Annotated in this window: 48 protein-coding genes and 6 pseudogenes; 30 read left to right on the forward strand and 24 right to left on the reverse strand. The window is 50.8% G+C overall.

What is annotated here, in order from left to right; genetic code table 11:
* Nucleotides 1–20: 20 nt before the first annotated feature.
* A complete protein-coding gene (locus JFT80_RS04005; protein WP_201146993.1) occupies nt 21–377 on the forward strand; it encodes a hypothetical protein in 357 nt (118 codons plus the stop codon).
* Nucleotides 378–487: 110 nt separating this feature from the next.
* Here JFT80_RS04005 and JFT80_RS04010 read toward each other — a convergent pair whose 3' ends face one another.
* Together JFT80_RS04010 and JFT80_RS23780 are read right to left on the reverse strand one after the other, a co-directional pair.
* Nucleotides 488–787: a hypothetical protein gene (locus JFT80_RS04010; protein ID WP_201146994.1), complete on the reverse strand. Its 300-nt coding sequence runs from the start codon at nt 785–787 to the stop codon at nt 488–490.
* A gap of 986 nt (nt 788–1773) precedes the next feature.
* Nucleotides 1774–1926, reverse strand: a complete 153-nt coding sequence (locus tag JFT80_RS23780) for a hypothetical protein (RefSeq protein ID WP_242482767.1) — start codon at nt 1924–1926, stop codon at nt 1774–1776.
* A 149-nt stretch (nt 1927–2075) separates the two neighbouring features.
* On the opposite strand from JFT80_RS23780, the gene JFT80_RS23785 reads away from it, so the two are divergent.
* The 3 genes and pseudogenes from JFT80_RS23785 to umuC all read left to right on the forward strand — a co-directional run bounded on the left by JFT80_RS23785 (nt 2076) and on the right by umuC (nt 4809).
* A complete protein-coding gene (locus JFT80_RS23785; protein ID WP_242482768.1) occupies nt 2076–2651 on the forward strand; it encodes a hypothetical protein in 576 nt (191 codons plus the stop codon).
* Between the two features lie 457 nt (nt 2652–3108).
* A pseudogene (locus JFT80_RS04020) lies at nt 3109–3542 on the forward strand (LexA family protein).
* Nucleotides 3529–4809: a translesion error-prone DNA polymerase V subunit UmuC gene (gene umuC / locus JFT80_RS04025; RefSeq protein WP_307833043.1), complete on the forward strand. Its 1281-nt coding sequence runs from the start codon at nt 3529–3531 to the stop codon at nt 4807–4809. The pseudogene JFT80_RS04020 and the gene umuC overlap by 14 nt, the downstream one beginning before the upstream one ends.
* Before the next feature lie 265 nt (nt 4810–5074).
* On the opposite strand, the gene JFT80_RS04030 is transcribed toward umuC, so the two are convergent.
* Genes JFT80_RS04030 through JFT80_RS04040 form a run of 3 tightly spaced genes read right to left on the reverse strand, consistent with a single transcriptional unit; the run spans nt 5075 to nt 7222 of the window.
* A complete protein-coding gene (locus JFT80_RS04030; RefSeq protein WP_201146996.1) occupies nt 5075–5431 on the reverse strand; it encodes a hypothetical protein in 357 nt (118 codons plus the stop codon).
* 14 nt (nt 5432–5445) lie between these two features.
* Entirely contained in the window at nt 5446–5916 is a 471-nt protein-coding gene (locus JFT80_RS04035) for a DUF4435 domain-containing protein (protein WP_201146997.1), read from the reverse strand.
* Nucleotides 5909–7222: an AAA family ATPase gene (locus tag JFT80_RS04040; RefSeq protein WP_201146998.1), complete on the reverse strand. Its 1314-nt coding sequence runs from the start codon at nt 7220–7222 to the stop codon at nt 5909–5911. The genes JFT80_RS04035 and JFT80_RS04040 overlap by 8 nt, the downstream gene beginning before the upstream one ends.
* A 432-nt stretch (nt 7223–7654) precedes the next feature.
* Between JFT80_RS04040 and JFT80_RS04045 the strand changes: the two genes are divergently transcribed.
* On the forward strand, nt 7655–7927 hold the full coding sequence (locus JFT80_RS04045) for a hypothetical protein (RefSeq protein ID WP_242482769.1): 273 nt from the start codon (nt 7655–7657) through the stop codon (nt 7925–7927).
* Here the strand turns inward: JFT80_RS04045 and JFT80_RS25315 are convergent.
* From JFT80_RS25315 to JFT80_RS04060, 5 genes and pseudogenes are all read right to left on the reverse strand, one after another.
* Nucleotides 7900–8304 (reverse strand): nitroreductase, encoded by a 405-nt coding sequence (locus JFT80_RS25315; protein ID WP_374091319.1) that lies wholly within the window; start codon nt 8302–8304, stop codon nt 7900–7902. The two genes, JFT80_RS04045 and JFT80_RS25315, sit on opposite strands and share 28 nt — an antisense overlap.
* A gap of 13 nt (nt 8305–8317) precedes the next feature.
* Nucleotides 8318–8575 (reverse strand): nitroreductase family protein, encoded by a 258-nt coding sequence (locus tag JFT80_RS25320; RefSeq protein ID WP_274610158.1) that lies wholly within the window; start codon nt 8573–8575, stop codon nt 8318–8320.
* 228 nt (nt 8576–8803) lie between these two features.
* The gene (locus JFT80_RS04055; protein ID WP_374091320.1) at nt 8804–9646 is read right to left on the reverse strand and encodes a methyl-accepting chemotaxis protein; all 843 of its coding nucleotides are present in this window, start codon (nt 9644–9646) and stop codon (nt 8804–8806) included.
* 15 nt (nt 9647–9661) lie between these two features.
* Nucleotides 9662–9817: pseudogene (locus JFT80_RS25325) on the reverse strand (HAMP domain-containing protein); the annotation flags it as partial.
* Between the two features lie 346 nt (nt 9818–10163).
* Complete coding sequence (locus JFT80_RS04060) at nt 10164–10883, reverse strand: cache domain-containing protein (RefSeq protein WP_201147000.1); 720 nt, start codon at nt 10881–10883, stop codon at nt 10164–10166.
* A gap of 418 nt (nt 10884–11301) precedes the next feature.
* Here JFT80_RS04060 and JFT80_RS04065 point away from each other — a divergent pair, with 418 nt between their 5' ends.
* The 3 genes from JFT80_RS04065 (at nt 11302) to JFT80_RS23795 (ending at nt 13272) form a co-directional block, all read left to right on the forward strand.
* Nucleotides 11302–11895, forward strand: a complete 594-nt coding sequence (locus JFT80_RS04065; protein ID WP_201147001.1) for an FAD-dependent oxidoreductase — start codon at nt 11302–11304, stop codon at nt 11893–11895.
* A gap of 568 nt (nt 11896–12463) precedes the next feature.
* A complete protein-coding gene (locus tag JFT80_RS23790) occupies nt 12464–12799 on the forward strand; it encodes a citrate/2-methylcitrate synthase (protein ID WP_242482771.1) in 336 nt (111 codons plus the stop codon).
* Nucleotides 12800–12897: 98 nt separating this feature from the next.
* Entirely contained in the window at nt 12898–13272 is a 375-nt protein-coding gene (locus JFT80_RS23795; protein ID WP_242482772.1) for a citrate/2-methylcitrate synthase, read from the forward strand.
* A gap of 57 nt (nt 13273–13329) precedes the next feature.
* Here the strand turns inward: JFT80_RS23795 and JFT80_RS04075 are convergent, their stop codons facing one another.
* From JFT80_RS04075 to JFT80_RS04085, 3 genes are all read right to left on the reverse strand, one after another.
* Entirely contained in the window at nt 13330–13935 is a 606-nt protein-coding gene (locus JFT80_RS04075; protein WP_201147002.1) for a TetR/AcrR family transcriptional regulator, read from the reverse strand.
* A gap of 19 nt (nt 13936–13954) precedes the next feature.
* Entirely contained in the window at nt 13955–14368 is a 414-nt protein-coding gene (locus JFT80_RS04080) for a thioesterase family protein (RefSeq protein WP_201147003.1), read from the reverse strand.
* A 257-nt stretch (nt 14369–14625) separates the two neighbouring features.
* On the reverse strand, nt 14626–14946 hold the full coding sequence (locus tag JFT80_RS04085; RefSeq protein WP_242482773.1) for a RidA family protein: 321 nt from the start codon (nt 14944–14946) through the stop codon (nt 14626–14628).
* Between the two features lie 334 nt (nt 14947–15280).
* Between JFT80_RS04085 and JFT80_RS04090 the strand changes: the two genes are divergently transcribed.
* From JFT80_RS04090 to JFT80_RS04120, 9 genes and pseudogenes are all read left to right on the forward strand, one after another.
* Nucleotides 15281–16099 (forward strand): polysaccharide deacetylase, encoded by an 819-nt coding sequence (locus JFT80_RS04090; protein WP_242482774.1) that lies wholly within the window; start codon nt 15281–15283, stop codon nt 16097–16099.
* 15 nt (nt 16100–16114) lie between these two features.
* Entirely contained in the window at nt 16115–16507 is a 393-nt protein-coding gene (locus tag JFT80_RS04095) for a MaoC/PaaZ C-terminal domain-containing protein (protein WP_242482775.1), read from the forward strand.
* A gap of 139 nt (nt 16508–16646) precedes the next feature.
* On the forward strand, nt 16647–17945 hold the full coding sequence (locus JFT80_RS04100; protein WP_242482776.1) for a class I adenylate-forming enzyme family protein: 1299 nt from the start codon (nt 16647–16649) through the stop codon (nt 17943–17945).
* 1 nt (nt 17946) lies between these two features.
* On the forward strand, nt 17947–18144 hold the full coding sequence (locus JFT80_RS23800; RefSeq protein ID WP_242482777.1) for a hypothetical protein: 198 nt from the start codon (nt 17947–17949) through the stop codon (nt 18142–18144).
* Nucleotides 18137–18679, forward strand: a complete 543-nt coding sequence (locus JFT80_RS23805; RefSeq protein WP_242482778.1) for a nitrilase-related carbon-nitrogen hydrolase — start codon at nt 18137–18139, stop codon at nt 18677–18679. Before JFT80_RS23800 ends, JFT80_RS23805 begins: the two co-directional genes overlap by 8 nt.
* Nucleotides 18680–18684: 5 nt before the next feature.
* Entirely contained in the window at nt 18685–19026 is a 342-nt protein-coding gene (locus JFT80_RS23810; RefSeq protein WP_242482779.1) for a hypothetical protein, read from the forward strand.
* Nucleotides 19027–19129: 103 nt separating this feature from the next.
* A pseudogene (locus JFT80_RS04110) lies at nt 19130–19934 on the forward strand (amino acid ABC transporter ATP-binding protein).
* The gene (locus JFT80_RS04115; protein WP_242482780.1) at nt 19934–20581 is read left to right on the forward strand and encodes an amino acid ABC transporter permease; all 648 of its coding nucleotides are present in this window, start codon (nt 19934–19936) and stop codon (nt 20579–20581) included. The pseudogene JFT80_RS04110 and the gene JFT80_RS04115 overlap by 1 nt, the downstream one beginning before the upstream one ends.
* A pseudogene (locus JFT80_RS04120) lies at nt 20578–21233 on the forward strand (amino acid ABC transporter permease). Before JFT80_RS04115 ends, JFT80_RS04120 begins: the two are co-directional and overlap by 4 nt.
* Before the next feature lie 50 nt (nt 21234–21283).
* On the opposite strand, the gene JFT80_RS04125 reads toward JFT80_RS04120, so the two are convergent.
* Nucleotides 21284–22708: an aldehyde dehydrogenase family protein gene (locus JFT80_RS04125; RefSeq protein WP_201147004.1), complete on the reverse strand. Its 1425-nt coding sequence runs from the start codon at nt 22706–22708 to the stop codon at nt 21284–21286.
* A gap of 501 nt (nt 22709–23209) precedes the next feature.
* Here JFT80_RS04125 and JFT80_RS04130 point away from each other — a divergent pair.
* From JFT80_RS04130 to JFT80_RS04140, 3 genes are all read left to right on the forward strand, one after another.
* Complete coding sequence (locus JFT80_RS04130; protein WP_307833040.1) at nt 23210–24028, forward strand: FAD-binding oxidoreductase; 819 nt, start codon at nt 23210–23212, stop codon at nt 24026–24028.
* A 27-nt stretch (nt 24029–24055) separates the two neighbouring features.
* The gene (locus JFT80_RS04135; RefSeq protein WP_201147006.1) at nt 24056–24664 is read left to right on the forward strand and encodes a TetR/AcrR family transcriptional regulator; all 609 of its coding nucleotides are present in this window, start codon (nt 24056–24058) and stop codon (nt 24662–24664) included.
* Nucleotides 24665–24753: 89 nt separating this feature from the next.
* Entirely contained in the window at nt 24754–25545 is a 792-nt protein-coding gene (locus JFT80_RS04140) for an SDR family NAD(P)-dependent oxidoreductase (RefSeq protein ID WP_201147007.1), read from the forward strand.
* 472 nt (nt 25546–26017) lie between these two features.
* Here the strand turns inward: JFT80_RS04140 and JFT80_RS04145 are convergent, their stop codons facing one another.
* The 6 genes from JFT80_RS04145 to JFT80_RS04170 form a co-directional block, all read right to left on the reverse strand.
* Nucleotides 26018–26815 carry a TorF family putative porin gene (locus JFT80_RS04145; RefSeq protein ID WP_307833041.1) on the reverse strand — a complete coding sequence of 266 codons (798 nt, stop codon included), beginning with the start codon at nt 26813–26815 and terminating at the stop codon, nt 26018–26020.
* A 206-nt stretch (nt 26816–27021) separates the two neighbouring features.
* Entirely contained in the window at nt 27022–28956 is a 1935-nt protein-coding gene (locus tag JFT80_RS04150) for an ABC-F family ATP-binding cassette domain-containing protein (protein WP_201147008.1), read from the reverse strand.
* 70 nt (nt 28957–29026) lie between these two features.
* A complete protein-coding gene (locus tag JFT80_RS04155; RefSeq protein ID WP_242482781.1) occupies nt 29027–30280 on the reverse strand; it encodes an APC family permease in 1254 nt (417 codons plus the stop codon).
* Nucleotides 30281–30635: 355 nt separating this feature from the next.
* Nucleotides 30636–32318: a choline dehydrogenase gene (locus tag JFT80_RS04160; protein WP_201147009.1), complete on the reverse strand. Its 1683-nt coding sequence runs from the start codon at nt 32316–32318 to the stop codon at nt 30636–30638.
* Between the two features lie 187 nt (nt 32319–32505).
* Nucleotides 32506–33174 carry a nitronate monooxygenase family protein gene (locus JFT80_RS04165; protein ID WP_201147010.1) on the reverse strand — a complete coding sequence of 223 codons (669 nt, stop codon included), beginning with the start codon at nt 33172–33174 and terminating at the stop codon, nt 32506–32508.
* A 4-nt stretch (nt 33175–33178) separates the two neighbouring features.
* Nucleotides 33179–33619 carry a hypothetical protein gene (locus tag JFT80_RS04170; RefSeq protein ID WP_201147011.1) on the reverse strand — a complete coding sequence of 147 codons (441 nt, stop codon included), beginning with the start codon at nt 33617–33619 and terminating at the stop codon, nt 33179–33181.
* A 294-nt stretch (nt 33620–33913) separates the two neighbouring features.
* Here JFT80_RS04170 and JFT80_RS04175 point away from each other — a divergent pair, with 294 nt between their 5' ends.
* The 9 genes and pseudogenes from JFT80_RS04175 (at nt 33914) to JFT80_RS04215 (ending at nt 41016) form a co-directional block, all read left to right on the forward strand.
* Nucleotides 33914–34705, forward strand: a complete 792-nt coding sequence (locus JFT80_RS04175) for a hypothetical protein (protein WP_201147012.1) — start codon at nt 33914–33916, stop codon at nt 34703–34705.
* On the forward strand, nt 34705–35232 hold the full coding sequence (locus tag JFT80_RS04180; RefSeq protein WP_201147013.1) for a hypothetical protein: 528 nt from the start codon (nt 34705–34707) through the stop codon (nt 35230–35232). The genes JFT80_RS04175 and JFT80_RS04180 overlap by 1 nt, the downstream gene beginning before the upstream one ends.
* Nucleotides 35233–35234: 2 nt before the next feature.
* Nucleotides 35235–35675 carry an electron transfer flavoprotein subunit alpha/FixB family protein gene (locus JFT80_RS04185; protein ID WP_307833044.1) on the forward strand — a complete coding sequence of 147 codons (441 nt, stop codon included), beginning with the start codon at nt 35235–35237 and terminating at the stop codon, nt 35673–35675.
* 10 nt (nt 35676–35685) lie between these two features.
* On the forward strand, nt 35686–36717 hold the full coding sequence (locus tag JFT80_RS04190; protein ID WP_201147015.1) for an FAD/NAD(P)-binding oxidoreductase: 1032 nt from the start codon (nt 35686–35688) through the stop codon (nt 36715–36717).
* An 88-nt stretch (nt 36718–36805) separates the two neighbouring features.
* Nucleotides 36806–37189 carry a hypothetical protein gene (locus JFT80_RS25330; protein WP_374091321.1) on the forward strand — a complete coding sequence of 128 codons (384 nt, stop codon included), beginning with the start codon at nt 36806–36808 and terminating at the stop codon, nt 37187–37189.
* Nucleotides 37190–37214: 25 nt separating this feature from the next.
* On the forward strand, nt 37215–38375 hold the full coding sequence (locus JFT80_RS04200) for an FAD-binding oxidoreductase (RefSeq protein ID WP_201147017.1): 1161 nt from the start codon (nt 37215–37217) through the stop codon (nt 38373–38375).
* A 146-nt stretch (nt 38376–38521) separates the two neighbouring features.
* Nucleotides 38522–39271, forward strand: coding sequence for an electron transfer flavoprotein subunit beta/FixA family protein (locus tag JFT80_RS04205; protein ID WP_201147018.1), 750 nt, complete (start codon nt 38522–38524; stop codon nt 39269–39271).
* Nucleotides 39272–39284: 13 nt separating this feature from the next.
* A pseudogene (locus tag JFT80_RS04210) lies at nt 39285–40213 on the forward strand (electron transfer flavoprotein subunit alpha/FixB family protein).
* A 20-nt stretch (nt 40214–40233) separates the two neighbouring features.
* Nucleotides 40234–41016: an aspartate/glutamate racemase family protein gene (locus JFT80_RS04215; protein WP_201147019.1), complete on the forward strand. Its 783-nt coding sequence runs from the start codon at nt 40234–40236 to the stop codon at nt 41014–41016.
* 542 nt (nt 41017–41558) lie between these two features.
* On the opposite strand, the gene JFT80_RS04220 is transcribed toward JFT80_RS04215, so the two are convergent.
* The 3 genes from JFT80_RS04220 to JFT80_RS04230 all read right to left on the reverse strand — a co-directional run bounded on the left by JFT80_RS04220 (nt 41559) and on the right by JFT80_RS04230 (nt 44878).
* A complete protein-coding gene (locus tag JFT80_RS04220) occupies nt 41559–42380 on the reverse strand; it encodes an ABC transporter substrate-binding protein (RefSeq protein ID WP_201147020.1) in 822 nt (273 codons plus the stop codon).
* Nucleotides 42381–42460: 80 nt separating this feature from the next.
* Nucleotides 42461–43342, reverse strand: a complete 882-nt coding sequence (locus JFT80_RS04225; RefSeq protein ID WP_201147021.1) for an NAD(P)-binding domain-containing protein — start codon at nt 43340–43342, stop codon at nt 42461–42463.
* A 12-nt stretch (nt 43343–43354) separates the two neighbouring features.
* Nucleotides 43355–44878 carry an APC family permease gene (locus JFT80_RS04230; protein WP_201147022.1) on the reverse strand — a complete coding sequence of 508 codons (1524 nt, stop codon included), beginning with the start codon at nt 44876–44878 and terminating at the stop codon, nt 43355–43357.
* Nucleotides 44879–45776: 898 nt separating this feature from the next.
* Between JFT80_RS04230 and JFT80_RS04235 the strand changes: the two genes are divergently transcribed.
* Nucleotides 45777–46706 (forward strand): DMT family transporter, encoded by a 930-nt coding sequence (locus JFT80_RS04235; RefSeq protein ID WP_201147023.1) that lies wholly within the window; start codon nt 45777–45779, stop codon nt 46704–46706.
* A 406-nt stretch (nt 46707–47112) separates the two neighbouring features.
* Here JFT80_RS04235 and JFT80_RS23815 read toward each other — a convergent pair.
* Nucleotides 47113–47337 (reverse strand): annotated as a pseudogene (locus JFT80_RS23815) (hypothetical protein).
* Between the last annotated feature and the right edge of the window lie 286 nt (nt 47338–47623).

Genomic DNA, 47623 nt, shown 5'->3' on the forward strand with positions numbered 1-47623 from the left:
AGTTATGGAGCTTTGGCCGGATGCCTGAAGAAATTGCAGTCGAGATTCACGGTAAGGATGTGAGTGACTTTCAGCTGAGTCGCTTGGTGCGAGCGAGCGACCGAAAGTACAGCGTGCCAATTACCGCTTTCATTAGTGACGCTTTCATCGCCGAGGATACGTGTGCAGGTGTTTCTTTTGAACATGCAGAGAAACACGAGGGCTACCGCAAAGCAGATGGCGCCATTCTGCGCACAGGAAAAATTCACACCGTGCGAAAAGAAGGGCGTTTCTGGCTGCTTGAAACACGAGGAGGCAATTACGTCGTCGCAAGCTTCATGCGGGGTGTGGGGCGGGTAAGTTTTCTTAAATTTTTGAGCACCGGCGAGCGTATCTGAGTACTCAGTCAAGGAGCTCCGAAGCAGCAATTCGGAGCCCTTCATTTGGTTGGCTCTCTTTTGTGATTCCCCTAAGCAATTGTCTGTTACCGCGAGACTAGAGATCGGGTTCAGTAGCCGAACTCGCTCAACAATTTATGCAAAAACTCCCGCCGCCTTTGCACGATGCACAGGATCAAATAGTCTCTGTCGATGTCTCTCGTCGACAGATGCCCGGCATCCACCAAGCCATGGATGTAGCCTTCAGCTTTGCCCCTTGCCTCGAGCAACGCCTCAATGGAGGTGCTTTTGTAAATGTCGCCGGCGATCAGGTGCCACCGTTTCTTTTGGCGGCGCCCAATAGGATCGTCCGAAAACTTTGGTGCGTTGATCAATGCATCGAAATCGTTAGGTATGCTGGTTGTTCTCAAGATGGATTCTCAGGATGTTGACATCTGAGATGAGGCTATCATGCGCACACTATATGGCCGGTTACTGGCTGTCGTATTGCTCACCAGCCTCGCAATCCGAGAGATAAAACCTTCGATATTCATATCAGCCAGATGATTTGGCCCGCGCCATCCGGTGAGAGATGAAGCTCCCCGGTATTCGTGTGAGGCCTGATTTTGCTGGTCTAGATGTCTCCCGGGCCGAGAGATAAAACCCTCAATATTCGGTTCTCCCGGCTGATTTGGCTCCTGGCGCCGGGTGATAGATTAAACCCCCAATAATCGTCTGAGCCCGTGTTTGCGGGCCCAATACAGGCAGGGAGCCGAGAGATGAAACCCCTGATATTCGTCTAAGGCCCGAGTCTGCTGGTCGCGGCCACGAGGCCGAGAGATGAAACTCTTGATATACGTTTCAGCCAGGCAGATTCAGCCCGCGCCAGCCGGTGAGAGATGAAACCCTCGATATTCGTCTGAGCCCAAATGCTGCGGGCAGCAGCCCCGAAAATACAACTCACACGGCTAGCCGCTTACGCGAAGAAGCGATTTGCAGCAATGGCGGCGGCTAAGCGAAAACGGTCAGAGTTCACCCCGCTTGAACTCTTGGGCAACCTGCAGATATTGGGTTTCAGCCCGGTATTCTCCGCTCCGCTATCGATGCTCATCTTAGTGACCTTATGGCTTTCTGCAGCAGCTACGCGAAGCAGGGTGGGGCAGCCAGTGCCTATTGGTTGGTTAACGAGCCACCCCGCTGAATCGTCACAACCCATGGGCTATGATGATTCAGTCGAGACCCACCAAATGACCGAAGCTCTCTCCTATGGAAGATACTCCCGGCGCTCCCATTCCAGCCGATGACTTGTCCGACGATGTTGTGACAAGAGAATCGCTTTACGAACAGGCTTGGTCGACACCCATGACCAAAATCGGCGAACGATATGGGGTGTCTTCTAGCTACTTGGCACGAGTATTCACCAGCTTAAGTATTCCTCGTCCACCGGTTGGGTATTGGGCTCAAGTTGCAGCGGGAAAAGGTCAAGCTCGTCCAGCGCTGCCTGAATCTCGGCCAGGCGATCTGACTGCGTGGAGTCGAAACGGAGCACCTCTTCGGGTTTCTCGTTCATTGCCAAAAGGACGTCAGCAAACAAGCCGGAAGACGACTACAACTTCGGCTGCACTGCCTCGCAGGCACCCGCTTTTACTAGATATTGAAGAACATTTTAAGAAGGTTCGGGAAAGCGAGAATGGATATTTACGGCCCACGAAACGTTCCATGGCTGATTTAATTGTGAGCCGCACCGGGATCGCCCATGCGGTCGGCTTTGCAAACCATTTGTACTTGGCTCTGATGAAAGAAGGCCTTGCAGTAGCGCTCAGCGATCCTGCTACACATATGAATCGTGAGTCAGTTGACCATAGGGAAAAGGCTTCGACGAGGTACATACACCCTTCACTGTGGCAGCCGCAACGTCCTACGGTGGTTTACATCGGAGCCATAGCTTTTGGTTTGACCATCTACGAGATCAGTGAGTACGTCGAGGTTAAGCACGTAGACAAGGAGTACGTTCGGCTGAGTTCGCTTCCGGCCAATCAACGTCGCTCTCCTTATCGTGATGGGTGGGTAATGAGTACCGATATGCCTACCGGTCGCCTCTGCCTCCAAGTCTATTCGCCTTACTACCGTGCAGATTGGATTCATCGCTGGAGCGAGGACAAACCTGGCGATTTAATCAGCAAAATTCCAAGCATCGTAAAACACTTGATTGCTGAAGCCCCCGGGCTTGCCAAAAAGTCGAAGTTGAGCGGGAAAGGGCCGACCTTGAATGGCAGAAGCAGCAATTGTAGATAGCCGAATGGCAAAGAAAGGAAGTCGAAAAACGTCGATTCAAAGTGATCCAAGATAGCCGTGACCAGCTAGAGGCTGTGATACAGACTTGGGCAAAAGGTAAACAGCATTCAGGTGTTTTTTGACGACATTGAGAGATGCGCACATAAGCTTGGTGAAGAGGAACGGAAAGTCGTTATGGAGCGGTTGGCTCAAGCAAAAGAACTGATCGGGGATTTGGACGCGTTGAAACACTTCAATGGCTGGGAGCCTCCAGTGTTTTAGTGTGTTTTGAACGCGATTTCGCATCTGGCGGCGGCACCCCGAAACCGATCATGACTCAGCTCGCGCGGCCTCTTCGCCAACCTCTGGAATGGCTACTACCAAATCCATCGGTCGCAATTTTCCTCCCCCAAGATTGACCGCAAGCACGCTTCGACGTTAACTGTATGCATATACAGTCTCGATCAAGGCATGCATCATGAGCGTCACCATTCTCGGCCCGTTGACAGCAGGGGAGTTCAGCTTCCGTTTTACTCGTTTAAAGTCCCGGCAGGCTTCCCATCCCCGGCTGCGGATCACCTCGAGCAACACATCTCCATCGACGAGCTTCTGGACATTCGAGCACCGCATATCTACCTGGTGCGCATCGAAGGACGCAGCATGGAAGGTGCTGGGATATTCGATGGTGATATGGCTGTGGTTGATCGCTCGATCACCGCTGAGCATGGACACATCGTGATTGCGGCTGTGAATTGCGAGCCGGTCTGCAAGCGCCTTTGCAAGCGCGGGCCCAACATCATCTTGATGTCCGAGAACGTAGGTTACCCGCCGCGATACATCCTCGAAGGCGATGAGCTGATCATCTGGGGTGTGGTGACATTCAGTGTGCGTGCCCATGATCCGAAAGCCTGATCCAGTCTTCGCCCTGATCGATTGCAACTCGTTTTATGCGAGCTGTGAGCGAGTCTTTCGCCCAGACCTGGCGAAGACCCCCATTGTGGTTTTGTCCAACAACGATGGCTGCGTCATCGCTCGCAGTTATGACGCGAAACCATTCGTGAAGATGGGTGAGCCTTACTTCCAGATCAAACACAAACTCAAGCAGCACGGCATCGTGGCCTTCTCATCGAATTACGCGCTCTACGGCGATATGAGCGAGCGTGTGATGAGTGTGATCGAGTCGCTGGTACCCGCCGTCGAGATCTATAGCATCGATGAAGCCTTTGCTAATTTAGCTGGCGTTCCAGGTGATTTGGAGGCGCTAGGGCGACGGATCCGTGCGCAGGTTTATCGAAGCACTGGCATCCCTGTCGGAGTAGGTATTGCCGGGACGAAAACTCTCAGCAAGTTAGCCAATCATGCGGCGAAAAAATGGCAAGCCCAGAGCGGAGGTGTCGTCGACCTTCGCGACCGAACTAAGCGTGAGTGGGTGCTGAAGAAATGCCCGGTTTCAGACGTTTGGGGTGTCGGACGCAAGATGACTCTTCACTTGGAAGGTATGGGCATTAAGTCAGCTTGGGATCTCTCCAAAACCGATCCCTGGACGTTGCGCAAGAAATTCAGCGTAGTGATTGAGAAGACGGCACGGGAACTCGCGGGTACGCCATGCCTTGAGCTCGATGAACCTGACCCACCGAAGCAAGAGATCTGCTGCAGCCGGATGTTTGGCAAGCGTCTCACCGAGATTGCTCCGATCAAAGAGGCCGTCGCGACGTACATGATGCGAGCGACTGAAAAGCTCCGCGCGCAGCAATCACTGTGCAAAAAGATAAGGGTCAGTATTCGCACCGGTATGTTCAATCCAGAGGAAGCAAAATACGCCAATGGTGTTCTGGTTGAATTGGCGTATCCAACTGACGATGTGCGATTGATGACCAAGGCTGCAATGGAGGCTGTTGATCGTGTGTTCCGACCAGGGTTCAAGTACAGCAAGGCTGAGGTACTCCTGCTCAACCTTTGCCAAAAAGGTGAGTACACGGAAGATCTCTTTTCGATCTCTCAACCGGTAGCCACCGAGAAAGTGATGGGTGTTCTGGATGCCATTAATTGCAGGTGGGGTAGGGGAACATTGCGTCTCGCGAGCGTGCCGATTGACCCTGATTGGGGTATGCGGAGGGAGATGATGAGTCAGAGCTTTACGACTCGGGTGGATCAGCTTTGGACGGTTTATTGCAACTGACCCTCTCTAACGCGCAGGAAACGCACTGCCTCCGCCTAACATTGAACAGCACGGTTGTGGGCGCTTATGGTCAGAATTAATTATTACTGATCATAAGCTCTGGAATGCCATCTATATATTTGGTGATTCAATCATTAAAGGCGTTGAGTCTAGAAAATTTGTCTATAGATTGAGTTTTAGTTAAATGTTCGCCCTACTAAAGAAAGTATTTTTTGTTTTATGTAGCGCAGGGAGTCGATGTCGGTGTTTTGAAATGCTTGAGTCCTCAGTATATCGGGGCTAATAAAGGAAGGGTTTCTGTACAAGCATTTTGCGGGCTCGTCATTCGTGCACGATTGACATTGAGGTATTTTTGATTCATAACATCTAGCGGGAAGAGTTTTAATTTGATCATATAATATGTCAGAGTAAACTTCATGTATCCACTTCCCTTTGCATATTTTAAGTATTGAATCCATTGAATTGGATAGTCCAAGTGTGGTGGCAAAGCTATCAAGATCTTCGCTTTTTCTCTTGCTTTGGCATCGAGGCCTTGATTTAAGATAGCCTTGATCGGTTTTGAATATCCATATTCGGCGTTATAGTTGCGGTCGCATGCGTTTTTCAAGGCTTCTAAAGACAAGTAGTATAGAAACTCTAGCTGCTGACTGCTTTGGTCGAAGATTTTTTTATAAATTCATCTTTTGTCAATTTCAACGTGGCGTTTGTAAATCTTGGAATTAGATATCGTATTGAGCATGAATTTATGTAGTGGCTTTCTATGGAATAGTAATTCAGAGGAAATATTGCAGGGTCTTCAGGCATTTCTTTGCGGTAGTATCGTGCGTCTTTGTCAATAATGCCTAGTATGTGTTTCTCCACAGGTATGTCTGACGACACCAAGCGTATATCCCTTATATTGTCGATGACGCCGTTGCAGCCCTCTCGCCCACCATGCAAAGTTTCAGAGGCATAAATGTCGCATTCAACGTTGATTGATATTGATATTCTTTCATAGATAGGTACGTCATCTATACCCTCTACTATCAATATTGGGATTTTTGTCATGATTGCAAGGTTTAATAGTTCGTCTGCGGAAAAAGCCATACTAGAGGTTTTTTTACTCATGGCTGCTCTCATAAGGATCTAATTCTACCAACGATGAAGGTTGACATTTTGCAAGAATCGGGCTGTGAGATGCCAATATAATTTGAGTATCGGGCGCTAAATCTTCGAGGAGCTTAACCAAGCTACGTTGCCATGCAGCATTGAGTGAAATTTCCGGCTCATCTATGATCAGAAAATCTCTGTCTCGTGCATCAATTACTACGAGTGCAAGGAACGTAAATAAATGTCTTTCACCACTGGAAAGGGTGTCAAGCCCAAATTCCTCTCCACGAACGGTTAAGCAAACTCCATCGTTGCTTATACTGATCGCTTTACCTTCGCCAAGAAAGTAGTTGAAGGTTTCTATTAATATATTGATCGAGTTTAACAGCTGTTTTTCAAGCTTGAGTTCTTTGAGCATGTTCCAGATTAGTTGGCAAAGGATAGGATTATTAGTTGCCGAATAAGCATCCTCTTCGCAATCAATATTTGCTAGAATACCTACAATCCTATTTTTGAAATTATTATCTGGGCCGTCTTCGAGAGCTTCAATAATTCGATCTTTGCCTGCAGCTATTTGTGCGCCTAAGTCACTTGGTACACTGAAAGCTGTGGGAGTTTCAGCCTCTGAGTCGATAGCTATTGCTAACGTATCAAATAGCGCATTCTGAATTTGCTCTGATGCAAAATCTCGAGCTAGTCGATATCGATCAATTAGCAATAGTTCTATGTTGCTAGTCTTTATGCTTTGAAGGAAGGCGTGATCGCGCTCTAGTTGCAATTCGTTCTTTTTGCCTCTACGGATATTTCGATTTCTGACGGTGCCTTGTCTAGTCAGGTACGATGCAAGTTGCTCGGATAGCTCATGAGTAGCTGCACGACCTAGATCGATCTTGCTATGATTCGAAAGAAATCTATATATATCAGTGCTTTCGACTGCCGCAGCTTGAATAGTTATCCCCCTGTCTACTCCCATTGACAGAGACCTAGTGCTGGCTAGCGGGCAGTCATCAAACTCTTCCCAGTCATACGAGTGAATTGCAGATATATTTTCTTCTTCATGAAACTCCATGAAGGCGTGAATAGCAATTTCATGACTTTCGTCAAATTCATCGACGAAGCTAATAATTATGGAGTTAACATTTTCCCTGGCCAAAGCTCCATCATCCTTAGATAGAACGGCATGTATCAGTTTTAGGAATGTAGTTTTTCCACTTCCATTGTCACCAAAAATTATTGAAGTTTGTGATCCTGAAAACTTGACAGTTGCTTCTCTCTCAGATGATTGGAAGCCTACAAAGCGTATTGAATCTAAAATTAACCTCATTTCCGAAAAATCCTTTGCATTTCGCTTCCCTGGGTAGCACGTGCTGAAGACATTCTTTTTATCAGAATCTACGGCAGATGCATAAGGCTTTCTAGAGGGAGTTTTCCTTCCGAAAAAATCAGTTTTTTATCCCCAGATCGATTTTTATAGCTGCTGAGGTACTGAGGCTTAAAAATTGGCACCAACCAGCATGTGTGTTGGCCACCTGACATCTATTGAAATTAGTACTCCCTTAGTACCGCTAAACCGGCCCGTGCTCCCCGAGCGCCACCTTCGACCCTGGCCAACGTTAGCTGCGCAGGATTCCCAAAACTCACCTAATGATTTTGGACACTTCAATCGGGCGCTATGATAGCGTCCAAATCTGATGTGTTTGGATATGCGTAGATCTTATTTCAGTGAGTTCAAAGGTTCAAACTCAAAGCCGCCAGCATGGTGCTGGACGATGGCCAGTCAGTTCCCCATGTCCGTACCAGCCTGGATATGGCCCCTACCGCCTTGCGCCGTTGGGTCGGCCATGTTCGTAAAGAACGCTTGGGTTCGACCCCGGAGGGGGCCAAGGCGATTACCGCCGATCAGAGAGGGATTCAGCAGCTCAAAGCGCTACTCAGGCCAAAAGACTTGGACATTGAAATCCTAAAGGGCCAGTGCTTTCCTGCTTTTATATCGGGAAATAATCATGGGCAGGTCTCATTATTATGGTGAAAAACTGCGAAAACACTGACTGGCTCACGCATCGTTACCAGTGTGTTTTCAATAGCCACGGGATCGGCGTAACCAAGACTCATGCCACATACCAGCATCTGCTCGGCTGGGATGTTTAGAACGTCTGAGATGACATTGTGGTATTTGAGAAATGCGGCCTGCGGACATGTGTGCAAGCCTCGGCCACGTGCAGCCAGCATGACACTTTGCAGGAACATGCCGTAATCCAGGAGGCTGCCTTGCTCAAGCCCTTTGTCCAATGTAAACAGCAGACCAACCGGGGCATCGAAGAATCGGTAGTTACGCCCGTGCTGTTGGTGCATGCGTTGCTTTTCACCCTTGGTAATGCCCAGCAGCCCATAGAGATCCCAACCCACCTTACGCCTGCGATCAACGTAGGGAGTGACTCCACTCGCGTGGGTAGTATTTGTAAGGTTCTTGCATATCACTACTGAGCTGCGGATCGTTGTCGATAGCGGCGATCGCCGTAGACAGCCGATCTTTGGCGTCACCGGTTACGACGTGAACGCGCCATGGCTGCATATTCACACCCGAGGCACTGAAGCGAGCGATATCTAAAATCGCTTCAATTTCTTCATGATGGCACAGCTGTTGGGAGAAAGGCTCTGATGCTGCGGCGTGAGGCAATTGCCCAGTCGACCGTGCACTTGAGCTCTTGCGCTGACAGTGGCGGTAGTGACAAGCGATTCAAGGTATATATCCTTTAACTTTGGGTACTACTCTGTGCAGACAAACGCTGATGCACTCGAACTGGCTGATCGCCCATAGCCAAGTGGGCAGGAAATCGAAGGCTACCGAGGATCGTCGTAGAGCGTCAGTAATCGATTCCAATATCCCGTCATTGAAAGCTGAACATTAAGTTTTGAATTGCTTGGCTAGCTCGAACTGTTTGTCGGCCAAGGTATTCAGTTGTTCGCTAAGTGAAGCTGAGTTGCTGGCTCTTTCATTTAGATCCTGTGTTACTAGGCGAATATTGCTGATGTTGCAGTTTATGTCATCAGCTACGGCACTTTGTTCTTCTGCAGCCGTAGCAATTTGATGCGTCATATCTTGAATTTTCGAAACTGCCTGAGTAATTTCAGCAAACGATGCCACGGTCTCTTCCATACGCTTTGAGCTGGCTGTCGCCCTTGATTGGCTATCCTGCATGGCTGTCGTGACGGTGTTCGCTCCGACTTGCAATCTCTCGATCACAATTCTGATTTCCTCGACCGAGTCGGATGTCCTCATCGCTAAGCTTCGTACTTCATCAGCCACGACGGCAAAGCCTCGACCACTTTCTCCTGCTCGTGCTGCTTCAATTGCAGCATTGAGTGCGAGAAGGTTTGTCTGCTGCGCGATACCCCGAATGACCTCCAGGACGTTGCCAATCTCTTCGCTGCTTGCTGCCAGAGCTTGCGCGTCATTTACGGAGATCGTAAGGCCAGCAGTGAGACCTAGAAGGCTTTCATTAGAGCGATCGAGCAACGCATGTCCGGTCTGAGCGGCACGCTCAGCATCATTAGCTGCTACCGCAACCATTGCTGCGTTACCCGCTACCTCCTGAGCAGTTGCTGTCATCTCATTCGATGCGGCCGCGACTTGGTCGATATCCATGAGTTGGGCCTGCATCCCCTTGCTAGTTTCTTGAGCAATGTTGGATGACTGATGGGCTGTAAGGCGTGTTTCGTCTATACCCTTGCGTATGGTGTTCATCATGGGCTGCAGCTTGTCTAGGAACAAGTTGAACCACTTTGCTACTTCACCTAGCTCATCATCCTTTGAGTAGCTCAAACGTTTAGTCAGGTCACCTTCGCCTGAGGCGATGTCACGGAGCATGCTTGATACTTCGCGGATTGGCGTTGTGATCCTAGATGCGGTGAACCACATTAATACCGCGCCTATCAACCCAGCAATACATGCGACGATTATACCTTTGATCAGGGAGGCAAGCTGTAGGTCGCGATGGAGTTGTTCGAGCTTATCGGTCTCAACCTGCACAATCGATTTGGGAAGCTCCAGCGCGATCCACCATGGTTCGATGTTTTTGCCAACATTGATGCGCGAGATTATTTTCAGTGATTGGTCGTCGCTAAAAAATGAGAAGCTTTTCTCATTACTTTTATTAGCGAAATGCTTTATGTCAGGTAATCCTAGGGATTGATCGGACGACCCGAGCTTTGTAGATGATGGGGTGTATGCCGCGACAATGCCGGAACTGGTGACAATTGATATTTCACCTGCCCCGTTGTACAGATTTTTTCGCAGTAAGTGCCAGGTTCTGCAAGTCCGTCAGTGCAAGATCGACACCTACTGCCCCTGTAACCACTCCATTTTTTTTGACTGGTAGTGATAAGGTGGTCATAAGTATGTCTTGGCCACCAAGGTTAGCTGTAAATGGAGGTGCGAGGCACGCAGCACCACTTTGTACTGGGCAGGTGTAGAAATAATTAAATGGGAGGCCGCTTTCCCCTAATGTTTCGTCATACATCATGCTTTCGTCGGTTGGGGCATTTGTAACGGTACCCGTCGATCTGTTCCAATAACTAGCAAATCGCCCTTTATCGTTTGAGCCGTACTTGGTTGCGTTGATAAAGTCGTTGTCGTTTCCAAGCTCATTTCTCTCCAAGATGCCCCAAACACCCAACAAACTAGAGTCGTTTGTGAAGGTTGATTTCACGGCGTCATCAGCGGCAAATCTGGATAAGTCTGGCGCAGTGGAGTAGGTGTCAGAGACCGTTTTTATTCCGGACAAATTGATTGAAAGCTGCCCAAGAGTTGCATACTTGTCACTGAATATTTTTTCTATTTGAATGGCTTGTGCTGCGGCGGCGCTTTCCAGTCGCCCCTCGATTGCTCTCTCGATGGCCTGGCGGCTGGCAAGAGCGGTCTGTGACCCTGCTGCTGCATTCTGTTGAATGTTTATTAGGGTAATCGCCCCAATCAGACCAGTCATGCTGATCAGACTTAGTGCCGTAATTCTGGTTCGTATGGACGTATTACCAAACATCGTAAGTCCTCAAGCCGGGATGGCGTTGTCGTTGATTGATGGCGTGTCTTGAGCAGGCGAAAGACTGAATTAGACCTTACGGTCACTAAAAACGACTATCGGGTACGAAGTATTGCGCGCGTATCCTGGCGCTGGCAAGAAGAATGTGAAATCCCCATGGCTGTATGGCTTTTACCTATGACCGTCGGCCTGAGCCGCCCCAATGCATGCACACCGACGAGAGGTATCGTTTGCTAAATGCTTGTGCTTGACGGTTCAACAGGCTTTGACATACCTTCGGTACAGAAAAAAATACCGTAAGGTATGTATTTGCCTCGAGTTCCTACTAGAGGCATCGATGACTCTGGATGCGAAGGGGCGGGGCATGAACGGCGGGCTGGCTGCAAAAGTAGTGGCGGTGTTTGGTGACGGTATCGAGGTGCTGCTCTACGGTTACTACCTGCAGCGTTTTGGCATAAAAGCAGACATCTACTTCTCTGATTCGAGCGCGCCAAAAGTAGCGTCCAACCATATCGTCTCAACTTGGCTGTGTCTCCAGCGAGACCCATTTGCGAAAAAGATTGCGGTTCAGGGTGTTGCTGAGCTGCGAGAGATTGCTATCGACCTCGGTGCAAAAATGCTCGCTTCTGAGGCTGGCTCCACGATTTTTGAGTGCCGGCCGGAGTATGTAGACGCCTTGGGGCAGTTCGCAGACGAGTGCAGGGCACAAGGCTTGCTTGTAGAGTTTTCCCGAAATGTGAGGAGCATGGGGTTTCCATTGGGAACCTTGGCGGCTATCAGGTTTTTGCAAGATGTATCCATCTATCCCAGAACGTTGAGCGGCGGGCTTATTGAGTCGTTTGTTGAGCGCGGGGTAAGATTTTCCGGGATCAAAATTTCGACCAGCTTCGTTGCGTTGAAAACCAATACGAAATGGCCCTGGGCGAAGTTACGCGTCGTTATGACATGGTGGTGCTAGGCGGTGACTACGCTTCGGGTTCTTGCCAGCTGGGTGAGTCACCAAGTGAATACCCAGTTTCCTCGATGGGGATTTTTGGTCGATATCTGTCTTTTGAGCGAGCAACACAGATTCTTAAGAGAAGGGATGAGATCCGTCCGGCTCAATCCAAGCGCTCCTTCTTCGGGCAACTACTCAGAGTAGGCAAAAGTACTGCCCAAGCGCTGGAGCGGCCATCTTGGCCAGGAATCGAGCCTCTCGATGGTGTGAAAAATGTATTTACCGTCAGTCAAAGCGGTGATCTGGCTCATAGTATCGCCGCAGCTAGAGCGCTAGGCGAGTTCGTACGATTTCTGGATGACCGCGTGCCAGACGGTCATTTTCCTCCCGCTCGGAACCTGGCTACAGAGCCGCAATCGATCCCTTGGATTATCTGAGCCGACTGTCAGAAGCCTTAAATTGAGTACAGAAATAACATACCTATCGGTCAGTCAAAAAGACCGACCGGCTAGACAGTATGATTATGCTCGGATACCATCATCCAATGTCGGGTTTTTCGCTTGGCGTCGTACGTAGATAGGAATGAAGAATGAACGAGACCCCTAAGTACTGGAGCAGCGCGGTCAGCGATGTTCAGGACAATACTGTTTATATCCGTGGTTATGATTTGGGTGACTTAATCGGCAAGCTGAACTTTGCCGACGCAACCTATCTCCTGATTCGCGGCGAGCTTCCGTCGGCTGGTCAGTCGAAGATGATTGACGGTGTGTTGTGTTCTGTACTTGATTACTCGCTACGCAAGCCAGGCACTGCTGCCGCACGCTTCTGCGTATCGAGTAATCCGTCCATGGTGGCAGGGTTGGCGACTGCAGTGCTATCAGCGGGGAGTATTCCCTGGCTCCGGATCAGACTGGAATCTTCTTAAACTCAACCATCGGAGCCGCCAAACAAGCTGATTCGTTTGATGAGGCTGCAAATAGCTTGGTTGAGGGAATGCGAGCGCGTAAGGAGCGCGTACCTGGCTTGGGTCATCCTGCTTTCAAGTACACCGATCCACGTGCTCAGCAATTGAAGCAACTGGCAATCGAAACAGGAGTCTGGGGAGACGTTTGTGAGTGGTATGAAGCCGTTCACAAAGCATTTACCACTCAAGCTAACAAGCCCGAAATCGTTATCAACGAGGTGGGCATGATGGGTGCCATTCTGGCGCAGATGGGCTTTACTCCTGCCGAGATGACTGGTTTGGCCGTAATCTCTACCATGCCTGGTGTCATCGCTCATATCTCGGAAGAGTTGCAGAGTAAAGTCCGCATTCGGGTCATCCCAGATGAGCAGGTTGACTACGCTCGCGAGCGTCGCAATTTCTCTGAGGATTTCACCCAGGCTAAATTGATCTGAAAATAAAGCGCGATTAATATCGCGCTTTATTCATATACCTCTAAATATCTTCAATGCTTATTGCAAATAGCCTCCGGACATGAGGTCGCAGTAGTAGTCGGCAATCTGCTCAGGGGTATGAGTCCCTTCCTCATTAAACCAGGTGTGTAGCCAATTGCACATGCCCATGAAGCCCGAAATGGCGATATGGGGCGGTACATCCTTAAACTTCTGTTCATTGATACCGCGCTGGTAAACTAACTCGATTTTTGCATCGTACTCGCGCTTGCGTTTGCGGCTCAGCAGTCGTTGTTCAGGTTCAAGTTCGCTCTCGTCCCGAAAGTAGATGGCCGTCCAATCCTTTTGCTTCATCACATGTAATGCATGGCTATGAAGGATTCGATGTAGCGCCTCATCTGCAGGAAGATCTTGGGAAAGGACATCGTCAATGGTGGCCTGGTATTTCTCGTACATCCGATTAAAGATCTGCCACAGGATTTCATTTTTGTTTTTAAAGTAGTAATAAACAACAGATTTGGTGTAGCCCAAGCGTGCAGCAACATCAGTGATTGTAATCGCCCGAAACCCCTTCTCTGCGAAGAGGGTTGCTGCGGACGACAAGATTTCATCTTGAACGTATGCTTGCTTTTTCTGTTTAAGCTGCTCACGCAGATCTACATTCATTGGGATACACCAGATAGTATTAAGCAGTTAGCGTCTCGATCAATGACGATGCAGACGCACGAATAAGTTCAGGTATCTCGATAGCCTTTCGGGCTTCAAGATCAAAATAAACAGACGTCATGGCTATTTCTGCACAGAGCCGTTTTTTGTTATCAAACAAAGCGTGATGAGTGATCATCGACGTACGGCCGATTTTCTTGAGCGTACTGTCGACGTGAAAAACGGATCCCACATGAAGCTCTGATCGGAAGTCGATTTCGTAATGAACGTCGGCCCAGCCTTGATTGCGAGTTAGTCGCCACTCGGCGTCGTACCCCAATTGGTCTACTAGGTGCCAGAATGCCTGGTCGAATGACGCTACGTAGTGCTGAACGTTCATATGACCCATTGCATCGGTCTGTGCCGGATATACGACACCTCTGTAGGTGATCATCGATAATTTCTTCCTTTCAGGTTCACCCGAAGTCCCGGCGTTGCTGAACGATGATCCAGGACTCAGGAATTGTCTTTTTTTGTACCGCCAAGTCAAATTTACCTTCGTGTGGGTTAGCGGGCTCGGCGGTCACTTCAAAATCGTTGAGGGTCGTCCGCTCGCAAAGTGTGCTGGCGGTTAGATCATTTAGGATCGAGGGAGAACAGCCACGCCGTCGATTTCGATTCGAATTCGCTCGTCATAGAGCCCGGCGACCTTCAGCAAGGTATTGGCGGGTGGACAGTCCATGTTGACGTAGCGATTTCGTACTTTTTAAAGACTGCAAGGGTTTCAGGCGAAACGTCAGTCAGGTAGGTGTTCATGCGTGCTAAAGCCTCAAACCCTACTCCAGCGGCTTCAAGCGTGATGCGTAGATTTTCGAACACGGCAACAGCTTGAGCTTCGAAATCGCCGTCTACAACGTCACCCTCGCTGTCAACAGGAGCGTGGCCAGTGATGAAAAGCAGCTCTCCATCGACCACGCGCATAGACATAGAAACGCCTGGATAGCCGGGCCCAGCATTGATTGCGTTGATCATGAGACACCTTAAAGTCGGAAGATTGAACGTTTGGCCTAAAAATTAGACTCATCGGTATCAATTCTAATCTTCTGTGTTACCCGTGCGCAAGACGGCCCTGAAGATGTACCTCAGAAGGGCAGCAGGCCGCCGATTGGAGACCTTTCCAGGCTATTGACAAGGCTTCCAATTCAATCATACTGACCGGGCGGTCTTTTTTTATTACGCCGGGTTTATTTCTTGGGCTTGCCTCCAGTAGGCCTACCGGAGCGTGTGCGATGCGACTTCCGGTAGCGGCTAGGCCGTGGAGGAAAAAGCTCGCATCGTCTAAGCAACTGGCTTTGATTGAGGAACAATGATGACCATCGCTTGCCTTACCTTCGATTTCGACGGCGTCGCTATCTGGCTGAGTACGTTTAAGCAAGTTTCTCCGACGCCACTGTCTCGGGGTGAATTCGGTGCAAATGTTGGCATTCCGAGATTGCTGGACGTATTAGCGCGTTGCGAGGTTCCAGCAACGTTTTTCGTGCCGGCACACACGGCCACGACCTATCCTGAGCTGGTGAAGCGAATTGTCGCTGCGGGGCACGAAGTCGCTTGTCACGGTTATATCCACGAGTCGCCTGTTGGGCTGCCCATAGAGGAAGAGAGACGATTGCTCTCTCAAAGTATTGATGTGCTTGAAAAAGTCACCGGTGTTCGACCGGTGGGTTATCGATCACCCGCTTGGGATCTGAGTGACAACACAATCGATTTGCTCGAAGAGTTTGGGTTGATCTACGACAGTAGCCTTATGTCGAATGACTTCGAAACTTTCTACGCTCGTAAAAAAGATGAATTGAGTGAAGAAATATTTACTCATGGGGAACAGAGCCAAGTTCTGGAGTTTCCAGTCGCTTGGGAGTTGGATGACTATCCCTACTTTCAGTTTTCTCCCCGACCTTTGAATACTGGTCTCCGTTTGGCGAAGGATGTTTATGAAGCTTGGTCGGCAGAGTTCGACTATGCGCATCAGGTCGGTGGTGTGTTCACGTTGACCTGTCATCCTGAAATCATCGGTAGAGGGCCACGTATTGTAATGCTTGAAAGTTTGATTAAGCACATGCAACAACCAGGTGTTGAGTTCATGACCATGGGCTCCGCCACCAAACATATCAAGAGCAAGTCTCTTTAATCTGGAGAAACAAGAATGAATAGCGCAGTCCAAGCCAATAGTTTGAGCGGAATCGGCCAAAATGCTCTGTACTTCGATCAGTTGGAGGTAGGCCAAGAGTGGAATTCCCCGCGCCGTACTATCACCGAAGCTGACATTGTGATGTTCGCCGCGCTGACGGGCGACCATAACCCAGTCCACACAGATGAAGAGTTCGCCAAGACCACGGTCTTCGGTGGCCGTATCTTGCATGGCCCAGCAGGCTTCGCGATCGCGACTGGTCTGGAAAGCCGTCTTGGGATCAAAGAGGGTACCGCTATAGCATTCTTGGGCATGACCTGGGATTTGCGCGGCCCGATCAAGATTGGGGATACCATTCACGTGCACCAAAAGTGGGCTCCAAACGTGAGACCAAAAAGCCTACAGTAGGTATCGTCAATTTCCTGGTTTCTCTGGTCAACCAACGTGGTGAGTCAGTACAGGAAGGTGAATGGAAAGTGATGATGCACTGCAAGCCTGTTTGATTCCTTCGGTCAACTCGGCACTAACGTTTCTTTGAGGTTTTGTCATGATATTCAGTGGTATCCAAGCCCTCGCTTGCAGCGGTGCGGAAAAAGTCGCTCTACGGTTTGAAAGCGAAACTTTCAGCTATAGAGCGTTAGTGCACGAGGTTGACCAGGTTGTGGCTCGCTTGTTGAGCGTAGGGCTGGGAGCTGATACTCCAGTGGGTGTCTACTGCGAAAACAGTAGCGCGACGATGATTCTGTATTATGCAGTGTCAAGAATCGGTGGGACATTTGTGCCACTGAACGCGGTACTCACCGCCGCAGAAGCTTCTTATATTATTGATCATGCTCAGATCAAGCACTTGTTTGTTGATGACGCGTTGTCTCCGGCGGCGCATGAAGCAGCGAGCGGGCGAGACGTTAAGATTTTCGACACCAGCTCCTTCGTGCAGGAAGCACAGGGTGCTGCTGTTATTCAGGTGCCGGAGAGCAAAACCCCGGACTTCTTGATTGTCTACACATCTGGCTCCACAGGTGTACCCAAAGCGGTGCGATACACACAAGATGCGGAAGTCGCAGGGAATCGCTCCCTAATCGAACTTTGGAATGTCACCCCTGAAGACAAGGTACTTGTCGCGTTGCCGTTGGGTTTCCTATACGGACTGTCCACTGCAGCTTCGATGGCATTCCAAGCTGGTGCTGAGGTCATTCTGCTCAGGAGATTCCGTCCGACAGATGTGCTCAAGACCATCGTGGATCATCGTGTCACCGTGTTCCATGGTGTGCCGACCATGTTTGCCATGATGCTTGAATATGCCGAGCAGAATGACTTGCAGTTCGACCTTTCATTCATTCGGCTCTTCATATCTGCGGGCGCACCGCTGTCGAAAGATCTGAAGGAGCGCTTCGAGCGTCGATTTAATAAGAAGATTGAAGATTACTATGCGCTGACTGAGGTTCGTCCGGTATTTGGACGCTATGCATCGAGTGCTGTTGAAATTCCGCCAGGTGCAATCGGTCAGGCGGCGCCTGGTGTGGACGTAAGACTTATGACTGTTGATGGTCGTTTGGCGGCTGACGATGAAGTCGGCGAAGTTTGGGTTAAGGCGCCGGCCACGACCAGCGGGTATTACAAAGCGCCTGAACTTACTGCTGCATCTTTCGTTGATGGATTTTTCCGGACGGGTGATCTCGGTTACCGGGATCCAGAAGGGTTTTATTACCTAACGGGACGTATCAAGGACATCATCATCAAAGGTGGAGCGAATATCGCGCCTGCTGAAGTAGAAGATGTCATCTGCGAGCATAATTCGAGTTTTGCTGGCATCGGTCATTGGTATTCCCGACGCAAAGTTTGGTGAATTGCCGTTCGCCTACTTTGTGACTACTCCCGGCAAGCAAGTGGATACCGAAGAGTTGGTCGCGCATTGTCGGTCAAAGCTTGCTGAGTTCAAAGTGCCGGCTCACTTCGTCCAACTTTCCGAGATGCCTCTGGGCTCCACTGCAAAGATCGACAAGAAAGCACTGCTGCAAATCTGGAAGGACACCCAAAATGCTTGATAAACTGAAAGTATCGATTGCTGTTTTTGAGATTCGGCGCTATCAGGAATTTCAGGAATTTGCCGAGCATGTGAGAGAGTTTGTCTCTGCGGCGAAGGAGGCGGGGAGTCGAGTGCTGGTGCTTCCAGAGTTCTTGCCAATGGGCCTGCTGTGGACGAGTCCCAATGCTGCGGATGTAAGCAATGAGACTGTCTCGACTTTCTATCGGGACGTGTTGACTCCGCTCTACCCATCATTCGTTCAGACTTTGCGCTCATTGGCCGAAGAGCACGACATCTACATCGTAGGTGCAACCTATTGGCATGAAGAAAATGGGGAGGGCTTTAACAGCGCTTTCGTTTTTAAGCCGGATGGGTCTGTAGACCGACAACACAAAGTGCACCTTACGCGCGGCGAGAAGGCGATTAAAACTTCAGCGGCGTCAATGCTGAATGAAATATTCGAAATTGATGGTGTTAAGTGTGGTCTCTTCGTTTGCTACGACGTGCAATTCCCAGAGTTGACCAGGCACTTCGTGTCTCGGGGGCTGAGGTAATTTTCGTGCCTGCACTGACCGAGGAACGCGGTGCGTGGCGGGAATGGTTCAGTGCGCATGCTCGTGCACTGGAGAACCAAGTCTATGTCTGCGTGTCACCATTGGTTGGGGATCTCGGTATTCCTAACGACTACCCCGTCAGTTGCATGGGCAAGGCATTCGTCGCGTGCCCGATTGATAACAGGATGAACATCTCTGATGGTACTTTTGCCGAATCAGATTTGAATAAGCCCGGCTTGCTTAATGTAGAACTGGATCTAGCCAGACTCCGCCTCTCCCGCGAAAAGGGCGAGGTTCGTCATCTACGCGATCGTCGACCGGAGCTTTATTCCGTACTCGAACGTTAGGAAATAGAATTTTAAAGAGTAGACAACAGCGTTTAGGGTTGTACCAGCAACCCTTTTTTATTTATTGCCCTGTCACAATCCTTATAACAGAAGGGTGTTATCTATGAGCGCCAGTATTTCCACGGTGTTGCCATCGTCAGCTTCTAGTTCTGTTGATAAAAGTAACGTATTGCTGCTAGAAGGAGTGTGTAAGCGTTTCGGTGATATCACTGTTTTAAAATCAATCGATTTCGAACTTAAGGGTGGTGAAGTAGTAGCCCTAATCGGCCCAAGTGGCTCCGGAAAGAGCACGCTGCTTCGTTGTATCAATCAGTTGGAGCCTCCCACATCGGGTCGGATTACTATCGGTGAGGTGTCGATCGATGCCTCCGTCGGCGCAACTCGATCACAGCTGGCGGGCCTTAATCGTAAACTCGGAATGGTCTTTCAGTCATTCAATCTCTTTCCACACATGACTGTCCTGGAGAACGTTTCTCTCGCTCAGCGGCGCGTACTCAAGCGAAGCCGGGAAGAAGCAGACGAACGTTCGATGCAATTGCTCCAGCGGGTCGGTTTGGCCAGCAAGGCAGGTTTACATCCATCTCGCTGTTCGGGTGGTCAACAGCAGCGGATAGCCATCTCTCCGGGCTTTGGCGCTTGATCCGGAGATCATGCTCTTTGACGAACCTACGTCGGCTCTAGATCCGGAGGTGGGGCTAGAAGTCCTCGCGGTGATGCGGGAGCTCGCCGATGAGGGCATGACCATGATGGTGGTTACACACGAGATGAGATTCGCTGAAAACGTCTCGAATCGAGTAATTGTCATGTCTGATGGCATGATTATCGAACAAGGCGACAGCGCTCAGGTCATGAGGAGTCCACAACATCCGCGTGTTCAGCAGTTTCTATCTGCTGTGCGAGACCGTTGATGGACATGCTCACGGTGATTCAAAAGTTGAGTGCTGGTTTGCCCTGGACGATCGCACTCACTGTTATCTCATTTGTCGTCGGCGCGCTTTTGGCGATTCCAGTGTGCATGCTTCGATCAGCCCGCAACTCTGTCGTCTCCTACATTGGAGTGACGCTGATTTTAATCGTGCGCTCCGTTCCCCCTATCGTTTGGCTCTTTGTGGTTTTTTTCGCGGTTGGCCAGCACGTAATTCGGTTGAGTCCATTCACGGCTGCTGTCATAGGTCTTTCCTTAATCACAGCAGCCAACCTAGCGGAGATCTACAGGGGCGCGCTCAAGGCAGTTCCGAAAGGGCAAGGAGAAGCGAGCAGGGTTATTGGTCTCTCGACTTGGCAACGCTATCGCTACGTTCTTGCGCCGCAGGTAATGCGAGTCTCCCTTCCGTCGGCTAGCTCTTATGCAATTGGTCTGCTGAAGGACACCGCGATCGCCTCTGCAATTGGGGTGACGGATGTGGCCCTGATAGCCAATCAGCTCACACAGCAAACCTACCAAGGCCTTGAGATATATGCTTGGGCGGCCGTCGCTTACTTTGCTCTCAGCTTCTTCATGGCTTACGTTTCACGGTTAATGGACTTTCGACTTAGGATGAGGATCGAGCGATGATCAGTACATTCAACGATTGGGTCGAATGGTTTCCGCGACTCTGGAACGGCTATCTCCTCAGTCTGGAAGTTGCAGCATTAAGTTTGCTCATCGGCATACCTCTAGGGCTCTTATGGGCAATTGGGGGGAATCCAAGACTAAAGCACTCCGTTGGGCTAGCGTGATTTTGGTCGAGTTGGGTAGGGGCGGCCCCGTACTCATCCTGTTGCAGTTCCTATATTTCGGACTGCCCAATGCAGGTATGACATTATCTTCGCTGAGTGCATCGATCGCTGCGCTTGCCTGGAGTACAGGGGCCTATACAAGCGAGATCATCCGAGCAGGCTTAAATTCTGTGGCGGTGGGTCAACGCGAAGCTGCACAGACGCTTGGCCTGAATCGTTCAGACACTATGCGTATCGTCGTTGTACCCCAAGGATTACGAATTGCATTGCCGCCGTTGCTAGGCTTCGCACTCTTGATCCTTCAGGCGACTTCATTGTGTTTCACCATTGCGCTTCCGGAATTGATCAGCGCTGCCAATGACATAGGCTCGGAGACGTTCCAATATATGTCCGTTCTAAGCCTCACCGGCCTCATGTATGCGCTGGTTTGTATTCCCGCCACGTTCGCGGTGAATTACTTTGAAAGACATCTAGGCAGGCACGATTGAATAAAAAAGGAGCGCTCAGCGCTCCTTTTTCTGCAAATAATTACTACTGATCAGTAGTAACCGACGTGTGCTTTGATTTCGAGATACTCCGCCAGGCCGTGGGCGCCACATTCCCGGCCGTTGCCCGATTGTTTGAACCCGCCAAATGGGGCAAGGGAGTTCCATTCGGGGCTGTTGATATAGATGGAGCCTGCGCGAAGCCGACGTGCTACCGCGCGCGCCCTACTTAGGTCGCCCGATTGCACATAAGCTGCCAGACCATAGTCCGAATCGTTTGCAAGTCTGATCAGCGCTTCCTCATCCTCATAGGGCAGGATCACTAGCACAGGGCCGAAAATTTCCTCTCGGACTATGCGCATATTGGGTGTCGCGTCCGCGAAGATGGTCGGCTTGACATAGAATCCTCTGTCGAGCCCGGCGGGGCGATCTGGGCCACCGATTACAACTCTGGCACCTTCTGTAATACCGGAACGAATCAACTCCTGAATTCGTTCGAATTGAACTCGGTTCGCTACAGGCCCGAGATCTGTCAGCTCCGACTCGGGATTTCCAACGACTAAGGCGGAGCCAGCTTGTGCGGCAATTCCAATAGCGTCCTCATAGAGAGCCGCTGGTACATACATCAAAGTCGGTGCATCACATGACTGACCACTGTTACTGAAACATGCCTCAACACCTGCTTTCACAGTCGTACTTAGGTCTGCATCGTCAAGGATCAAATTTGGAGATTTGCCGCCGAGCTCTTGTGTGACCCGCTTCACGGTGTCTGCCGCTGCCTTAGCTACCAAAATGCCAGCGCGAGTTGAACCTGTGAACGAAACGAGCTGAATGCCAGGGTGTGAGGAAATTGCATGCCCCACGCTTGGCCCGTCTCCATTTATGAGGTTGAAGACGCCAGCAGGCAAACCTGCCTCAGTGACGATATCAGCGAACAAGATAGCGTCTAGAGGAGCGACTTCGCTCGGTTTGAGCACGATAGTGCAGCCGGCGGCGATTGCGGGTACTACCTTGCATACAACCTGATTCAGAGGCCAGTTCCACGGAGCAATCAAACCTACGACGCCGATCGGTTCTTTGGTTATAAGCGCGTTTCCAACTCGTTCTTCGAGACTGAAATCTTTCAATACCTCAATCATGGCGTCGACGTGTGCGATACACGTCGCCGCCTGTGCATCACGTGCAAATCCAATCGGTGCCCCCATCTCGGCACTGATTAACTTACTGATCTCCCCTGTGTGTCTGATCAGACCCTCGCGGATCCGTACTAGCAACCCTAACCGGTACTCGATGGAGGTTTGACTGAACGACTCAAAGGCTTTTTGCGCGGCAACGACGGCCTTATCCACATCAACCGAACATCCGTTTGCGATCCGGGCAATCACCTGTTCGGTCGCCGGGTTTACGACATCAATATGCTCATCGCGTGACGGCGCAACCCACGCTCCGTCAATAAAAAACTTATCCGCATTCTTCATAACAGACCTCAAAGCATCATTGTTGGTTGGAAATCAGATGGGTGTGTACGGTGCTGTCGGCGGAAAACGATGCCTGAAAGGCCTCCTATCCGGCGACTCAAAAAATGCACCTCCCGACATCACATATTCGAATGGCTGAGAACGAAATATCGCGCTTTCAATCATTCGAATCGCAAACGAAACCTCACATGTGAATCTTATACTGACTCACTGATCATAAAAAACGACCATCGGGTATGTTTGAGTATGCGCGGTCGCTTTGAGGTAAAGCAAGGGGAATCCCGGTTCGTAGCCAGTCTTGTGCTGTCCCTTCGCACTGTTTGGGAGCCTGAGTGTTATGGGTTGACAAAAGCCCAGTCTTCTCAGCATACTGACCAGGCGGTCTAAAAAACAGTACGATTGGTATGGCTTCGGTTTTCCACTCCAAGGCGTCTTTTTGGCCATCGGACACGAGGTCGGGCCTAAGCGTCAGAGTTTCCAAATATGAAAGGTGAGAGTGACGTGAATCAGAAAACAGGCGTGGAGGTTGTGATCGTCGGCGCGGGATTGATTGGACTTTCCACTGCTTATTTTCTGCAGCGGCTAGGTGCCAAAGTCACGCTTATTGAGAAGGCATTTATCGCAGATAGCATCCCGAATCTTGGGCTGGCCAAAGCGTTGTTGTACTGCAAGAGCACTCAATCTGGCTCGCTGACTGACAGGGGGCTAACGCTCACAGAAGTCATGGTTGCAGAGCTGGAGTACAGAGGAAGTCGTCAAGATGACGGAGATGAGGTCTTCGTAACTGATGCTAGAAGTCCAGGAAGCAAGCGCTCTGTTTTGCTTTCGGATTTTGCGCAGGATATTGCGGACAGCTGCAGAAAGTCAGGGGTACGCATCATCGAGACTGATCCCGTCAGTACGTTGCTTGTTAAGAATGACGTGGTACATGGCGTCGAGACGGCTCGCGGCTTCTTCACTGCAGACGTAGTGGTTATTAGCGCGGGACTACAGAGCCAGCCTTTACTCAGATCGGTTGGCCTGTCCGTGCAGCTCCAGGCTGCTGACAGTCGTTTAGGCGCCAGTTCTGCACGGCAGGGAATACCTGGTGTCTTCACTGGGATGGTTCCGCTGACTCCAAACGGTGAACCCTATGTTGGCCGTCCGGAAGGGATCCTAGGGCTCTACCTGGGAATTGGCCACGATACCAACCCTGCTGCGGCGATTGCGGTTGGCGAAATGCTCGCTACTGGAATCTGCACCTCAAGTGACGCTTTAGCACTCACTCTAACTCGTACGGACTGTCCGATGACTCAGTCAACGTGCAATTCTGCTCCATAACGCTTAATTACTTGCGCTGCGGCCCCTATGAACACGTCGTGTGCTTTCGGAAAAGAAAAGAAGTCTGCAGAAAGGGCTGAGGTTATCCGGGCCACTGCCTTAAAGTTATTTGTTGCTGAAGGATACGGTTCAGTGAGTTTGCGAAGGATTGCCGACATCAGCGGGGTTCAAGTTGGATCTCTCTATAACCATATTGACGGTAAGCAGCAGCTGCTGTTCGAACTGATTTACGAGGCCGAGCAGAATTTGCTCGCAGCGCTAAAGATCGTCGTGAACAAGGCGGACAAGCCTGTGGCACAGATGAGTGCCTACGTCGAGCAATACTTCATCCATGCATCCTTAAATAAAGAGCTTCACCTGTTGGCTGTTCGGGAGAAGCGATGTTTGGATGAGGGTGACGCTAGTAGGCTCAAGTCTTTATTACTTGATCATGAGCGACTGCTACATGGCGTCTTGGACAGAGGCTGCCAAGCTGGCGTGTTTAAAATACAAAACAGTGATTTTGCCACTAAGGCTATCTGGAGTCTACTGGATGGGATGCTTGGCAGCATAGCTACCCATCAAAGTGATGCGTCAGTGAGCGCTGACCAACTCAAGGTCTTCGTGATTCGTCTCTTAGGGGCTGATGCGCTTTGAGAGTGCTCACTACGGATAAATTTTTTGGGGGGTTCCCCACCTGTCTGCTCCAGTCATTAACGAAAAGCTGAATTTACGCGAGGTAAGTCATGTTTGATCTAAACGGTAAAGTTGCTGTCGTAACTGGGGGAGAGACCGGCATAGGTCTGGCGATCTCGCGAAACCTTGCCCTTGCTGGTGTAAAAACAGTGATTGGAGGCATTCAGCCTGAGGCGGGAGCGAAGGCGGTTGCGGATATTGAGGCGCTTGGTGGAGAGGTGCTGTTCGTTCGTACTGACGTTCGCTCACAAGCTCAAGTGGAAGCGTTGATTCAAACTGCCGTGGATAAGTTCGGGCAGTTGGACATCATGGTCAACAATGCCGGCGTGTATGACGGCTTCGCTGATGTCATGGAGACCACCGAAGAATTGTGGGATCAAATTTCGGGTATCAACCTTAAAGGTACGTTCTTTGGCTGCCAGGCCGCACTGAAGCACATGATCCCGCGTGGTAAGGGACGAGTGATTAATACCTCTTCTATCGGTGGGCTAGTTGGTCGAGCGGATGGTGCTTCGTACACTGCATCGAAGTTTGCTGTCATAGGCCTTACCCGCCAAATGGCGACATCTCATTCTGAAACGGGTGTAACCTTTAACACAGTATGCCCGGGATTGATTGCCACAGATATTCGCGGCAACACCGCGTCTATTCTGCCGAATGCCGCACATCTGATGAATCGCGGTGTGGGTGCTGCAGATCCTGAGGCATACAAGAAGTCCATACCTGCCCGGCGAAAGGGCACCCCTGACGAAGTCGCCGCAGCCGTGCTTTTCCTAGCCTCGGACGAGGCGAGCTACATCACTGGCCATTCGCTTGTGGTAGATGGTGGCTTCGTCGCTTGATGTATCGCTCGGCTAACGCAATTTGCTCCGCTAGCTAGTCGCTGACTCGGTTCAAAGAAAAGCCTGGCTCCTTACTTCAGGAGTCAGGCTTCGCCTCGTTGTACCCAATACATCCCCGCCATCTTCGTTATGCAGTGTGCAGTGTTTTGGCAGCTTCAGTTACGTAGGCTATATGGACGTTGCAATAGGCGTGATGCCCCAGAACGGATTGAGCTCCAGCCTGACGTGCGAAGACGTATATGTTGCCTTGCTTATCTCTGTGTGGCTGCAGGGCTATTTCAGCACAGGTAAAGGCGAGCAGCGCGGATTAGATCTGCTCCCCAGTAGAGAGAGCGCTTGAAATTGCAATTCAGGTACAATTTTGGTCATGTGAGAGGAGCTGGCCGTAACTCCAGGGGCGATGACGGCCAGGTAAGTATTGCTACGGGCGATAACAGATCCTAGCTCAAGATGTGTGAGCGCGGACGAGCATTTAGAACGTTTTGTCGACACCAAAAATGACGGTGCTTGAACAGATGTCTTTCCACCCGTTGAAGCTTAAGCACTCGGCCTTGCTAAGGTTGCTATCACCGTAAGCTACAGACCAGTTGAGTCCAAGCATTTCCTTACTCAGCTTCGTAAACCACAAGTCGTAGTTGTCTCGACTGCCGCCATTTTTGCTGAAAAAGTAATCATCTTTATAATCGACGTTACCGTACGTCAGATCAAGGTTTACATCGTATGGAAGCTTTGTGCCGTAACCTACGAAGCTGTAAAGATAACTTTGGTTGCCATACAGGTCGTCGGAGTAATACCCTCCGACGTTAAATCCATACGCGGTTAGCTTTGTATAATACTCACTGTAATTAAGTGAGGACTCTCGTGGGTACTCATACTCATAGTATGCAACGTCAAGTGAGATGTCGTCTGTGGCCTGCCAGAAGTATCCGGCGTAGTAGTCGATTTCCTGTCGAGTCTTGCTTTCGTGCCCAAAGTCGACATTTGAAGTCCATATTCCGAGGTAAGCGCCACTTGAATGCGCTAGGGTCGCTGAGCCTTGGACTGCTGGATCGCCTTTCGTTTGAGAAGCTCCTCGAGACCAGTAGTTGCTGTAGATGCCCGCATTGATACTAAGGGTGAAGTCTTCACCCACTTGGATCGCGTTAGCAAAAGTCCATGGAGCCAGCAGTAAGCCAGCCGTAACTATTTTAAGATAAGTTTTCACTGACGCATCCTGTTTATAGAGGGCAGATTTTTTGTCTGGAAATGTCGTGATGATTTTTTTGATCACTCGTTTTAGCCAAACTTGACTGAGATCGAAATCTCGAGAGCTCGTCAATCTGGTGTTTTTTATGAGTGAAACCGTTGTGGATGCGCGGAAATGGCAACCTTTTTGGACGTACCGGTCGGTCAAAAAAACCACATAGTCAGTATGCTTTATGGATTTGGTTTGTCAATCTCGATTCGGAGTTATGCAAGCGGGCAACTGAGTGTTCATCACTTCCCTAAACCGTCTACCTCGTATTGCAGCTGGAGCCAGCAGTCTTCTGAGGCTTCGATTTCAGCCTCTAGTTGTTTCAACAGGAGAGCAATGTTCTGCATATCCGGGCAAATCGGGTTGGTCAACAATCGTTGTTCATGCCGAGACTTTTGATCCCTCAGTTCTGGAAGGAGCTGTTCGATAGTTTGCAGCTCGCGGTAGATGGCCTTGCGGTGTTTGTCTGACTGAGGTCTACCACGAGCATCCTTGCGCTTGAACGATGATTCAGTCGAAGCGTCGACTTGTCTGGAGCGGACGACGTCATGTGAGCGTTTCCCTTCATCTAACAAATAGCGTTGATAGTCTTCCAAGTCGCCCTCGAACGGCGAGACTTCACCGTTGCCTACAAGCCAAAATTCGTCGCAGACGGAACGAAGCAATGCGCGATCATGGCTTACCAGCATTACGCTCCCATCGAATTGGTTAAGTGCAAGTGCCAGGGCTTCGCGTGTGGCGAGATCTAAGTGATTGGTAGGTTCATCAAGCAACAGCAAATTAGGTCGTTGCCATACGATCATGCACAGGACAAGGCGAGCTTTTTCCCCTCCGCTCAGTGTACTTACTGCCTGAATGACCATGTCGCCGCTGATATTGAAGGTGCCTAGGAAATTACGTAGCTCTTGCTCCCTTGCCGAACGCCCGGACTGACCGGCAATATCCTTGGCCAAATTCAGCATGTGGGTCAGTGGCGTCTCATCTACTTTCAGTACATCCAGTTCTTGTTGGGCAAAGTAACCAATAGCCAATCCCTTGCCTTCCGTGATCGACCCCGAAAGCGATTTCAGATTGCGAGCGATGGTTTTTACGAATGTAGATTTACCCTGACCGTTCGCACCAAGAATCCCGATGCGCTGGCCGGCAAACACGGTTTTTCGAACGTTACTGAGAATGGTGCGTGTACCAGTATGAGTACCGGGAATTTCCGGGTAACCAAAGTCGACATCATCCACAGCGATCATCGGATTTGGTAGGTTTAGCGGCTCTTTGAACACAAAGGTGAACTCAGCGTCGGCAATCACCGCGCTGGTCTTTTCCATACGCTCTAAAGCTTTGATGCGGCTCTGCGCTTGTCTAGCCTTAGTCGCTTTGTAGCGGAAGCGATCGATGTACTGCTGTAGATGCGCCATCTTTTCTTGCTGCTTGGCGTGGGCAGCTGTCTGTTGCTCAAGTTTTTCAGCGCGTAGCCGTTCGAAGGCACTGTAGTTGCCGTTGTAACGATGAAGTTGTGTGTGCTCCAAATGTACGGTGACGCCAGTCACAGCATCTAGGAATTCTCTGTCATGACTGATGACGAGTAATGTGCCCTCATACTTGCGTAGCCACGTTTCCAGCCAGATGAGTGCGTCCATATCGAGATGGTTCGTAGGCTCGTCCAGTAGCAATAAATCGCTCGGGCACATCAGTGCGCGCGCCAGCTGTAAACGCATTCTCCACCCCCCAGAGAAGCTGTTCACAGGGTTATCTACTTCAATGGGTTTGAATCCTAAACCTTGGATTAGCGCTTTGGCCCTCGCAGCTGCATCATGGTCGCCTGCGTCAGCTAGGTCACTATAGGCTTGTGCCATCTCCATCCCATCATCTCGGGCTAGCGCATTTTCCAGCGCCTTACGGGCCTGCATCAGGCGAACGTCACCCTGAAGAACAAACTCCGTAGCGCTTTCAACCGTCTCCGGCATGTGTTGATCGACCCGGGACAGACCCCATTTAGCTGGTATTTCGACATCGCCGGCGTCCTCTCGGATTTGCCCACACAACAGCGCGAGGATAGTCGACTTTCCGGCTCCATTGCGTCCTATCAGAGACGCTTTTTCACCAGGGCTGATCAGCAAGCTAGCCTGCTGCAGAAGCACCTTAGTACCGAGCCGTATTTCGATATTTCTGAAAGTGATCATGGAAACTTCGTTTATGGTGCAGGGGAGGTATAGAAAAGCCACGCTAGGCGTGGCTGTAGAGTGCTGTCAGTTAGTCTTTCTGCCGTCCGATACGCCGATATACATCAAAATCTACGGATCGTAAGCGAATGGCCCAGAGGATGCCGATGATAACAAGGCCGATAATCGATCCGATCAGGTAACCCGTTAAGGCCTCGTTACCAGTAAGGGAGGACAGATTGGACGTGGCCGTCCATGTGGTCAGGACTAGGCAGCAGGCACTAATCGTCGGTGCCACGACCGTCTTCCACTTGTTCTTGCTCAAATGGCGATGACGACGAAAATACATCACAACGGAAATGGAGGTTACACAGAGCAAGATCAGCAGCGCATAGCTGGCTGCGCCGAGTAGAGATGAGTAACCCTTCGTGGCGTCAAGATTCGCGACCAGTAGAACGCATATGACCGTGATGGAGATCATTGAGATCACTATCGATGAGGCGTATGGGGATGCGTGGCGCGGGTGAATGGAACTCAATCTATGTGGAAAAACGCCATCAATACTTAGCGAATATAGATAGCGGGCGAGAATGTTATGGCATGACAACAAACAGGCGAAAATGCTGGAGCACACTAAGGTTTCTACCAGGTCGCGGCCAAGTTTTCCAAAGTTGATCTCGAACGCAGCTATGCCTGTCGCGATTGGATCGCTGGAGGCTTGGGCTACGATTACGGACGGGCCAAATGCCCAAATTATGCAAATAGCGGTCGCTGCGTAGAACAGCGTCAGCAGCGTAATTGACGCGTATGTTGCCCGAGGAATGGTCTTCTCCGGATTTCTTGTTTCCTCCCTGAATACCGCTGTGGCTTCAAACCCAGCAAAGCAAATCACTGCGAACAGCAGGGCAGTACCCGGCGAACCAGTTAAAAAGCTGTCAAAGGTGAGCCATTCAAACGAGTTGCCTTCTGGCCCGCCTTTGGCTACAACGAAGCAATTCCAGACCACAACAATCCCGGCCTCTAACACCAGGACAGTGGAGAGGATCTTTGCTGATAGGTCGACTCGGAAGTAACCGAGTGCAGCGATGATGCAGGCTAGGATGAGTGACCATTGCCACCAGGGTAGAGCAGTGATTCCGAAGTGATTCGGAAAGAGCGGAGCGTAAAGGATACCTGCATAAACATAGGTCGAAATGAGAGCCAAGCTGTAACAGAGAATCGCTACTAATGCGAAGCCGAGTCCAAAGGGCCGACCCAGCCCAGCGGTGATGTAGGCGTAGTACGCCCCCGCATTCGGCAGATGTTTCGACATTTGAGCAAAGCCAACAGCAAATAACAGCAGCATGCCCCCGACTGCCAAAAGGCAAGTGGAGCTCCCAAACCGTTACCAGTCCCGATGATCAGAGGAATGTAACCGATTACAACTGATAACGGAGCCGTGTATGCCAATACGCTGCAGACAATATCAAAAAGATTGAGATTTCCTGACAGCTTGGTTCCGTCATTTACGGATGCGGCGATCGTTGTACGTTGGATTTTTACTGCGGACATTAGAATTACTTTCCTATTTGCGCTTTGCTATATGAGGCTGTGGAAAGTCATAGCGTCTCGAAGAAAAAGATGACGCTATAGAATTAAAGGCAGCGAAATAATAGCCATGTAATGCTGTTTTTATTGGGCGCATTTATAATTTTTATTTGTTATCTTTGCTTAGTTTGCCACTCTGCAGACACAAAGTAGTCTTTGTGCTCTCTTGGGAGGCTTTTACCTTTGATCATGTCTGCAGCCTTTTCTGCAATCATGATGGTAGGAGCGTTCGTGTTGGACGCGATTACTTCCGGCATGACCGATGCATCGGCAACTCTGAGATTCGCAATCCCGCGCACACGAAGATCAGGCGTAACAACCGCCATCGGATCGTCCTTTGTGCCCATCCGACATGTACAGGATGGATGATAGGCTGTAGCGACCGCTTTCTTGATCCAAGAGTCTATCTGCTCATCAGTCTGTACAACCTTACTTGGTTCGAGCTCGTCACCTCGGAGCTCATCGAACGCAGGTTGAGCAACTATTTCACGAGTAAGCTTAACTGCCTCCCTCAGAGAAATGATGTCATTTTCAGCTGTCAGGTAATTGAATTTAATGTCGGGCTTAACCGCTGGATCTGCACAGGTGATCTTCAGCTCCCCTCTGCTATCGGTGCGCATCAAGGTCATATGGATCTGAAAGCTGAAACCTTCATATGGGTTGAAGGTATCGTTTTTGAACGCAAGCGGGAGCATTTCGAGCTTGAAATTTGGATACTGCAAACCCGATCTTGAGCGGAGGTAAGCGGCAGCTTCGAACTGGTTGCTGGATGCGGCACCAGATCTGTTGAGAAACCAAGATATTCCAGTCAGGTGTTTTTTCGGGAATTTCAAAATCGTTCCTAAGCCGGCCTCTGTTTTGCAACGCCATTTGATAACTAGATCTGGATGATCCTGAAGATTGGCACCGACGCCTGGGAGCTCATGAACGATTTTTACATTTGCCTTTTCTAGTACCGCTTTTGGGCCTATACCAGAAAGCTGAAGGAGTTGTGGCGAATTGAATGCACCGCCGCAAATGATGACTTCACGATTAGCCAGTACTTCGATTTGCCGACCATCTCGACGATACACAATACCTTTGGCGCTTTTGTTCGAAATTAGGATTCGCTCAGCGAGGGCGCCAGTGACGACATGAAGATTGTCGCGCTTCAGAACGGAACTGGTTAGGTACGCTCGCGCGGTGCTCCAGCGTTCGCCCTTGTAAATTGTGCATTCGTTGGGGCCGAAGCCCTCTTGCTGAAATGCGTTGGAGTCTTCGGTGGTGGGATACCCAGCTTGCGCACCTGCGAGCATGAACGCTTTGTTGATGGGATCGGCCATCACATCAGGCCTGTTTACGAACAATGGGCCGTCCGTACCCCGATAATCATTTTTGTTGCCAATACTGGTCTCCGCCTTTTTAAAGTAAGGTAAAACTCCCGAGTAACCCCATCCTTCGCAGCCGTACTTCTTCTCCCAATTCTCATAATCCAGCGCGTGCCCGCGCGTGTATACCATGCCGTTGATCGAGGAGGAGCCGCCCAAGACGCGACCACGCGGATGGGCAATCTGACGATTGTTGATGTTTGCATCAGGAGCGGACTCATAAGCCCAGTTATATTTCTCGTCGACAAGAAGCCGTTCTACTGCCAAAGGCATGTCGATCGTCCAGCTCTTGTTTGTAGGGCCTGCTTCTACGAGAAGGACATTGATACTTGATTCTTCGGACAAGCGCGACGCGATTACGCATCCGCTGGAACCCCCGCCGACTACAATGTAGTCATACTGCTGCAGGGTCTTCGATACAATACCCATCTCTTACTCCTAGACGTCAATCGATGCTTACCACATTGTTTTTGTGTTTTATTGCCGTGAGGCTTGCTGCTGGTTCTTTGCGTGATATGCCTTAGGCTCCTAAGTGGTGCCCAGGATCAAACAGAGTGCGAGCGCGCGTTAGTTCTTAGGCCCCGCACTCGCAACTATTTGCCTGTGGCTTGAAACGTCAGTCTTCCAACATGCTGTTGAGATTTTCGACGGCCTCAACGTACTCGCCCAGCATCTCAGCGAAGATCTGGCGAACTGTTGTCTCCTGCTTCATATCTCCTACAATCTGACCTACCGCATACGTCCAGTAGTCGAAGCGGCGTACGCGTTCCGCCCGGCGCAGTGGTACGCCGCCGAGGATTGATTGCAGTGGGAAGGTAAGAGGTTTCACCTCTTCGTTTTTGTCCCAAGCTTCGGTGTAGTTGCTGCGAAGGATCCGGCAGTTCTTACCGGTCAGAGCCTTACTCACTACAGCGTCTTCCGACTTGGATTCGAACAAGCGCTCCTTCATGTTCGGAGTCAGGTCACTTTCACGAGTGCCCAGCCATACAGAACCGCACCAAGCGCCAGCCGCACCTAAGGCCATCGCTGCAACAAACTGACGGCCTCGACCGACACCGCCCGCAGCCAAGACGGGAATTGGAGCCATTGCGTCGACGAGTTGCGGCCATAAAACCATTGAGCCTACGCGGCCAACGTGACCACCTGCTTCTGCCCCTTGGGCAATTAGAACGTCGACGCCTACTTCTTTCTGCTTGATAGCGTGATCGAGATTGCCGACTAGCGCGCCTACCTTGAGACCGTGCTCGTGGACTAAATCTACTATACGCTTGGGAGCAGCTCCCATTGCGCTAACGATGAGACTTCACACCGGGGTGACGAAGCGCAATCTGCAGCGAGCGCTCACTGTCACTCGGGGTCATCTTCATCTTGTCTGCGTGTTCTTGAGCGAACTCTTTAGCGTCATCGTCCGGAAGCTCAGGAATGCCAGCGTCCGTCATCATGCGATCAACAAACTGACGGTGACCCTCAGGCAAGATCTTGGCCGGATCACGGTCGTCAGTCAGCGGGGCGAACGAACCGGGGAATACGATATCGACACCATAAGGTTTGCCGTCGATTCGCTCATCGATCCATTTCAGTGAAACCTCAAGCTCCTCCGGAGTCATCCAGGCAGCTCCCAGAATTCCCATGCCGCCGGCCTTTGAGGCTTCAAGCACTACATCGCGGCAGTGGGAGAAAGCGAAGAGGGGGATGTCGATCCCAAACATTTCAGTGACTGCGGTACGCATAAGAGACCTCTGGTATTGCCGGCTGGTGCGGCGCTTCTATGTCAAATGGGGAGTGCCGACAGTGCCGGCAGGCTTCCTGGAAAATATCTTAGACCCGTGAGTCTTTTTGTATACTGCAAAGTCAAAAGGTTGTACATTCGGTCTCAAGTCACCTTCTCCAGCCCCCTCAAAAAGGAGGCCTTCTTCTAGTAAGCGGTCGTAGAAATCGGTCGTTGTCCTTGAGGTAGAGCCAAGGGCAGTTGGGAGGCTATTACTACTCCACCGTGTGAAATGCTGGCACCCTAGGAGCATCGCATGCATATCGTTGTAACCCTTAAGCAAGTATTCGATCCCAATACTCCACCTGTATTATTGCAGGTTGCTCCGGATGAAAAATCGATCGAGATGCGCTCGGGCATGAGTCCCGTCCTCAACGGCTATGACGCAAACGCAGTTGAGGAAGCGTTAAAGATCAAGGACGCTGTCGGAGGAACCGTTACGGTAGTTACCGTCGGAGATGACAACGCTATTGCGCAATTGCGAAGAGCCATTGCGATGGGGGCAGATGGCGGCGTCCTAATAAAGGGAGCTGCTGGTCTGGACTGCGATAGCTTCGTAATTGCTAATCAGCTTGCGAAAGCAATTCAAAAGATCGGCAGCGTCGACCTCGTACTTTCCGGGAAAGCATCTTCCGATACTGACGCGGGTCAAACTCACCTGATCCTCGCAGAGAAATTGGGCTTCGCCTCCGTATCTCCAGTCAAAGCGATCGTTCAAGTTGAACAGGGTGCACTGGTAGTCGATCGGATGGGAGACGACGTTACACAGCGTCTTAAAGCTCGTTTGCCCTTATTAGTCGGTATTTCTAACGAAGCCAACAAGCCCCGTATCGCAGGGTTGAAGGGGGTAATGATGGCGAAAAAAGTTGCTATCCCAACTTGGACAGATGCTGATCTGGGTGGCGTCTCAGCGGCATCGATGGTGGCGCTCAAAAGGCTCTACATCAAACCTCCTGTGAAGGTTGATACCGTAATGATTTCTGAGGGCTCCGACGAAGCCAATGGTCGTGCATTGGCGGATCGTCTGGTTCAAGAAGGGGTGATCTGATGTCGAGCATTGTAGTTTTTGGCGAGATTCAAGGTGGTCGTGCAATCCAGGCTTCTGCCGAAGCAGTCACTGCTGCGCAAGGTGTGCGAGTTGGCGACACAAAAATCGTTGGCGCACTGATCGGCTACGGTATTGATAATCCAACCGTCATATTTGATGCGGTCGGGTTAGATCAATTGTTGGTCGTTGATGATGCTCAAGTTGCGCAATACACCTGTGAGGCTTTCGTCAGTGCTGCTGCTGAGATCGCGAAGTCGGCTGGTGCGGAACTCATTATCGTGCCGCATACATCGAACACGTTGGAATGGGCGCCTCGTCTAGCCGCTCGCTTAAACGCTGCGTTGGTGACCAACTGTACTGCACTGGAACTCGTAGACAACGTCCTTCAAGCCACCAAGCCGGTCTGTGGCGGAGCAGTCCAAGCGCAGTATTCGATTACCAGTGAACTCACTGTAGTTACTCTCTCGGCAGGTGCGTTCGCTGCGGCTGAGAAGGGGCGTCCGCTACTGTTGAAACAGTCGCTTTGAACGTGATTGACAACCCTGTGAGCGTGGTCGAAACCATATCGGAAGAAGCATCGGATGGCCCATCTCTGCGGACTGCAAAGATAGTGGTGTCGGGTGGTATCGGGATCGGAAGCGCCGATAACTGGAAAGTTATTGAAGAGTCCGCCAAGGGCCTCAACGCTGCCGTAGGTGCAACACGTGCGGCGGTCGAGATGGGCTGGGTACCTACTACTAAGCAAGTAGGTTTCAGCGGTCTAAAGGTCTCAGCCGATCTATATGTCGCCGCTGGTATTTCCGGTGCCATTCACCACTTGGCCGGCATCAGCCGAGTCAAGAATGTCGTCGCAATCAACAGCGATGGTGAAGCGAACATTTTCAGCGTGGCGAATTATGGCGTGGTCGGCGATGCGAAAGCCGTCCTGCCTGCTTTCGTGGCGCGTGTACAAGAGTTGCGTAGCAAGTAGGTTTACGGCCATGACTATTACAAAAGAACAGGTTGTCGTCGTCGGTGCGGGCGTTGCGGGTTGTACCGCCGCGTTAGAGGCTGCGCGTCGAGGACTTACCGTGACACTTATTGATGAACACCCCCAAAACACTACGGCCATGAGTTTGGATGCACCTTACTTTTACGGTGCTCGCCTTGCTCCTGTCCTGTCGGATGAGGGAACCATTGCGGATCGCGTATTGGGTTCAAACGACCTGCTGATGGATTGTCTGGAAGCTGGCGTGGAAGTGCTGACCAATACTTGTGTATGGGGCCTATTTGTTCCAGGCGCCAACAATGAGCACATGGAATGCAGCCAAGTTGGCCTAGCAGACGCAGAGAAGTCCTGGATGCTGGGTTTCGACTATTTGATCGTGGCTTCCGGTGCTCGGGATCTGGTGCTGTCATTCGACGGTTGGCATCTGCCGGGTGTACTAGGCGCAAAAGGGGCCACGACCTTACTAGGCAAGTATCAAGCACTCGGTGGTAATCAGGTGCTGATTCTCGGTTCGGGAAACCTAGCGCTGCAACTCGCGAGCCAAGCGATTGAAGCAGGTGTCAATGTTGTAGGTATCGTCGAGGCTGCCGATGAGGTTCAGGGTGATTCAGTTCTCGCTGGATCGCTGAAAGCGCAAGGAGTGGAGGTTTTCACCGGCTATTGCATCCAGAAGACGATGGGTGTGAATGAGGTTAGCGGTGCGATTCTCGTCCCCGTTTCTGACAAGAGCTTAGAGCCAGTACAGATCACTTGCGACACTGTGTGCATGGCCTACGGAGTCGTACCCAACATAGAGCTTATGGCCTCTGCAGGTGGCGCAGTCGATTTCGATGCTGCTCGGGGTGGCTGGGCTCCACTGTTGTCTGTTGATTTCGAAACTTCGCTTCGAAATGTGTTCGTTGCGGGTGATGCATCGGGTGTTACTGAAGCTGCGCTTATTAGCCCAGAAGTTTCTATTTACCAAGGTCAGCGGATTGCAGCTGCAATCGCTGTGCGCGAAAGGCCAGGCGGAGAGCGTGATTGAGGCTCCAGCGGTGAGTTCCGATTCACGGTCTGTCTACCCGCCACAATATTGGCTGGATGCTTTGGTCAACGCTGGCGGTATGGATGTCATGGCATGCCAGTGTGAGGATGTAAGTCGGCGAGAGTTGGTCGAGGTGCAAGCGCCAAAGTATTTGGCCTCCACGCATAGCAGCCCTTGCGATGCAGCTAAAACATTCGTTGCAGAAGGTCGCGCGAGTCAGGACATGCTTAAGCGGATGACCCGTGTAGGGATGGGGCACTGCCAGGGCCGTCGATGCCGAGAACAGTCGGCGATGCTGCTGGCAGGCGTATCAGGGGTCGAGCTTCGCGATGTTTCGCCTGGAAGCTATCGAGTACCTGTCCGTGCGCTGCCTTTGAATATCATTCGTGCGCACGATGAGCCCAAGGAAATGAGGGACACATGGCCGACATGGTTACACCCGGTCGAAGACACCATCCCTGGCGCTCATTGAGTAGCTCTGCAGGTAAGAGGTTTGTATGCAAAACGCAGATGTTGTGATTATCGGCGCAGGAATTACGGGACTTGCATCCGCATATTGGCTGGCGAAGGCGGGCGCGAAGGTTATTGTTCTCGATAAGGGGCGTACGGCTGCAGAAGCTTCTTCCCGTGCCACCGGGTTTCTTAGCTTGCGAGGCGAGCAGCCGATGGAGTCCGCTCTAGCCGCTGAGGCAGAGAAACTTTGGGATACGTTGGACGAAGAGCTTGGATACCCAACCGAGTGGAAGCAGCAAGGCCGTTTGTGGGTAGCTACCAACGCCCAAGAATGGGCGGACATGCAGATCACTTACGAGCATTTCTGCACAACTGCCATTCCGTTCGAACTCATCGATAGTGATCAATGCCGTAAGATAGTTCCATCACTTATGCCTGGAGTAGTAGGTGGGATTCACACTCATCGTTCAGGACATGGTAACCCGCAACGAACGTCCCAAGCCTTCGCTTGGGCGTTTCAGGATCGCGGTGGCGTTGTCCTCGAAAACAGTCCCGCGCTGGACATTCTGGTAGAGGGTGGACGAGTCAAAGGCGTAAGAACACCGGATTCGATTATCTACGCTCCTATTGTCGTGAACTGTGCAGGGCCGCAACTCGCGAAGATCGGTGAGATGGTCGGCATTACTATTCCAATAGCGACAGTACGCCTGGAGTCGATGGTTACGGCCCCGCTGCCGCCGCTCTTCGATGTTGCGATGGTCGGCAATGGTTTGTCCCTTAGGCAGACGCGTCGCGGCAATATCCACTTCAATGGTGGCCCTCACGAGTGGATTGATGTCAGTCTTACTGAAGAATCTGCCAAGCCCAACACACCTGTCATTCGTAACATAGCGGGACGCTTGGCTGAGTTGATGCCATCTATTGCTCATACTCCTCTTCTTCGGTGTTGGGCAGGTATTGTAGATGTAACACCAGACCAGGTGTGTATCGTTGATAGGCTCTCGGAGCCTGAAGGTTTGATTATTGCTTGTACTTCCGGGCACGGTTTCGGTATGGCTGTGAGCGTGGGTGTTGCTGTTAAAGATCTTGCCCTTGAGGGCAAAACTTCAATGCCCATCGATGCACTGAAACTAAGTCGATTTGACAACCTTCCTTCTAATTGGAAGGAGCTCAGGAAGTGGCAGCCAGGTAGTTTCAATACTTAATATTGAATGGTTTTTGGCGAAATATGCCATTGTTAGATATTAAGCATTAATGGTCAGTGCCCTTTATTCCATTAATTGGTAGTCGGGTGTTGAGGAATATTTCGTCTTATAACTACGCTTTGAAGAGTAGGGTAGGAGCAGCAGGCATGAAAATTGTCGTTCCCGTAAAACGTGTTGTGGATTACAACGTCAAAATCCGAGTGAAACAAGATGGGTCGGGAGTTGAACTCGAAAATCTCAAAATGTCGATGAATCCATTCGACGAAATTTCCGTTGAAGAGGCTGTCCGACTGAAAGAGAGCGGTCTTGACGCAGAAATCATCGTGGTGTCAGTCGGTACTGCCAAGTCCGAAGAAACGCTTCGCACTGCTTTGGCGATGGGGGCTGATAGAGCCATCCTCGTTCTGACGGAAAGTTTGGTAGAGCCTCTGGCGGTGGCGAAGATCCTTAAAGGTATCTGTGATGCTGAGCAGCCTGGCCTAATCTTTGTCGGTAAGCAGGCAATTGATGACGACAGCAGTCAGACCGGTCAGATGCTGGCTGCACTCTTGGACGCATCGCAGGCGACCTTCGCTTCTAAAGTCGAAGTTGATGCCGCCGGTGCCACAATTACCCGCGAGGTCGATGGTGGTTCTCAAACCGTTCGAGTGACTCTTCCGGCGGTGATCACCACCGATTTGCGCCTAAACGAACCGCGTTACGCGTCCCTTCCGAACATCATGAAAGCGAAGAAAAAGCCATTGGAAAGGAAGACGCCGGATGATTACGGTGTCGACGTGACACCGCGTCTGAAAGTCCTGAAAGTTCAAGAGCCGCCTGTGCGCAAAGCTGGCATTCGTGTTAATTCGGTGGCTGAGTTGGTTGAAAAGCTCAAAGCCGAATCAGTCATTGTTTGAGTAGGTTATTACCATGACAGTTCTCGTTCTTGCTGATTATGCTGCTGGCGTCCTCGCTGATGATGTTGCCAAGGCTGTCGGCGCCGCCCAGAAATTCCAAACTGACGTTCATGTTCTCATCGCCGGTTATGCCGTCGATGACGTTGCTTCCCAGGCTGGCAAGCTTGAAGGCGTGGCGAAAGTCTTATTGGCCGATGATGCATCTTTAGAACATCAGTTGCCGGAGTCCATTGCCAGTCTTGTGGTCAAACTGGCTCCTCAGTACGAGGTCATCCTCGCTGCTGCTTCCACCGCCGGTAAATCGGTACTTCCGCGTATCGCTGCCAAGCTTGATGTCATGCAGGTTTCTGAAGTAATCGAGGTCATCTCGCCTGACACGTTCGCGCGACCTATCTATGCCGGAAACGCTATCCAAGTCATCCAGTCTTCAGACGCCAAGAAAGTCCTCACTATTCGTGCAACTGCTTTCGACGCTGTTGGTACCACAGGAGCTGCCACTATTGAGGCTCTGAGCGTTACCGCTGATGTCGTGCCCACCACTTTTGTTTCCAACGTTTTGGCGACGAGTGAACGACCTGGCTTGGCCTCGGCCAAAATCGTGGTAGCGGGGGGCGTGCCTTGGGCTCGGCCGAAAAATTCACAGCTACGTTGAGCCCGCTCGCCGACAAGCTAGGCGCTGCCATTGGTGCGTCCCGTGCCGCCGTAGATTCGGGCTTTGCCCCGAACGATTGGCAGATTGGCCAAACCGGTAAAATTGTTGCCCCCGAGCTCTATTTCGCCTGTGGTATTTCGGGCGCAATTCAGCATCTCGCAGGCATGACTGGCTCAAAGGTCATCGTTGCAATCAACAAGGACGAAGAGGCGCCTATTTTCCAGGTCGCTGATTACGGATTGGTGGGAGATGTCTTCGAGATCATCCCTGAATTAACCAAAGCGTTGTAATCCAGTTTTTGGAGAGTTTCATGGGCGTAAAGATCAATTTCATCAATCCATTTGGTACCGACGCTTACAATGGTCTGATTATGGAGACTATGGCTTCATACTTGACCGGTGGAGCTGAACTCGTCGTGAGCAATACCGAGAATTGCCCGGAAAACATTGATTATTATTACAATAAGCATTTGATCGAAGAGGCCATCTTTGAGAGCTGCATCAAGGCGGAAAAGGACGGCTTCGATGCTGTCATTGTCGGCTGCTGCTACGATCCAGGTGTACGCGTTGCGCGCGAGCTCGTCGACATCCCGGTCATTGGCCCGTTAGAAGCGACTATGCAACTCGCTCCTTACTACGGCCATGAGTATGTATTGGTGACCGACCATCACAAGGCCGTTCCGTATCTGCGGGACATGGTTCGCCTTTACGGTGAAGATGCGCATTGCCGCAAAGTAGACTGCATTGACTGGTGGGTGACCGACATGATCCAGGATACCGCCGGTGTCGCACGTGATGCTGTCGCCGCCGCTACGAAGATCCGTCAAGAGGCTGAAGCAGACGTTTGTATCCTCGGCTGCACCATCATTTCAGCGTCTTACGAAAAATCGATCATGGAAGGCGCGAAACGTGATGTCTCCATCCTGAACCCAAACACTATGGCACTGAAACTTGCACAGTCCCTAGCTGAGCTGAAGCAACAAGGTGCGTATGCGATTAGTCGCCGGGCTTACTATCAGAATTTGAAGGATCGGAACGCTGAAGAGTTCGCAAGTGTTCGTAAGCATTTTGCGAATCGCAAGCCAAACGCGTAAGACAGTTGAACCAAAAAAGGCGATCGTATGATCGCCTTTTTTATTGGGTTCGCTTTGGGACAAAGGATGGCCCGAGGCGCTCCGAGTTCACTGTCTTTCGCATTGAGGCCGTAGGTCTTGAATGTATTTCCGATGTCACCATTGTTCTTGAGCCTGGCAATGTTCTCCTTCGGGGCTCACTGAAGCTTTTTGTTGCCTTTTGCCAAGGTGAACGCGATCTAATCAGCCTATTTTGAGGTGCACGTCGGCTGCACCATCATCTCGGTGTCGTATGAAAAGTCGATCGTGGAGCGCGCGCAGTGGGAGATGTCTCTCCTTACCCCGAACACTATGCCCTCAAGCTCGTACAATCCATAGCTGAGCTCAGACGCCAGCGTGCCTATGCCATCAGCCTTCGCGCGTACCATCAGAACCTCAAAGATCACAACGCAGAGGAGTTCGCCGTGTCCACTAGCATTTTGCGAATCGCTAGCCGAACGGATAAGGCAGCGGAACAAAAAAAGCGATCAAATGATCGCCTTTTTTACTGGATTCGCTTTGGGTTATTCGATGGCCCTAGGAGCTCCTACCTCACTGTCTTGCGCACTGAGGCCATAGGTTTCGAGTGTTTTTCCGATGTCACCACTGTTCTTGAGCGTGACAATATTTTCATTCAACGCTTGCTCAAGCTCTTTGTTACCTTTGACCAAGGTGAATGCAATCTGAGCAGCCTCGATTGAAGCGCGCACTCGTTGATCGGGCTCAGCATGGACGATCTTGAAGTTCTTGAGACCGCCTTGCTGCTGTGCATAGACGCCACCAGAGTAGCTGTCCAGACCTGCCTCGATCCTACCTGCTTCCAGGTCTTGGATGAGCGCTACGGGGCTTGGGTAGAGTTTGATCTTGGAGCCAAACGCTTTCTGTAGATCACTGACCCAGTTGTAACCTTGAACAGTGCCAACCACCTTCCCAGATTCAATCAGCGTGTTTAGCGAGGTGGTTCCTTCTTTGGTGAAGATGGCGAGACTGTCCAGGTAAATGGGGTTTGTCATGTCCATTGACTTCAGTCGGGCGGCAGTACGGAACCAGTTCCCTACTGCCACGTCGGCTTGGCCGGACACCACGTATTGCATGACGGCCCGGGTATCTACGACGATTGGAGTGACAGTGAGGCATTCCATCTCTGCGATCTTGGTGATCAGATCCCCATCGACGCCTTTGAGGGCATTATTTTCTGGAATCAGGAATGGAGGAATCATCATTGTCGCGACGGTGAGCTTTCCGGGCGTGATGGTCTTGAACTGATGCGCAGGAGTGCATGCGAAAGCGCTTTGTGCGGAAACGCCGATGAGTGCTACAAGGGCAAACGATAGCTGACGGTACATGATGTTCGTCTCCTGGTTGGTCGAAGTAGGAAGTAAGCGAAGCGCGTAAGTGAGCGGTAGCTGTGGGCAGTGCCCCACAATCAACTTGGTTTTAACCAACGGCTGATAGTGGAGGCGACATCCCTGTCGGAAAAACCGCTTAAACATATCTGTTCTAAAGTTTGACGCAGGGCGGTGGTAAGCGCTGAGTCCTTCACTGGAGAGTGCTCATTTAGGACATAACTGCTTACAGCGTCTAAGAAAACTTGCAAAGTTGCTTGTGTGGTGGTGAAGTCTCCAGCGGTAATTTTTTGTATGGTCTGAACGATGCTGCCTTGAAGTAAGTCCATTGTGGGGGCAACTGCATCCATTATTGTGGCTTCGGAAATCTCGTAGGCTTTGCAGAGTGCGATGCCCTCAATGAAGCTCAAGATGGCAGTCATGTAGAACGTCCCAGGAAATGCGGCTTCCAGAGCGTTTGCCGCTCCGAACCGTTCTCCAACGAACCTTGAAGCGCCGCCTAATTGAGACAGGTACAAGCTTGCGCGCTCCCAGGCAGATCGTGCGCCTGAATAGGCCAAGCAAGTGTTGGTCTGTCCGATGCCTTTAGGCAGCGCCCATATCGAACCATCCAAATAGAGCACCTCCGACGCACGCATCCAAGCGCCGAAGCTGTCAGCCTCTTCACAGGTTCCGCTTGTGAGGTTAACTACTACTTTGCCACGCAGTTGTTCCTTGAATGGAGTGATCAGGCTACGGCAAATTTCATAGTTACTCAGTACAAGCACAATGCAGTCGTAAGTCCGTATGGTGATTTCCAGTGAAGACTGAGGGGCAACTCCGAAAGCCGCTAAGTTGTTCGTTGCTTCACTCGTGCGATTCCACGCCGCCACGTTATTACCAGCAGCGCCCAAAGTCTTGGCGATCGATGAGCCCATCAAACCGCAGCCCACTACGGCGATGCTGGTGACCTCATTCAACATGACGGCTCTCCTTTACCGAAGGTTAAGGGGCTTTAAGGAGTTGAAATCAGTCTGATCTTTTACGATGTCGTCACGCATTTGCCGGCCAATCCGCTGATATATGTGTGGCTTAGACTTCTTTAACCACAATGCGTAGATGAAGCCAAATACGAATGTGAGCACCACTCCGTACATCATTACGTCAGCGAGTGCCTGCGAGTCGTCGATCAGCGTCGCGAAGTTCTCCGCCGCTAGTAAGATCATCGCACCAAGTGTCAGCAGTGAGAGTCCAGGAGCAATAAGGCTTTGCCACGCATTTACCGGGTGATGTTTATTTCGGCGGAAGTAGACAATGGCGGACAAGCTTGTGATGGCCATAGCAATCAGAATCGAAAACGAAGCCAAGCCGCAAAACCAGGCGTAGATCTTCGTTGCTGATAGACCCGCAAAAATCATGCTTGCGGTCAGCAATAGGTAGATGAGACTGCAGGTCAGTGAGGCGCGTGCCGGCGATGAATGTTTTGAATGTGCAACACCTAGAGCTTTAGGAAATACGCCGTCGATGGCGAGCGAAAAGACGTAACGCGTCGTGGCGTTCTGGATCGACAGGTGAGAAGCAAAAATGCTCGTGATGAGTAACAGCGTCACTATCTTGTAGAAAAAATCGCCTACGAAGACTTTCGACACGTCAAAGAAGGCTGTTGCCGTGTTGGCGGTTGATAAGGCAACTGCTTGCGAGTTGCCCAAGCCAGTGATGAGAGCCCAAGACGTCAGAGCGTAAAAGCAACCGATGAACAGGACGACCAGATAGGTAGCCCGAGGGATTGTCTTGTCCGGGTTCTTCGTTTCCTCGCGGTAAATTGCCGTAGCTTCGAAGCCACAGAAAAGCGCACCACCAAAAATCAGAGCTAGGCCGACATTTCCACTACTAAATGCCTCCCACGTGAAAGGAGCTAGCGATATCCCTTCTGCGCCGCCTTGCACCATCACGGCTGCATCAAACATGAGTGCGAGTAACACTTCGACAATCAAAACCACGCCTAGCACTTTGGCCGAAACGGCGATGTGGAAATAGGCCAGAGTTCCGACGACTGCCCAGAAGATCAGTGAGTAGAAGTACCACTCGATTTTGGGGCCGCCCCAACCAACGACCAAATCTTGAAAGGCCAAGCCGGCGAAGCCGTAGAATCCAACCCCAATACAGAAGTAAGACGCGAGAACCATAAAAGCAGCTCCCAAACCAGCCGCGCGGCCCAAGCCTGAAGTGATGTAAGCGTAGAACGCACCTGGATTAGGGACAAACCGCGAAAGGGCGCTGTAGCCAACGGCGAAAAGTAGAAACGCGGCCATCACCACAAGAAAGGCACTGGGCGCACCTAAACCGTTGCCGAAACCCACTACGAAGGTGATGTACCCGGCTGTTCCCGCTAGCGGGCCGGCGTAAGCAAGCGTTGTTAATGCGATGTCTAGAGTGCCCAATTGGCCCTTGAGGCCGCTTGTAGATTGACTACCATCCGCACTGCCTGACCGAATTTGCCCGGTCTTTACTTCACTCATGATTAGGACACTCCGTGGGGTGTTACATTTTTTGTATGACTCGAACCCTGCCATTTGGGACGAACCCTTGAACCGAACATCTCACCCAAAACCGGTACTGTCAACTCGGTAGACAGTAAAACTGTCTGGCGGGTACGCAAATGATGCCAAGTGGTCGTTTTTAAGATGGTGAGTCGCTTTTATGTCGCGCAAATCTGGGACGTCGAGCCGTTGGATTCAGTACCAAATACCGAAGTATGGTTCGCCGGGCATGAAGGGGACGTCGCGAGGCTGGAGGTCGGTAGGGTGCTTTTCTTTGTCTGACGGTTTGAAGCAAGAGTGGCGTAGCTTCCTAGCATTAGGCATCACTTGAGCTGATTGCGTTGATCTCCAAAACGCTTGCTCATCGCGAGCCTGACCTCAAATCAAAATGCTCACGTTTGGTCTCGGTGCGGCTGCCCTTGAATGCTTTGAAATTGTGCTTAAAGGCAGGCCATGAGATTTTTGCAGACGTGTTGACTTGTACTAAAAATTGATCATACTGACCTGGCGGTCTAAAAAGATGTCTTCTCGGTATGGTGGTCAGGCTGTTCTTCTACCTTGGACATCTTCATTCGTTCACACAGGTGTGCTCACACGACGCGCATGTACCAGCATGGTGAACGCGTTGTGGTTTAGGTAAGGCCTGTGTGCTTGATCTCAGTATTTCTTCGTGGGCTCCCTTCGTCACTTGGTAAAAAAGTGGTCGATGGAGGGCCCTTTTTTAGAGTCGAACAATCTCAGCCAATTTGAGATAAAGGGTAGAAGAAAATATCACTGAAAGCTTAGCAGGGGAGTGTAGCTGCGAGGCTATCCCGTTGAATAAACGGTGATCAATGTTGCTCCACTTAACGGTCGCTTAGGTCAGATGGAGTTATAAATGAGTGAGGTAGATTCGACTGGAAATCTGAATAAAAACAATCCACAACTCAATGTTTCGAGTGCAGCCACTGCCCCTCAGTTTTCGAGACCCACGGTAGGCATCATGTTATGCCTTCTTTCGATGCTAATTTTCGCTTGCCAGGATGGTATAACCAAAGTCTTGGTCAGAGACCTACCTGTAGTACAGTTGGTCATGGTGCGATATTGGGTGTTTTTTGTTTTCGCTCTAGGGTATGCGGCTTATCAACGAGATTTTAAGAAATCACTTTGTAGTAGCCACCCTTGGCTTCAGATTACACGCGCATTGATAGGTGTGAGCGAAATAGCGCTATTCGGCCTCGGGTTACGATTTTTGGGCCTAGCAGAGATGCATGCGATATTTGCGGTATTTCCTCTTATTACCTTGGCGCTGGCGGGAGCCTTTCTTGGAGAGTTTATTGGCGTTCGTCGCTGGGTTGCTGCCGCAATAGGATTTACGGGTACATTGGTCATCCTGCGTCCTGGGGCCGGAGTCTTCGATCTCGCTGTGCTGATTCCGTTGCTGGCAGCATTGATGTTCGCACTATTTAGTGTGCTGACGCGAAAAATTAGTCTTGTCGATTCCTTCACCACGAACATGTTTTACATGGCAAGTTGCGGAGCGATAGTGCTGACTTGTGCGGGAATTCCTGTATGGGTAGCTCCGACCCCAATCCAGTGGGCTTTAATTGGCGTCCTGGCATCGACAGGCGTCGCTGCGCAGATTCTGCTTATGCAAGCTTTGAAGTACGCGACTGCTGCGACATTACAGCCGTTCAACTATACCCTATTGGTTTTCGCAAGCTTGATTGGTCTGATTGTTTTCGGCGAGCTTCCAGATATTTGGACAGTCGTCGGTGCGGTCTTAGTAATTATTGGTGGAGTGTGTGCCATCAAAGCGAAATCCTAGGCTTGGTGCACATCTAGCAATCGGCACAAGTTAGCTTTGCGTATATCTCGCTCCATGGCGTTCCATAGCTCAATCTTCACCACGGTTACCGCTGGCAAGCGGACTACATGTTCACCCGCCTCCGGAGCAGATGCTACTGGTATGACTCGTCGCTGATCGACGTAAATGGATAGGGTTGTTTCGATTCCGTCCAGGGCTTCGCTGACTGCGCTCTCCCGATCATCGCCATAGCTGTTCAGGTCTGGAAGGTCGCGGCAGAACATGGCAATCCCGGAGCATTGTCTTCCTCGAAGCGCATTGCGTAGTTGTATATGGTCAATCCTCGGAGGCGGTAATTTGACTCGCGCGCTGCGTCGGTAGACGAGTGAGACCGCCCTTCGGGTAGGCATACGGATCACGGGGTAGATCACTCCGGTGTCATTAGCAAAGCTAGGATCGTGGTGATGAACTCCTCATTCCTGCTGATTGTTTCCAACGCCCCACGCACATAGTCTCCAACCTCACCTCACCTCACCTCACCTCATCCATGCTGCTCTAATATCCGCGTGAGCTACATGATGGCGGCCTCTAGGGCGTGCTAGTTTTGATTGATCTTGATTAGCATGGAAGGGAGTACGTTTGAATTTGGCATAGGGATTCCTCTGTGGAAGAGGTTAGCGTAGCAGCAGTAAAATTTTCAGAAATGGATGTTTTTCAAGCGAGTAGATGTGCCTGGGTAAGGCAGGCCTCGAACCTTTTTACGATGCTTCCAATCGACTCATGTCCGCTTGTACTTCTCATCGGAAACTGACGGCGGTCGCTTGCAATGATGGCCAATAGCCGGCAATAGTGAGCAGGTGTTTGGAGAGAATGAGAAGATGATTTCGAGATTTGTTGTCGTCCCTGCAATCCCAACGGAAACGGGATCAATGCGTAAC

Origin of the sequence: Pseudomonas sp. TH10, from assembly GCF_016651255.1 — a bacterium.
Taxonomy (GTDB): domain Bacteria; phylum Pseudomonadota; class Gammaproteobacteria; order Pseudomonadales; family Pseudomonadaceae; genus Aquipseudomonas.

Excerpts from the sequence above, each read along its gene's own strand:
- JFT80_RS04005 (WP_201146993.1), top strand. The coding sequence starts at position 21 with ATGCCTGAAGAAATTGCAGTCGAGATTCACGGTAAGGATGTGAGTGAC.
- JFT80_RS23780 (WP_242482767.1), bottom strand. The coding sequence starts at position 1,926 with ATGAACGAGAAACCCGAAGAGGTGCTCCGTTTCGACTCCACGCAGTCA.
- JFT80_RS23785 (WP_242482768.1), top strand. The coding sequence starts at position 2,076 with ATGGCTGATTTAATTGTGAGCCGCACCGGGATCGCCCATGCGGTCGGC.
- JFT80_RS04035 (WP_201146997.1), bottom strand. The coding sequence starts at position 5,916 with ATGAGTAAAAAAACCTCTAGTATGGCTTTTTCCGCAGACGAACTATTA.
- JFT80_RS04040 (WP_201146998.1), bottom strand. The coding sequence starts at position 7,222 with ATGAGGTTAATTTTAGATTCAATACGCTTTGTAGGCTTCCAATCATCT.
- JFT80_RS04045 (WP_242482769.1), top strand. The coding sequence starts at position 7,655 with ATGGTGCTGGACGATGGCCAGTCAGTTCCCCATGTCCGTACCAGCCTG.
- JFT80_RS04055 (WP_374091320.1), bottom strand. The coding sequence starts at position 9,646 with ATGATGAACACCATACGCAAGGGTATAGACGAAACACGCCTTACAGCC.
- JFT80_RS04060 (WP_201147000.1), bottom strand. The coding sequence starts at position 10,883 with ATGACTGGTCTGATTGGGGCGATTACCCTAATAAACATTCAACAGAAT.
- JFT80_RS04065 (WP_201147001.1), top strand. The coding sequence starts at position 11,302 with ATGAACGGCGGGCTGGCTGCAAAAGTAGTGGCGGTGTTTGGTGACGGT.
- JFT80_RS23790 (WP_242482771.1), top strand. The coding sequence starts at position 12,464 with ATGAACGAGACCCCTAAGTACTGGAGCAGCGCGGTCAGCGATGTTCAG.
- JFT80_RS04075 (WP_201147002.1), bottom strand. The coding sequence starts at position 13,935 with ATGAATGTAGATCTGCGTGAGCAGCTTAAACAGAAAAAGCAAGCATAC.
- JFT80_RS04080 (WP_201147003.1), bottom strand. The coding sequence starts at position 14,368 with ATGATCACCTACAGAGGTGTCGTATATCCGGCACAGACCGATGCAATG.
- JFT80_RS04085 (WP_242482773.1), bottom strand. The coding sequence starts at position 14,946 with ATGATCAACGCAATCAATGCTGGGCCCGGCTATCCAGGCGTTTCTATG.
- JFT80_RS04090 (WP_242482774.1), top strand. The coding sequence starts at position 15,281 with ATGATGACCATCGCTTGCCTTACCTTCGATTTCGACGGCGTCGCTATC.
- JFT80_RS04095 (WP_242482775.1), top strand. The coding sequence starts at position 16,115 with ATGAATAGCGCAGTCCAAGCCAATAGTTTGAGCGGAATCGGCCAAAAT.
- JFT80_RS04100 (WP_242482776.1), top strand. The coding sequence starts at position 16,647 with ATGATATTCAGTGGTATCCAAGCCCTCGCTTGCAGCGGTGCGGAAAAA.
- JFT80_RS23805 (WP_242482778.1), top strand. The coding sequence starts at position 18,137 with ATGCTTGATAAACTGAAAGTATCGATTGCTGTTTTTGAGATTCGGCGC.
- JFT80_RS04115 (WP_242482780.1), top strand. The coding sequence starts at position 19,934 with ATGGACATGCTCACGGTGATTCAAAAGTTGAGTGCTGGTTTGCCCTGG.
- JFT80_RS04125 (WP_201147004.1), bottom strand. The coding sequence starts at position 22,708 with ATGAAGAATGCGGATAAGTTTTTTATTGACGGAGCGTGGGTTGCGCCG.
- JFT80_RS04135 (WP_201147006.1), top strand. The coding sequence starts at position 24,056 with ATGAACACGTCGTGTGCTTTCGGAAAAGAAAAGAAGTCTGCAGAAAGG.
- JFT80_RS04140 (WP_201147007.1), top strand. The coding sequence starts at position 24,754 with ATGTTTGATCTAAACGGTAAAGTTGCTGTCGTAACTGGGGGAGAGACC.
- JFT80_RS04150 (WP_201147008.1), bottom strand. The coding sequence starts at position 28,956 with ATGATCACTTTCAGAAATATCGAAATACGGCTCGGTACTAAGGTGCTT.
- JFT80_RS04155 (WP_242482781.1), bottom strand. The coding sequence starts at position 30,280 with ATGCTGCTGTTATTTGCTGTTGGCTTTGCTCAAATGTCGAAACATCTG.
- JFT80_RS04160 (WP_201147009.1), bottom strand. The coding sequence starts at position 32,318 with ATGGGTATTGTATCGAAGACCCTGCAGCAGTATGACTACATTGTAGTC.
- JFT80_RS04165 (WP_201147010.1), bottom strand. The coding sequence starts at position 33,174 with ATGGGAGCTGCTCCCAAGCGTATAGTAGATTTAGTCCACGAGCACGGT.
- JFT80_RS04170 (WP_201147011.1), bottom strand. The coding sequence starts at position 33,619 with ATGCGTACCGCAGTCACTGAAATGTTTGGGATCGACATCCCCCTCTTC.
- JFT80_RS04175 (WP_201147012.1), top strand. The coding sequence starts at position 33,914 with ATGCATATCGTTGTAACCCTTAAGCAAGTATTCGATCCCAATACTCCA.
- JFT80_RS04180 (WP_201147013.1), top strand. The coding sequence starts at position 34,705 with ATGTCGAGCATTGTAGTTTTTGGCGAGATTCAAGGTGGTCGTGCAATC.
- JFT80_RS04190 (WP_201147015.1), top strand. The coding sequence starts at position 35,686 with ATGACTATTACAAAAGAACAGGTTGTCGTCGTCGGTGCGGGCGTTGCG.
- JFT80_RS25330 (WP_374091321.1), top strand. The coding sequence starts at position 36,806 with ATGGCATGCCAGTGTGAGGATGTAAGTCGGCGAGAGTTGGTCGAGGTG.
- JFT80_RS04200 (WP_201147017.1), top strand. The coding sequence starts at position 37,215 with ATGCAAAACGCAGATGTTGTGATTATCGGCGCAGGAATTACGGGACTT.
- JFT80_RS04205 (WP_201147018.1), top strand. The coding sequence starts at position 38,522 with ATGAAAATTGTCGTTCCCGTAAAACGTGTTGTGGATTACAACGTCAAA.
- JFT80_RS04215 (WP_201147019.1), top strand. The coding sequence starts at position 40,234 with ATGGGCGTAAAGATCAATTTCATCAATCCATTTGGTACCGACGCTTAC.
- JFT80_RS04220 (WP_201147020.1), bottom strand. The coding sequence starts at position 42,380 with ATGTACCGTCAGCTATCGTTTGCCCTTGTAGCACTCATCGGCGTTTCC.
- JFT80_RS04225 (WP_201147021.1), bottom strand. The coding sequence starts at position 43,342 with ATGTTGAATGAGGTCACCAGCATCGCCGTAGTGGGCTGCGGTTTGATG.
- JFT80_RS04230 (WP_201147022.1), bottom strand. The coding sequence starts at position 44,878 with ATGAGTGAAGTAAAGACCGGGCAAATTCGGTCAGGCAGTGCGGATGGT.
- JFT80_RS04235 (WP_201147023.1), top strand. The coding sequence starts at position 45,777 with ATGAGTGAGGTAGATTCGACTGGAAATCTGAATAAAAACAATCCACAA.